Below are 43,548 nucleotides of genomic sequence, written 5' to 3'. Positions count from 1 at the left end.
TTCGCCATGGGCGGCGGACTGCTGCCCGGCCGGACCCGGCCGTGCGGCGAACGCGGCGGGGACACGGGCCAGGATTCACGTGCGAGAGGCTCCGGGCGAGGGCCGGGACGCGCGTATGACGGGCGAGCTGCCGTGAACGGAGCGGGCGGGAGGCTGCCTGCGGGACCAGAGACGGCATGCGGCGAGCCAGGAGCCGTGGGCGGGTCAGGCCAGGGTTGCGCGCGGCGGGCCTGAGGCCGTGGGGGTGTCGGGACCTGAGGCGCGTGGGATGGGTCAGGATTCGCACGGGATGGCTGAGAGGCTCCGGGCGACGGGCCGGATGGCCCCTATGGCTGCCGAGCGGCCGTCGGCTGACCCGCCTGAGGTTCGCGGGCGGGGCTGCTCAGAGGTGCGCGGTGGGCCATGGCCCGTTGGCGGCGGATCACAGGTCGCGTGCGGTACGGGCTGGACGGTCTCTATGACGGGCCATAGGTCGTGGGCTGACCGGCCTGAGGCTCGCGGGCGGGAGGGCTCCGAGGCGTGCGGTGGGCCATGGCCCCTTCGCGGCGGATCAGAGGCCGTGTGTGGGACGGCCCCTACGACGGTCGAGCGGCCGCCGGCCGACCAGGCCCTGAGGCGCCATGGACGTCGCGGCCCGGACGCGGGCGGCGGGGCCTGATCCGTCCGCCTTGGATCAGCGGCTGTGTGCGGGACGGCCCCCGCCGCCGGCGCAGAGCCAGTCAGCTTCTGACGGGTGAGGCCGGACGCCTGGCGACAGCCAGCGGGTGGTCGCCAGAGGTACCGGTGACAGGCGCGTCCGTCCCGCCGGACGCCACAAACGCGTCCGACCCAGGCGAAATCCCAGGGCGTGCCACAAACGCTCATGGGACGTTCCACGGCCGGAAAGATCCACGTTGGCGCGAACACGCCGGGCACGACGACAACACGAGTATGCGTGTCGTCATCGTCACCGAATCCTTCCCGCCCGACGTCAACGGTGTGGCGCACTGCGCCCTGCAGACCGCCCGGCATCTCGCCGCCCGCGGTCATGATCCGCTCGTCATCGCGCCGGCGACCGCCGGGCCCGAGAGCTCCGACCAGGACGTGCCCTGTCCCGTGGTGCGCGTTCCCTCGCTGCCGTTGCCGGGATATCCGCAGGTGCGCGTGGCTCTGCCGAGCCGCCGGGTGGCCGCGGCGATCACCGCCCACCGCGCCGAACTCGTCCATCTGGCCAGCCCGTTCGTCCTCGGGGTGCGCGGTATGGCCGCCGCCGCGCGGCTCGGTCTGCCGGCCGTCGCCGTCTACCAGACCGACCTGGCCGGCTACGCCCGTACGTACGTCGGCGCCGGCGAGGGCGCCGCCTGGCGGCGCATCCGCGCCGTGCACAGCGCCGCGGACCGCACGCTCGCCCCCTCCACCGCCGCCCTGCGCGACCTGGAGGAGCACGGCGTGGACCGGGTGCGGCTGTGGCCCCGCGGCGTCGACACCGCGCGCTTCAGGCCCGAGCTGCGCGACGAGAGGCTACGGCGCGAGCTCGCCCCCGACGGCGAGCTGATCGTCGGCTACGTCGGCAGGCTCGCCCCCGAGAAGCACGTCGAGCTTCTCGCCGGCGTCAGCGAGACGCCCGGCGTACGCGTCGTGGTCGTCGGCGACGGCCCCAGCGAGGCGGCCCTCCAGGCCGCGCTCCCCGCCGCCGTCTTCCTCGGCCGCAGGACCGGCGACGAGCTCGCCCGGATCTTCGCCTCGCTGGACGTGTTCGCGCACACCGGCCCGTACGAGACGTTCTGCCAGACCGTCCAGGAGGCCATGGCGAGCGGAGTGCCCGTGGTCGCCCCGGCGGCCGGCGGCCCGCTCGACCTCGTCGCCCACGGGCGGACCGGGCTGCTGGCGACCCCGCTGGACGGGGACGCCGTCACGACCGCGGTGGCGACCCTCGCCGCCGACCCCGCGCTGCGCGCCGCGTACGGGCGGGCCGGGCGCGCCGCCGTGGAGGGCAGGACCTGGGCCGTGATCGGGGATCTGCTGATCGACCACTACGCCGAGGTGCTCGGCGCGCGTACGGCGGTGGCGGCGTGAGCGGCCTGCGGATCGTACGGCTGGCGAACTTCGTCACCCCCGCCTCCGGCGGCCTGCGCACCGCGCTGCGCGAGCTCGGCAGCGGCTACCTCGCCGCGGGACACGACCCCGTGCTCATCGTCCCCGGCGACGTGGAGCGCGATCATATGACCGAGCAGGGCCGCGTCGTCACCGTCCCAGGACCTGAGCTCCCCGGCACCGGCGGCTACCGCGTGCTCGCCGGACGGAGCAGGCTGCGCCGGCTCCTGGAGAGCCTCGAACCCGACCGGATCGAGGTGTCCGACCGGACGACGCTGCGCTGGACGGGCGAATGGGCGCGCCGCCACCGGGTCCCCTCGCTGATGGTGTCGCACGAGACGGCCGACGGCGTCCTGAAGACCTGGGGGCTGTCGGAGTCCCTCGCGACCCGCGCCGCGGACCGGCTCAACCGCCGCAGCGCATGGGCGTACTCGCGGATCGTGTGCACGACGGAGTGGGCGGAGCGCGAGTTCGTACGCATCGGCGCCCAGAACGTCGTACGCGCTCCGCTCGGCGTCGACCTGCGCCGCTGCCGGCCCGGACGGCGCAGCAAGGTGCTGCGCGCCGAGCACGCCGCCGGGGCCGAGGTCCTGTTGCTGCTCTGCTCCCGGCTGTCGGTGGAGAAGCGCCCGGGCATGGCCCTGGACGCGCTCGCGGTGCTGCGGAAGCGGGGCGTGCGGGCCGCGCTGGTCGTCGCAGGCGACGGGCCGCTGCGGGGGGCGCTGGCCCGCAGGGCGCGGGCGGAGCGGCTGCCCGTGGAGTTCCTCGGCTACGTCGGCGACCGCGAGACGGTCGCAGACCTCCAGGCCGCGGCGGACGTGTGCCTGGCCCCGGGACCCGCGGAGACGTTCGGCCTCTCGGCTCTGGAGGCGCTGGCGTGCGGGACGCCGGTCGTCGCGAGCGCGTCGTCCGCCCTCCCGGAGGTGATCGGGGACGCCGGCGCGGCGGCCGCCGACACGCCGGAGGCGTTCGCCGACGCCGTCGCGCTGCTGCTCGCCCGCCGCGAGGACGACCGCCGGGCGGCGGCCAGGGCGCGGGCCGAACTCTTCGACTGGGAGCGCTCGGTGGCCGCGTTCCTGGCCGCGCACGACGCCTCGCCGGCGCGCGGGCGTGCGGAGCGGGGAGAAGCGGACTGCGGGGGCCGCGAGCCCCACGCAGAGGCCGCGCGCGAGCACGGGGTGCGGGCGTGAGCGCGGCTGCGGCCCCCGCCCCGGCTCCGGTGCGCGCGCTCCCGGCCGACGCCGCCCCCGCTCCCGTCCCCGCTCCTCCCGTCCCTGCCCCCGCCGCGCCCCGGTTCGTCGCGCTCGGGGACTCCCTCACCGAAGGCGTCGGCGACCGCGTCGGCGGGACGTGGCGCGGCTGGGCCGCGCTGCTCGCCGACGGGCTCGCGGCCCCCGGCGCCCCTGCCGAGTTCCGCAACGTCGCCGTCAGCGGCGCGCTCACCCAGGACGTCGCCGAGCGGCAGACTCCCGAGGCGCTCGCCTTCGCGCCCGACATCGCCGCCGTGCTCGTCGGCGTCAACGACACCCTGCGCCGTACCTACGACATCGAGGACATGGCCCGGCGGCTCGACGACGTGTGCGCGCGGCTCTCGGCCCAGGGCGCCGTGCTGCTGACCGCCTGCCTGCCCGACCCCGGCCGGATGCTCGGGCTGCCGCCGCCGCTGGCCCGCCCGCTCGCCCGACGCCAGCGGTCGGTCAACGCCGTCGTCCACGCCCTGTCCGCCCGCTATGGCGCCGTCCATCTGCACGCCGCCGAGGCGGCCTGGGCCGAGGACCGCTCGCTGTGGAGCGCCGACCGGCTGCACCCGTCCGAGCGCGGGCACCGGATGATCGCGGGCCGCTTCCACGAGCTGCTCGCCGAACGCGGGCTCGCCCACGGGGCGCCGCCGGCGGCCGAACCCGACCAGCCCGCCCCGACCCGCGCCGCGTCCGTGCTGTGGCTCGCCACCGCGGGGACGGCATGGCTGGCGCGCCGGTGCACCGATCTGCTGCCGCAGCTGGTGAAGCTGGCGGGCGCGGAGGCCCACCACTGGGCGCGCGGCACCAGCGGCCGGCTGGACCACAGGGCCGAACGCGCGCTCTCGTCCGCGCTCGCCGCCGTGTCCGTGGACGCTCCGCTTGCCAGAATGGGGGAATGAGCGGGCGCTGGGAGTTCTGGATCGACCGTGGCGGCACCTTCACCGACATCGTGGGCAGATGCCCCGACGGACGGCTCGTCAGCCGCAAGCTCCTCTCGCACAACCCCGAGCGGTACCGCGACGCGGCCGTCGCGGGGATCAGGCTGCTCCTCGGCGTCGGCCCGGACGAGCCCGTCCCCGCCGACCGCGTGGACAGCGTCAAGATGGGCACCACAGTTGCCACCAACGCGCTGCTGGAGCGGCGCGGCGAGCCGACCGTCCTCGTGATCACCGAGGGCTTCCGGGACGCGCTGCGCATCGCGTACCAGAACAGGCCCCGCCTCTTCGACCGCCGGGTCGTGCTCCCCGAGGCGGTGTACGACCGCGTCGTCGAGGTCCCCGAGCGCGTCGACGCCCACGGCGAGACCGTCCGGCCGCTCGAACTCGACACGGTCGTGGAGCAGTTGGCGTCCGCGTACGCCGACGGCCTGCGCAGCGCCGCCGTCGTGCTGATGCACGGCTACCGCCACCCGGCCCACGAGCGGCGGATCGCCGCGGCGGCGCGCGAGCTCGGCTACACCCAGGTCAGCTGCTCGCACGAGGTCAGCCCGCTGATCAAGCTGGTGCCGCGGGGCGACACCACCGTCGTCGACGCCTATCTCTCGCCGATCCTGCGCAGGTACGTGGACGAGGTCGCGGCCGAGCTGGACGGGATCCGCCTGATGTTCATGCAGTCCAACGGAGGGCTGCGGGAGGCCGCCCACTTCCGCGGCAAGGACGCCGTGCTCTCCGGGCCGGCCGGCGGCGTCGTCGGCATGGCCCGCACCGCCGGACAGGCGGGCTACGACCGGGTCGTCGGCTTCGACATGGGCGGCACGTCGACCGATGTGTCGCACTACGCGGGCGAGTTCGAGCGCGAGCTCGGCACTCAGGTCGCCGGAGTCCGGATGCGCGCGCCCATGATGAGCATCCACACGGTCGCCGCGGGCGGCGGCTCCGTCCTGCGCTTCGACGGCCGGCGCTACCGGGTGGGTCCCGACTCCGCGGGGGCCGTGCCCGGCCCCGCCTGCTACCGCCGCGGCGGACCCCTCACCGTCACCGACGCCAACGTGATGCTCGGGCGCGTCCAGCCCGGCCACTTCCCGTCCGTCTTCGGGCCGGCCGGCGACCAGCCGCTGGACGCCGACACGGTGCGCGAGCAGTTCACCCGGCTCGCCCACGAGGTACGCGAGGAGAGCGGCGCCGAGCGCACCTCCGAGGAGGTCGCGGCCGGGTTCCTGGAGATCGCCGTGCTGAACATGGCGAACGCCGTGAAGAAGATCTCCGTGCAGCGCGGACACGACATCACCCGCTACGCCCTCGCCTCCTTCGGCGGCGCGGGCGGCCAGCACGCCTGCGCCGTCGCGGACGCGCTCGGCGTGAACACGGTGATCGTGCCTCCGCTGGCCGGGGTGCTCTCCGCGTACGGCATCGGTCTCGCCGACGCCACCGCCATGCGCGAGCAGTCCGTGGAGGCGGAGCTGGACGACGCGAGCGTCGAGCGGGTGCGCGCGCTCTGCGCCGAGCTCGCCGAGCGCACCCGCGCCGAGCTGCGCGACGACGCCGTCCCCGACGACGCGATCAGCACGCACGCGCGCGTGCTGCTCCGCTACGCCGGCACGGACGCCAGCCTGCCCGTGCCGCTGGACACGGCCGCCGCCATGAAGGAGTCCTTCGAGACGACCCACCGCGCCCGCTACGCGTTCACTATGGACAAGCCGCTGGTGGTGGAGGCGGTCTCGGTGGAGGCGGTCGGGGCGGCGGGGGAGCACGGCGCGTACGTCGTCGAGGAAGAGGTCGAGGGCCGCGGCGAGGACGCGAGGGCCGAGGAGCGCGGGAAGGCGGCCGATCCGGAGCTCGCGCCGCGCGCCATGGTGGACGTGTTCATCGACGGCAAGCGGCGCGAGACACCGCTGTACCGGCGCGGCGACCTGCGGCCCGGCGACACGGTGGACGGCCCGGCGATCATCGCCGAGGCCGACGCCACCACCGTCGTCGACCCCGGCTGGCGCGCCGCCGCGTCCGACGGCGGGCATCTGCTGCTGACGCGCGTACGGCCCCGCCCGAGCCGGGCAGCCGTCGGCACGGAGGTCGACCCGGTCCTGCTGGAGGTCTTCAACAACCTCTTCATGTCCATCGCCGAGCAGATGGGCGTACGCCTGGAGAACACCGCCCACTCCGTGAACATCAAGGAGCGGCTCGACTTCTCCTGCGCCCTCTTCGACGCGGAGGGCAACCTGATCGCCAACGCGCCCCACATCCCCGTGCACCTGGGCTCCATGGGCGAGTCCATCAAGGAGGTGCTGCGCCGCAACGAGGGCCAGATGCGGCCCGGAGACGTCTACGCGATCAACGATCCGTACCACGGCGGCACGCACCTGCCCGACGTCACGGTCGTCACCCCCGTCTTCGACGGCGACGTGCTGCGGTTCCTGGTCGCCTCGCGCGGCCACCACGCCGAGATCGGCGGCATCACCCCCGGCTCGATGCCCGCGTTCAGCCGCACCGTCGAGGAGGAGGGCGTCCTCTTCGACAACTGGCTGCTCGTACGGGACGGCCGACTGCGCGAGGAGGAGACCCGCCGGCTGCTGACCGGCGCCCCGCACCCCTCGCGCGCGCCGGACACCAACCTCGCCGATCTGCGCGCCCAGATCGCCGCCAACGAGAAGGGCATCGCGGAACTGCGGCGCATGGTCGACCAGTTCGGCCTCGACGTCGTCCAGGCCTATATGCGGCACGTACGGGACAACGCCGAGGAGTCGGTGCGCCGCATCGTCGCGGAGCTCGACGACGGCTCGTACCGCTACGAGACCGACGGCGGCGCGGTCATCCAGGTCGCCCTGCGGGTCGACCGGGCGGCCCGCGGCGCGGTCGTCGACTTCGCCGGCACCTCGCCGCAGCAGCCGGGGAACTTCAACGCGCCCAAGTCGGTGGTCATGGCGGCGGTGCTGTACGTCTTCCGCACGCTCGTCGCCGACGACATCCCCCTCAACAGCGGCTGCCTCGAGCCGCTGGAGGTCCGGGTGCCCGAGGGCTCCATGCTCGCGCCGGCGTACCCGGCGGCGACGGTCGCGGGCAACGTGGAGACCTCCCAGGCCGTCACGGGCGCGCTGTACGCGGCGCTGGGCGTCCAGGCCGAGGGCTCCGGCACGATGAACAACCTGACCTTCGGCAACGACCGTGTGCAGTACTACGAGACGGTGGCGAGCGGCTCGGGCGCGGGCGACGGCTTCGACGGCGCGGACGCCGTGCAGACCCATATGACCAACTCCCGCCTGACCGACCCGGAGGTCCTGGAGTGGCGCTACCCGGTGCGGGTTGACGCCTTCTGCGTCCGCGAGGGCAGCGGCGGGCGCGGGCGGTGGAGCGGCGGCCGCGGAGTCGTGCGCCGCATCCGCTTCCTGGAGCCGATGACGGCGGCGCTGCTGACCGGCCACCGCCGTGTCCCGCCGTACGGCATGGCGGGCGGCGAGAGCGGAGCGCTGGGCTCGAACCGCGTGGAGCGCGCGGACGGCAGCGTGAGCGAGCTGCACGGCGTCGACTCGGTGGACGTCGCGCCCGGCGACGTCCTGGTCGTCGAGACACCGGGCGGCGGCGGCTACGGCAGCGCGCCGGAGCGCTAGCCAGGGCCGCGACCGGGCGGCTCGGCGGCGATATGCCGGCCCGCCGGCGCGGTAGCCACCCTGCGGCCCGCCGGGCGCCAGTCACGCCTGCACCCCTCTGGAGCGCTAACCACCCTGCGACCCGCCGGGCGCTAGGGCTCTAGCCCCGCCTGCGGCCCGCCGGAGCGCCGGGCGCTCGCCACGCCTGCCACCCGCCAAACGCTCGCCTATGGACGCCCCGACGGAGACGGCGAGCGCGCCTGAACGAACCGGACGCGCGTCCCGGGGACCGCCTGCGCCGCCGCAGCGAGGTCGCGGCCGTCCACGACCGCGACCACCGGATAGCCGCCGGTGGTCGGATGGTCGGCGAGGAAGACCACCGGGCGCCCGTCCGGCGGGACCTGCACCGCGCCCAGCACCATGCCCTCGCTCGGCAGCTCGCCCGCTATAGCGCGCTCCAGCGGCGGCCCCTCGGTGCGCAGCCCGATGCGGTTGCTCGCGGACGACACGCTGTACGCGCCACGCGTGAGCGTCCGCAGCGCCGAGGCGGTGAACCAGTCCTCGCGCGGCCCGAGCCGCACGCGCAGCACCAGCTCGGCCGGCGGCGCGGGCCACGGCACGCCCCCGTCGAGGCGGGCGGGCGGCCCGGCGGGCCTGCCCAGCGGCAGTACCGCGCCGTCCGTGAGCGGGGCGGGGCCCAGCCCCGAGAGCAGGTCGGTCGCGCGGCTGCCCAGGACCGGCTCGACCGCTATACCGCCCGCGAACGCCAGATAGCTCCGTACGCCGCGCACCGCGGGCCCCACGTCGAGCACGGCGCCCGCGGCCATGCGCACGGGCGCGCCCCAGGCCGCCGGACGTCCGTCGACCGTGACGGAGCACGGCGCGCCGCCGACCACGACCGTCACCGCGCAACGCGGCCGCAGCGCGCACCCGTTGAGGGTGGTCTCCAGGACGGCGGCCCGCTCAGGGTTGCCGGCCAGCCGGTTGACGAGGGCGGCGGCGTGCGGGTCGAGCGCCCCGGAGAGCGGCACCCCGAGATGGGCGTGCCCCGGCCGCCCCAGGTCCTGCACCGTGGTCAGCGCCCCGGCTCGTACGACCGCGAGGGCCCGGTCGGTCATCGGCGCTCCGCCGTGAACCGCACCCGGGTCCCGGGAGAGAGCAGCGCCGCGGGCTCCCGGGCGGGGTCCCACAGGACGGTGTCCGTGGACCCGATCAGCTGCCAGCCGCCGGGGGAGGAGCGTGGGTACACCCCGGTGTACGCGCCCGCCAGCGCGAGCGACCCGGCCGGCACGGAGGTGCGCGGGGTGGCTCTGCGGGGCGTCGCGTACCGCTGCGGCAGCCCGGTCAGATACCCGAAGCCGGGCGCGAACCCGCAGAAGGCGACGCGGTACTCGGCGGCGGAGTGGATGCGTGCCGCAGCCTCCTCGCTCACCTGCCACCCAGCCGCGACGTCCGCCAGGTCCGGACCGTCGTAGCGCACCGGGATCTCGATCGCGTCCTGCACGCGCGCGGGGAGCGCGGGGATCTCCCATACGGCCAGCTCCCGCGCGAGGCGCTCCGCGTCCTCGACGCCGTCGAGCAGCACGGTCCGGGCGGCGGGCACGATCTCCCGGACCGCCGGGAGGCCGCCCGCCGCCCGGCGGCGCAGCAGCTCGGCGTGGAGCGCCTCGGCGCCGTCGCCGTCGGCCAGTTCGACCAGGAGGGCGTGCTCGCCGACCGGCAGCACCCGTACGGCGCCCGCCGGCAGGGTGCGAGGGGCGGTCATACGAAGGCCTCCACCCGCACACCGACACTCTCCAGCTGCCGTCGCACCCGGCGGGCGAGCGACACGGCCCCGGGGGTGTCCCCGTGCAGACAGAGCGAACGGGCTCGTACCGCGACGGACTGCCCGGACCGCGAGGCGATCACCCCGAACCTGGCCATGCTGACCGACCGTTCGACGACGACGGACGGATCGCTGAGCACCGCGCCGTCCTCGCCGCGCGGCACCAGCGTGCCCTCCGGGGTGTAGGCGCGGTCGGCGAACGCCTCCGTGACGGCGGGCAGCCCGGCCTTCTCGGCCATGGTGTGCAGCTTCGAGCCGGGCAGCCCGAGCAGCGGCAGCCGTTCGCCCGACAGCAGCACGCCCTCGACGACGGCCGCCGCCTGCTCCTCGTCGTGGACGACGCGGTTATAGAGCGCGCCGTGCGGCTTGACGTACGAGACACGGGACCCGGCTGCCCGCGCGAAGATCTCCAACGCTCCTATCTGGTAGGCGATCTCGGCGGACAGCTCCTCGGGCGGGACGTCCATGGAGCGTCGTCCGAAGCCCGCCAGATCGCGGTAGGAGACCTGGGCGCCGATCCGTACCGAGCGCTCCGCCGCGAGCTCGCACACCCGCCGCATCGTGGGCGCGTCCCCGGCGTGGAAGCCGCAGGCGACGTTGGCGCTGGTGACGACGGACAGCAGCTGCTCGTCGTCGGTCAGCCGCCAGCGGCCGAAGCCCTCGCCGAGGTCGGCGTTGAGATCGATGGACGCCCAGGTCATCGCAGTGCCTTTCGGATCCGTGTGGTCACAGCAGTTCGCGGTCGCGGGTCTCGGGCAGGCCGAGCAGGGCCAGGACGGCGAGGCCGTAGCCGGCCGCGCCGAGGACGAGCGCGCCGCCCACGCCCCAGCTGTCGGACAGATAGCCCACCAGCGTCGGCAGGAACGCGCCCACCGCGCGCCCGCTGTTGTAAGTGAAGCCCTGGCCGGTGCCGCGTACGGCGGTGGGGTAGAGCTCGCTGAGGAACGACCCGAAGCCGCTGAAGATCGCGGACATGAAGAAGCCGAGCGGGAAGCCGAGGACGAGCAGCAGGCCGTTCGCCCCGGAGGGGATGCTGGTGTACGCCAGGATGCCCGCGGCGGACAGCACGGCGAAGAGCGCGATGTTCTTCTTCCGGCCGATCAGGTCGGTGAGGTAGCCGCCGGTCAGATAGCCGATGAAGGCGCCGGATATGAGGAAGGCGAGGTAGCCGCCGGTGCCGACGACGGTCAGGCCGCGCTCGGTCTTGAGGTAGGTGGGGACCCAGGTGGCGAGCGTGTAGTAGCCGCCCTGGACGCCGGTGGAGAGCAGCGTCGCGAAGAGCGTGACGCGCAGCAGGTCCTTCTTGAAGATCGTGGCGAAGGACCCGCGCTCGGTGCTGGCCCGGCGGCGCTCGGCGGCCTCGGGGGCGTCGCTCACGTTCCGCCGTACGTAGATCACCAGGAGGGCGGGCAGCGCGCCCGTCCAGAACATCACGCGCCAGGCGGTGTCGGCGTCGAGGAAGTGGAAGACCAGGGTGTAGACGATCACGGCGAGCGCCCAGCCGGCGGCCCACGCGCTCTGGACGGCGCCCAGGGTGCGGCCTCGGTGCTTGGCGGTGGCGTACTCGGCGACCAGGATCGCGCCGACGGCCCACTCGCCGCCGAAGCCGAGGCCCTGAAGGGCGCGGAAGACCAGCAGCGTCTCGTAGTTGGGCGCGAAGCCGCACAGCACGGTGAACACCGCATAGGTGATCACCGTGATCATCAGCGCCTTCACCCGGCCGATCCGGTCGGCGAGGATGCCCGCGAGCGCGCCGCCGACCGCGGAGACGACCAGGGTGACGGTGGTGAGAAGTCCGGTCTGTCCGTTGTCGAGGCTGAAGTACGCGGAGATCGCCACCATGCTGAGCGGCAGGGTGAAGTAGTCGTACGAATCGAGGGCGTAGCCGCCGAACGCGCCGCCGAAGGCGCGCCGGCCTCGCGGGCCGAGGGCGCGCAGCCAGGCGAACGCGCTGGTGTCCTCGGGGAGTTCGTCGTGCTTCGGCTGGGCCTGGGTCGTGCTCATCTGCACCTCGCAGAGGGGGAGAGGGTGCTGCAGCGACTGTGCGGTGACGCCAAGGTAGGGGATTGTTGAACGATCCGACAAGAGTCATGTGGAGACGTTCTTGCTTCTACGATGGAGCTCGCACGCCGGCGGGGTGCCCGGCGGGGAGAGAGGACGTTGTGGGGACGACGGAGCCCGAGATCGGCGGACTGGCGGACGACCGCCCGCTGTTGGGCCGCACCAGCACGGCGGAGCGGGTCGCGGACATCCTGCGCGGACGCATCGCCGAGGGGTACTTCCCGCCCGGCGAGCGGCTCTCCGAGGACAGCATCGGCAAGGCGCTGGGCGTCTCGCGCAACACGCTGCGCGAGGCGTTCCGGCTGCTCACCCATGAGCGGCTGCTCGTCCACGAGCTCAATCGCGGGGTGTTCGTGCGCAAGCTCGCCGTCCAGGACGTCGAGGACATCTACCGCACCCGGCGGCTGGTCGAATGCGCGGTCGTGCAGGGGCTCGGAGAGCCGCCGTACGCGCTCGACCGGCTGGACGCGGCGGTCGCCAAGGGCGAGCGGTCCTCGCGCGAACAGGACTGGCGGGGCGTCTCCACCGCCAACATCCACTTCCACCGCGAACTGGTCGCCCTCGCCGGCAGCGCGCGCACGGACGAGCTCATGCGCGGCGTGCTGGCCGAGCTGCGGCTGGCCTTCCATGTGGTGGACGACCCGCGCCGGCTTCATCAGCCGTATCTCGTACGAAACCGGGCGATTCTGGAAGCGCTGCGGGCGGGGGAGCGCACGGGCGCGGAGCGGCTGCTGGAGGAGTACCTCGACGACTCGCGCACACAGTTGGTGGATGCCTACGCGGACCTGGTCGAGGACGAGGGCGACGCGTAGGGGCCGCGGAGGGGGCGCCTGGGCGGTGCGGGGGCGCCGCTGACACGACGCCTGGACGTCGTTGACGGCGCTTGGACGCCGCCGGCGAGGCAGGGTTCCGTTGACCACGCCTCGCGGATGGGTGCCGGTGAGGCGGGTGTGGCCAGTGTGACGCCGGTCGCTTCTGTGCCGTTTGGGCTGTTGTCAGTGCGAGGACCTAGTCTGTTCAGCGTGACTTCGCCTGCCTCGACGGAATTCGTTCCGCCCCAGCTCAGCGCGGGGCCGCGGCCCGCGCAGGGCCCGGCCGCCGACGAAGGGCTCGCGCGGCGCCTCCGTGCGCTCGCCTGCACCGCGCCGCTGCACGACCTGGACGCGCGCAAGGCGAATCTCGCGGGGGAGTACACGGTCTACGCCATGGCGGAGGTCGCCCTCGCCGCCATCGACCTCGTCACGCTCAACATGGACTTCGACACCGGCGCGGACAACGACCAGATAGTGCTCCGGCTGCTCCCGAGGGTCGCGGCCCAGGCCCCGGGCCGTCCGCCCGCCGAGCACGAGCGCGTCGCCCGCTGGGTCCTGGAGAACCTGATCAACGTCGGCAGCGTGGACCGCGGATTCCGCGCGGTGTACGGCACCTTCGGCCCCGACGGCGTATACACCCGCCGCGACTACGACTTCAAGCTGATCGAGGAAGTCCCCGGATACGGCGGCGCCGTCTATCTCCGCACGACCGACGAAGCGGTCAACGTCCTGGTCGGCGCGCTCGACACGGACGTCACCAGCGCGCAGATCGCGGCGGAGGTGAAGCTGGAGGTCCTGATCAGCCGCGGCCGGCTCGCCGACGCCCAGCTCGCCGCCGAGCAGGCCCGCTACCGCACCGTGCAGTACGCCGAGACGCTGCGCCGCACCCTGGAGGCCACCCGCCGCAATGTGCGGGCCGTCGACTGGCTCAACGCCGTCCCCGACATGATCGCCGAGGCCCTCGACCACGTCGCCGACCGCTACCGCCACGAGAACGCGATCCTGACGAACATCCGCAAGGCGCGCGACGAAGCCGAGGACCCCGAGCACAAGCGGCGCGCCGCCGAGCTCGTCGACATCGTCAAGGACTGCATCCGCCGCCACACCCAGCTCCAGTCCCGGCTGCTGGAGGCCGGCCCGCTGTTCCGCGCCGAGCAGGACCGCCAGGCCTTCGCCCGGCCCGCCGCGCGGACCGGACTCGATCTGTACGGCCAGCTGGTCGCCCCGATCCTGCCGCTGCCCATGGAGTCCGCGATCCGCGTCACGGACGCGTTCTTCGCCCACGGCGCCGGACTGCGCACCCCCTCGTCCGTACGGATCGGGGACCTGGTCGACCTGCTGCTGACGCCGCCCGTCGAGCGCGAGCACCTCGGCGCCGAGATGCCCGAGCCCGACCTGATCGCCACGCCCGACGACAGCCGCTTCAGCGAGGAGCAGCTGGCCGCCGCGATGGAGCTGCTCGACCTGGAGCACGACGCGCCGCGCCGTCTGTCGGGCCTGCTGGCCGAGGCGCGCCGCCGCGATCCCGAACTGCCGTATCTGGTCGCCCTGCTGGCCGTCCACGCGGCGAGCCCCCCGGTCGGCACGGCCTACCGCCAGGGCGAGCAGCGGCTCCTGTTCGCGGTCGACGACGGCGTCGAGCTGGACGATCCGGAGTTCGGCGGTGCGGACCTGATAGTGGGGACGGCCCTGCTGGACCACGCGGGCATGGCGGCGGACCGCGCGGAGGCCTCGTGATCAGCAGAACCCGCGCCGGAGCCGGTGCCAGAACCCGCGCTGGAGCCGGTGCCAGAACCTGCGCCGGAGCCGAGACGCCGGCAGAGCACCCGACAGCGCACGACGCGGCCGCCCCGCCCCCGCCCCCCACCTCCTTCCTCACCCCACAGCATCCGCAGGAGCACCCGTGACCGACCACCACGCCGAGACGCACGCGTGGCGCGAGGCCGACGCCCACGACGCGCCGGCCCCCGCCGCCCCGGCCGCGGTCACCCCCGCCGACGCCGCCGACGCGGCACGCCTCGTCTCCTTCGGTCTCCAGCCCAAGCTGCTCCCCGCCCGCGACGCCGAGTACGCCGAACTGCTGCGCCGCTACCGCGAGGAGACCGCGTTCGCCCGGCTCGCCGACGCCGTCGCGACCGGCCTGGGACTCGTCGTCCTCGAGGTCTCGCCCCGCGCCGGCATGGCCGTGACCGCCGCAGAGGACTCCGTCTTCGCCGTCCGCATGGGCGACTACGCCCGCCGCGCCTCCGCCGAGTCCGCCGACCGCTTCCTGCACGGACTCGCGCATCTGGCCGTCGCCGCCATGGCGTTCCCGCGCCCCGAAGACCTCGCCGACGACGGCTACATCGGCCGCATCACGGTCAACGGCGTCGACGCCTTCGTCCGTCAGGCCTGCCGGCGCCTGGAAGAGCGCGCCGCGGAGCAGGGCGAGAACACCGACCCCGCCACCGACGCCCCCGGCCTGGAGTCCGCCTGGCGGATCTACGCACGCCGCAGCGCCACCGGCGCCACCAAGGACGCGCGCCGCCTCGCCGGATCCACCACCGGCATCGTCGGCAAGGCCGTCGCCTTCCTCACCGACTCCGGCTTCCTCCAGCGCACCGGCGACGACGCCGGAGGCGCCTACCGCACCACCGCCCGCTACCAGCTCCAGGTGCGCGACATGGCCGGCGGCGCCGCCATGGGCGAGCTGCTGGAGCTAGGCGTCGTACCCGTCAGCGACGGCGCCGCCACCCTCGTGGCGCCGCCCGACGCGGACGACCTGGAGCTGGCCGCCGACGCCGGCCTGCCCTTCCACGCCTGATCCCCGACGAGAACGACGAGAGTCCGCCGCCATGTACGAGCTGTCCCGGGTCCGCCTCTACTCCATCGGGCCCGCCGGTGCGCGCTACGCCGACACCGTGCTGGACCTGCGCGGAGTCGGCGCGCCCGTGCCCCACCCCGCTCCGATGCAGGCGGAGTTCTTCGAGGAGGAGCCGGTCGGCCCGCCGCGCCGGCCCGCGCCCGCGGGCGTGCTCTTCCTGGAGAACGGCGGCGGCAAGTCCGTACTGCTCAAGCTGATCTTCTCGGTGATGCTGCCCGGCCACCGCAACACCCTCGGCGGCGCCAGCTCGGGCGTGCTGCGCAAGTTCCTGCTCGCCGACGACTGCGGACACGTCGCCCTCGAGTGGCAGCACACGCTCACCGGCGAGCTGGTCGTGGTCGGCAAGGTCAGCGAGTGGCGCGGCCGCCAGGTCTCCAACGACCCGCGGAAGTTCGCCGAAGCGTGGTACTCCTTCCGCCCCGGGCCCGGCCTCAGCCTCGACTCGCTTCCGGTCGCCGAGTCCACCGCCGTCCGCCCGCCCGTCGAGGGCGCGTCCGGCGCGCAGGGCCGCCGCCGCACCATGAAGGGCTTCCGCGACGCCGTCACCGAGGCGGGCAAGGCCTATCCGCACCTCGACGTGTACTGGGAGGAGATCCACGACCGCTGGAACGAGCACCTCGGCGACGTGGGCCTGGACCCCGAGCTCTTCCGCTACCAGCGCGAGATGAACGCGGACGAGGGCGAGGCCGCCGGCCTCTTCGCGGTCAAGAAGGACTCCGACTTCACCGACCTGCTGCTGCGCGCCGTCACCGACACCCGCGACACCGACGGCCTCGCCGACCTCGTCAGCAGCTTCGGCAACAAGCTCGGCCGCCGCGCCGAGCTCACCGCGGAACGGGACTTCACCGCCGGATCGGTCGATCTGCTCGGCCGGATCGTCGAGGCCGCCGAGACCAGGACGCGGGCACGGGAGATCCACACGGGCGCCGAGCGCCGCACCCGCACGCTCGCCGCACGGCTGTCCGCCCGCGCCGCCCGGGAGCGGGCCCGCACCGGCGACCTCGCCCAGCAGGTCACCGCGGCGGCCCACACGGTCACCGAGGCCGATCGGGCGCGCAGCCGCAGCTCGCTGATCGCCGCCGAACTGGCCTACCGGCACGCGTCCTTGGCGCTGACCGTGGCGGAGAAGGGCGCCGCGGCCCAGCGCCGCGAGCTGACCGACGCCCGCACCCTGCACTCCGCGTGGCAGGCCGCCGAGGCCGTGCTGCGCCACCGCGCCGCCGCCGACCGCTCCGCGCGCGTGGCCGCCGCGATCCGCGAGGCCGAACGAGACGCGGCCCCCGCCCTCGCGGCCCGCGCCAGGGCCGCCGCCGACCTCGTGCGCGCCCTGCACTGCGCGGCAGAGGACGGCGAGCGGCTGGCCAACGAGGAGGAGGAGCGTTCCGCGGCCCTCCAGGAGGCCGCCGAGGCCGCCCACCGCGACGCGACGACCTCCGCCACCGAGGCCCAGCGGGCCCGCAGCGAGATCGGCCATCTGCGCCAGCGGCTGACCGAGGTCGAGCAGGAGACCACCGAGGCCGTACGAGCGGGCTGGCTCGACGACACCGCCCCCGACGCCGACCCGGCGCGGGCCGCCCTCGCGGCGACCGACGCCGAGAAGACGGCGGTCGCCGCCTGGGACGCCGCCCGCGAAGCCGCCCGCACCACGGCGGACCGGGCGAAGGAGGCCGCCGCGACGGAGGCGCGCGCCGAGCTGGCGGCGGCCCGCGCCGCTGACGCCGCCCAAGGCGCGGAGAACGCCTACGAGGCGGAGCGCCGCGCGGCCGAGTCGATCGCCGAGGACGAGCGCCTGGCGGAGCTGCTGAGCCTGCCGTCGTCGACGCCTTCTGTGCACGCGGCCGTGCCGGGGCCGCGCCGGGACGGGGGCGCGGACGGCGCCGCGGCGGACGCCGCCGGCCAGACCGGTCGTACGGACCCGGCAGCCGACCCGGCCGCCGGACCCGGCGACCGCCGCCGCACCGCCTCCAGCGCTCCCCTCCGCGCCGCCGAAGGGCCCCTCGCCGCCGAGGAGCTGGACCGGTACGCCGACGAACTGCGCGAGCTGCTCGACCAGTCCGTCGCCTCCGCCGAACGGCAGCTGTTCGATCTGCGCACGGCCGCCGCCGACGACGCCCGCATCCTCGGCGCGCTCGGCGACGGCGGGCTGCTGCCCCCCGGACCCGACGTCCTCGCCACCGTCGAGTACCTCGGCGAGCACGGCATCCCCGCGCTCCCCGGCTGGCGCTACCTCGCCCAGGCCGTCGACCCGGGCGACCACGCCGCCGTGCTGGCCGCACGGCCCGAGCTGGTCGACGGCGTCGTCATCACCGACCCCGACTCGCACGCCCGAGCCCGCGAAGTCCTCGCGGGGGCCGCGCTGCTGCCCCGGTCCGCCGTCGCCGTCGGCACCGCCGCCGCGCTGCTCGCACCGGTGCCCGGACCCGGCGCCGGCGGCGACGAGGGCGTCTTCCTCGTGCCGCCGAACCCGGCGATGCACGACGAGCACGCCGCCGACGAGGAGCGCCAGACGCTCAGGGCCCGCGCCGCCGCCAGGGACGAGGAGATCCGCGCGCTCGCCTCCCGGCTCGCAGGCGACCGCTCCCTCGCGGCCCGCATCGGCTCCTGGCGCGCCGACTGCCCGCCCGGCATGCTCGCGGAGCTCGGCCAGGGCGCGCGCACGGCACGCGAGACCGCCGAGGAGGCGCAGTCGACGCTCGCCGAGGCCCGTGCCGTACGGGCCGAGGCGGACGAGGCCGCCGCCGACGCCGCCCGCGTCCGCGACGACCGCCAGGACACGGCCCAGCGCGCCCGCCGAGCCGCCGACGCGCTCGCCGGCCTCGCCTTCCGGCTGCGCGAACGCGCCGGCTGGCAGGTCAAACTCCGTGAACTGGCCGACGAGGCCGCCGAGTCCGAGGCCCGGGCCGCGACCTTCCTCGAGCGCGCCAAGGCCGCGGACGAGGACCGCCGCGCCGCCCAGCGCGCGGGCGACGACGCCCGCCGCACCGCGCGCGCCCTGCGCGCCGAGCGCGCCGAGATCGCCGGGGCGCCCGAGAGCCTCCCCGAGGCGGACCCAGACGCTCCGCGCACCGCGCTGCCCACCCTGCGCGAGGCGTACCGCGCGGCCTCCCAGCTGTACGAGAAGGTGGGCGTCGGCGCGGACCTGCGCGCCGAGCAGGCCCGGGCCGAGAGCGACGAGAGCGCCGCCGTCGCCGAGCTCGACCGCCTCACCAACAAGGTCCGCACCCGCGCCGCCCAGCTCCTCGAAGGCACGGACGGCGCCGACGGGCCCTCCCGGCAGGCCGCGGCCGCCCGCGCCGAGTCGCTTGTGCAGATGCTGGAGACCCGCGCCTCCGAGGCCAGCGAGAAGCTCGGCCGGCTGCGCGGCGAAGCCGAGCGCCTGGCCCCCGCCGACGGCGAGGCCCATACCGAGCTCCCCGAGGACCTGGTCCCCACGGACGCCGAGCAGGCCCAGGCCCTGCTGCGCACCGCCACCGCCGAACTGGCCTCCCGCACCGACGCCCTGGAGACCGCGGGCGCGGCGCACACCCGGCTGCTCCAGGCGCACCGGGCCGCCGAGGACGCGGCCGGCGGGTTCGACGAGACCGCCGCGCTGCTGCGGGACCTGCTCCGGGACCACCAGGACGAGGAGCCGGACGACGCCCCCGAGTCCTACCCCGGAACCCTGGAGGAGGCGCGGCACTCCGCGGCCGAGGCCCGACGCTCCCTGCGCGGCTGCGCCACCGACCTGTCCGCCGCCGAGACGGCTGTCCGCGAGGCGAGCGACGTCCTCGTACGGCACGCCAACTCCACCCGGTACGAACAGGTGCGCACCCCCGCGCGCCAGCAGATCCGGGAGCTGCCCGCCGCGGCACTGCCCGAGCACGCCGCGAAGTGGGCGGAGGCCTTCGCACCGCGGCTGCGCGTCCTCACCGACGAGCTGGAGCAGCTGGAGCGCAACCGCGACACCATCGTCGACCGGCTGCGGGGCCTGGTGGAGTCCGCCCTGGCGACGCTCCGCTCGGCGCAGCGGCTCTCCCGCCTGCCCGAGGGCCTGGGCGAGTGGTCCGGTCAGGAGTTCCTGCGGATCCGCTTCGACGAGCCGGACCAGGCGACCCTCGCCGAGCGGCTCGGCGAGGTCATCGACGAGGCGACCCGCGCCGCGGTGAAGAAGAACGCCGCCGCGGCGTACGGAGAGGGCCGCAGGGACGGAATGTCCCTGCTGCTGCGCGGAGTCCAGGCCGCCCTGCAGCCGAAGGGCATCGCCGTCGAGATCCTCAAGCCGGACGCGGTGCTGCGCGCCGAGCGGGTCCCGGTCGGACAGATGGGCGACGTCTTCTCCGGCGGCCAGCTCCTCACCGCGGCCATCGCGCTGTACTGCACGATGGCGGCCCTGCGCAGCAACGACCGCGGCCGGGACAAGCACCGGCACGCCGGCACGCTGTTCCTGGACAACCCGATCGGCCGGGCGAACGCGACGTATCTGCTGGAGCTCCAGCGCGCGGTCTCCGATGCGCTGGGCGTTCAGCTGCTCTACACGACCGGGCTGTTCGACACGACCGCGCTGGCTGAGTTCCCGCTGGTCATCCGGCTGCGCAATGACGCCGACCTGCGCGCGGGCCTGAAGTACATCAGCGTGGAGGAGCACTTGCGCCCCGGTCTGCCGCAGCAGGACCCGGCCGGCGAGACGGTGCACGGCGAGATCACGGCGACCCGGATGTTCAAGCGCACCCCGGCGGAGCCGACCGTGCCCCATCAGGCGCCTGCGCGGCCCCCAGCCCAAGCTCAGACCCAGGCAGCGGCTCCGGCGCAGGCGTCGGGCGCGGTCCCGTCTCCTCCGATCGCCGCCGCCCCGACGGAAGCGGGCCCCGAGGAACAGGGCGCCGATCCCGGGCAGGGAGCGGACGCCGTGCGGGGCCCACATCCCGAGGGCGCGGCCCGGGAGCAGGACGCCGGCCAAGCCGGCGCCCCAGCCGCGCTCCCCGACCAGACCGTCGCCTCCCGCCCGGAGGCAGCGACGACGGACCAGGAGGCATAGGGCCCCGCCGGCTCAGGAGCGACGCGGGCCCGGCTCACGAGGCGAGGCAGGCCCGGCTCACGAGGTGACGCAGGCCCGAGGCGCGTCTCGCCCGAGACCCAAGACCCGAGGCCCGTCTCGACCGAGGCCCGAGGCGCGTCCCGCCCGCGGTCCGAGGCCCGACTCGCCCGAGGCCGTCTCGCCCACGGCCCGCGGGCGTTCAGGCCTCGGAGAGCCTGCCCGTGCCCCGCCTCCGTATCCGCGCATCCTCCCGCGCGGCGGCCCGGGCCGTCTTCCGCGCCTGCCTCCGCTCACGCCGCAGCTGGCGTGCCGAGCTGCTCGGCACGGACACCACGCCGTTGCGCTGGTTCCACACCTGGCGCGTCACCCAGACGTCCAGCACGGCCCAGGTCGCCACCACCGTGCTCGCGACGCTGCTCAGCACCATCGGAAACGCCAGCCAGGACCCCGCGAGCGTGCACAGGAAGGCCACCATCGCCTGGATCATCGTGAGCGAGGCGATGATCACCGCGCGCACCGCCGCCGTACGCACCGGGTCCGCCAGCCGTCGACGCGTCGCCGGCTCCTCCACCCAGAGCTGCCGCGGGACGTCCTCGTCCCAGTCGGCGTCCGCCCCCGATCCCGTCGCCGCGTCGCGACGCTCGTCCGTGTCCATCGCTCCTGTCACTCCCCGCTCTGTCCGGCTTTCAGGGTGGCTGCCCCGATTCCGTCGCGCTACTCCACGCACCGCTCGCTCCGCTGCCGCCCGCGCTGATCTGTGCTGCCCCGGGCTCCCCGACAACACGGTCTCCGTCGACTCTCGATCGCCGAACGCCCCGCCCGCGCTCGTCTGCCCAGGCTGGACTGGACAGACTCGTGCCGAATCGAATGAGCCGCCGAGTCGAATGAGTTCTGCGTTCTGTCTGCGACGTCTCGAACCGCCCGCCGCGAACCACCCTGTAAAGAAAGACGATTGGCTGAGCCGGATGATTCCCGAGAGGCGAAGGATTCCAGCCATCTACCGCAGTCCGAAAAGTGACAGGCCGCCAGGAGTCCTCCGGGGCCGTCCGGAATGCCATCTCCCCGAATACCAGGACAACCCATGATCAAGGCACCCGGAGGCAGTCGAAAAATGTCCGGACGTGCCTTCGAGTTGTCTGTGTGACAGTAGTAGGCTCACGCCGTTTGTTGACGGAGCACCATCCGCTTCTGAGCGGGGGTCGATCAGGGGGAGGCCATGCGCTTTCGCGGGAAGTCCATCCGCCGGAAGATCGTGGCGTTGCTGCTGGTGCCGCTCGTCTCCCTCACCGCACTCTGGGGATTCGCCACCGTGCTGACCGGCCGCGAGGCCGACCAGCTGCTGGACGTCAGTTCAGTAGTGGAGCAGGTGGGCCACCCCATCGAGGACGTCGTCCACGAGGTCCAGAACGAGCGCCGCCAGACCCTCGTCTACCTTGCCGACCGCCGTGCCGCCGACGCGCTGCCCGAACTGCGCCGCAAGCGCCAGGCCACCGACAAGGCCGTCGCCGAGATCCGCGCGAACGTCGAGAAGTCCTCCATCCGCGACGACATGCGGCCGGAGACGGCCCAGAAGCTGAACTCGCTCCTCGACGCACTCGACGGACTGGACGCACTGCGCCGCTCCGTCGAGGCGAGCTCCCTCTCCCGCAGCCAGGCGCTGCGGGAGTACAACCGGATCGTCGACCCCTGCTACGGCTTCATGCTGTCGCTGCACGCCCTCGACAACGTCGAGATGGAGCGCCAGGGCCGCGCCCTCGTCGGTCTCGTCCGCGCCCGCGAGATGCTCTCCCGCGAGGATGCGCTGATCGTCTCCTCGCTCACCACGGGCAAGATCACGACCGAGGAGATCCGCGCGCTCTCCGACGTCGTCGCCAACCGCACCCTCTACTACGAGATCAACCTCGAGGTCCTGCCCTCCAAGGACCGTGAGATCTACGAGCAGTTCTGGGACAGCCCGCAGACCGCGCCCCTGCGCGACGCCGAGGACCGCATCATCGCCACCGGGCCCGCCGAGCAGCTCGGCGCTTCCGACATCAAGCGCTGGCAGCAGGCGGCCACCCCGGTTCTGGACGATCTCGCCCGCGAGAGCGAGGAGGCGGCCCACCGCTACCGGGACCGCGTACAGCCCGCTGCCTATAGCGTCTTCGTGAAGGCGGGCGTGGCGGGCGTGCTGGGCTTCCTCGCGCTCCTCGTCTCCGTCATCGTCTCCGTCCGCATCGGCCGCGAACTCGTCCGCGACATCTCCCGGCTGCGCAAGGAGGCCCACGAGGTCTCCGGCGTACGGCTGCCCAGCGTGATGCGCCGGCTCGCCGCCGGCGAGCACGTCGACGTGGAGACCGAGGCGCCGCGGCTCGAGTACGGCCAGGACGAGATCGGCCAGGCCGGCCAGGCGCTCAACACCCTCCAGCGGGCCGCCGTGGAAGCCGCCGTGCGCCAGGCCGACATGCGGCGCGGAGTCTCCGAGGTGTTCGTCAACCTCGCCCGCCGCAACCAGGTCCTGCTCCACCGCCAGCTCACGCTCCTCGACACCATGGAGCGCCGCACCGAGGACACCGAGGAGCTCGCGGACCTGTTCCGCCTGGACCACCTCACCACCCGTATGCGGCGCCACGCCGAAGGCTTGGTGATCCTCTCCGGCGCGGCCCCCTCGCGGCAGTGGCGCAAGCCGATCCAGCTGATGGACGTCGTACGGGCCGCGGTCGCCGAGGTGGAGGACTACGAGCGCATAGAGGTCCGCCGGCTGCCCCGCATCGGCGTCGGCGGTCCGGCGGTCGCCGACCTCACCCACCTCATCGCCGAACTCCTCGAGAACGCCACGGTGTTCTCGCCGCCCCACACCGCTGTGCAGGTGCACGGCGAGGCGGTCGCCAACGGCTTCACCCTCGAGATCCACGACCGGGGTCTCGGCATGACCCCCGAAGCGCTGCTCGACGCCAATCTGCGGCTCGCGGAGACTCCCGAGTTCGAGCTCTCCGACACCGACCGGCTCGGCCTGTTCGTCGTCAGCCGGCTCGCGCAGCGCCAGAGCGTACGGGTCTCGCTTCAGCCGTCTCCGTACGGCGGGACCAGCGCGATCGTCTTCATCCCGGCGGCCCTGCTGACCGAGGCGCCCGAGACCCAGGGCACGGGGTTCCGGCTGGACCGCAAGAGCCAGGGCCCCTCCGGACGCCGGGGGAGCGACGGCAAGCTCGCCGCCCTCTCCAAGGCCCCCGCCGGGATCAACGGCGCCACCCTGCTGGACGGGCCCGTCGAACTGGAGGCGCCCGTCGGCGCCTTGGGCTTCGACGACCGGCCCGCTCACGGCGGTGCCGACCCGCTCGCCGACATCCCCGACATCGAGGACACGGAGAGCGAACGCGGCGGGATCTTCCGCGCCCGCGCCCGTGAGCGCCGCCGCGAGACCCCGGACGAGCAGCACCAGCAGGCGCTGGACCAGACGTCCGAGGAGCTCTCCGCGCCGGTGCCGCTGCCCCGCCGCAAGCCCCCGACGCTGGTGACCGACCGGGGCCGCAGGGTCGACGAGCGGGGCCGTTCTCATCCCGCCCCCGCGTCCGGGCGCCCCGCGGGCTCCTCGCGCGGCGGACCGATGCGATCCGGTGGCTCCTCCGGCGACGAGGCGCCGACTCCGCCCGCCTCCGGCCGGCGACCGAGCCTGCGCCCCGCGCCCTGGCCGGTGCCGAACCCCGCCCCGACGGCCGGTATCTCCCCGACGACCCCTCTCGCGCCGGTCCCCGAGTCCAGGCGCGGATCCGCTGCCCCGCCCGACGGGCTGCCCCGTCGGGTCCGCCAGGCCAGCCTCGCCCCGCAGCTGCGGCAGGGCGCCGGCGGCGGCGCGGCGCAGGAGCCGGCTTCCGCGAGCGCACCGCGGGACTTCGAGCGGGACGCGGACGAAGTACGCAACCGTATGGCGTCCATGCAGCGCGGCTGGCAGCGCGGCCGCAGGCAGAACGCGGAAGAGGCCGAGCAGGCCGCACAGCCGTCGCCGTCCGAGCCGACGGCACAGTCCGGATGGATTCCACGCACTTCAGGCACTACCGGCATCGCAGGCAGTTCAGGGACCGCGAGCGCTATAGGGGCCGAAGACACCGACCAGGCCCACGGCCCCGGTCAGACCGCACCACGAACGACATCGGAGGGGGACGGTCGATGACCGCACCGCACGCCACAGCATCCAGCGCCGCAGGCGCCCATCCCACCGACCAGGCCGGGGGCGAGCTCAACTGGCTCCTCGACGAGCTCGTCGACCGCGTGGCCAGCATCCGCAAGGCGCTGGTGCTCTCCGGCGACGGCCTTGCCACGGGCACGTCCCGCGACCTCACCCGCGAGGACGGCGAGCATCTGGCCGCCGTGGCCTCCGGGTTCCACAGCCTCGCCAAGGGCGTCGGCCGCCATTTCGAGGCAGGCAGGGTCCGGCAGACGGTCGTGGAGCTCGACGAGGCCTTCCTCTTCGTCACGGCGGCCGGCGACGGCAGCTGTCTGGCCGTCCTCGCCGACTCGGACTCCGACGTCGGCCAGGTGGCCTACGAGATGACGCTGATGGTCAAGCGCGTCGGAGCCCACCTCGCCACAGCGCCACGGACCGGTCTGTCAGCCGGAGGGTGAGTGGACGGCATGAGTGACTCAGCTCAGTACGCCGCACAGGTCCAGCACTCCGACCCCCTCCCCTACGCCGATCCGCAGCACCACACCGAGCGGACCTCGTACGCCGAGCACGGCCCGTACGACGGACACGATCCGTACGACGAGCACCCGAAGCACGTCGAACAGGCCGCCCAGCCCCCGCAGCAGCCGCACCACTTCTTCGACGCCGACGCGGGTCCGGTAGTCCGTCCGTACGCGATGACCCGCGGACGGACGAGCAGCGCGACCCGTCACCGCCTCGACCTGATCGCCCTGGTCGTTCCGGAGCCCGCGGCCGACGACCCCGGCCGCGATCAGCTGCTCTCACCGGAGCATGTGGAGATCGTCGAACGGTGCTGCGAGATCCCCCAGTCGATCGCCGAACTCGCGGCCACCCTGGACCTCCCCGTCGGGGTGGTCCGGGTCCTCGTCGGCGATCTCGTCGAGGACGAACTGGTCCATGTAACCCGTCCCGTTCCGCCGGCCGAACTGCCGGATGTGAGCATTCTCCGCGAGGTGATCAATGGTCTTCGGGCGCTCTAGCCGCCGAACGCCGCCCGTCGAGCCAGTGACGCTGAAACTCCTGGTGGCAGGCGGTTTCGGCGTGGGCAAGACGACTCTGGTGGGCGCGGTCAGCGAGATCAGACCTCTGCGGACCGAGGAGACGCTGAGCGAGGCCGGCCGGCCGGTCGACGACATCGAGGGCGTCGAGAGCAAGACGACGACCACCGTCGCCATGGACTTCGGGCGCATCACGCTCCGCGAGGACCTGGTGCTCTATCTCTTCGGCACCCCGGGACAGGACCGCTTCTGGTTCCTCTGGGACGAGCTCGCCCAAGGCGCCCTCGGCGCGGTCGTCCTGGCGGACACGCGCCGTCTCGAGGACTGCTTCGCGGCCATCGACTACTTCGAGCGCCGCGGCATCCCGTTCACCGTCGGGGTCAACTGCTTCGAGGGGGCGGGCCGGTTCCCGGAGGAGACCGTGCGCGCCGCGCTCGACCTCGATCCGGGGGTCCCGCTGCTGATGTGCGACGCGCGTGAACGCGAGTCCGCGAAGGAGGTCCTGGTCTCGGTGGTGGAGCACGCCCTGGCCCGCGTGGACGCCCGCCGCGAGCCCGCGACCACCTAAGCGGCCACCGAAAGCGACCGACTGAGCCGCGCATGTGCGCACGAAGTCCGGCAGAACAGAACACGGCCCGTACCCCCACCGACAGGGGTACGGGCCGTGCGCTCTATAGGCGCTCGGAAGCGGGCGGCGGGACCCTTCCCGCGAGCGCCATGGACACCCGGTTCTACGCGAGCTATAGGCACGCGGTTCCACGGGCGCTATAGCCACCCGGTTCCACGAGCGCCATGGACACCCCGTTCTAGGAGGGGCCGCCCTCCTCCTCCCAGCCGAAGCTCCGCTCCACAGCCTTGCGCCAGTTGTCGTACTCCCGCTCCCGGATCTGCGCGTCCATGCGCGGCGACCACTCCACATCGCGCTGCCAGTGCGCCTTGAGCTCGTCGAGGTCCGACCAGACCCCGGTCGCGAGCCCGGCGGCGTAGGCGGCCCCCAGACACGTCGTCTCGGCCACCTTGGGCCGGATCACCGGCACGCCCAGCACATCCGCCTGATGCTGCATCAGCAGGTTGTTGGCGGTCATGCCGCCGTCCACCTTCAGCGTGGTGATCTGCACGCCCGAGTCCTGGTACATCGCGTCCACGACCTCGCGCGTCTGCCAGCTCGTCGCCTCCAGCACCGCCCGCGCCAGATGCGCCTTGGTGACGTACCTGGTCAGTCCGGTGATCACGCCGCGGGCGTCGGAGCGCCAGTACGGCGCGAAGAGCCCGGAGAACGCCGGCACGATGTAGGCGCCGCCGTTGTCGTCCACGCTCGCAGCCAGCGTCTCGATCTCGTCCGCGGTGCGGATGATGCCGAGCGAGTCCCGGAACCACTGCACCAGAGCGCCCGTGATCGCTATGGATCCCTCGAGGCAGTACACCGGCGCCTCTTCGCCGATCTTGTAGCCGAGGGTGGTGATCAGCCCGCTCTTGGACGGCACGGGCCGGCCGCCCGTGTTCAGCAGCAGGAAGCTGCCGGTGCCATAGGTGTTCTTGGCCGTGCCGGTGTCGTAGCAGGCCTGTCCGAAGATCGCGGACTGCTGGTCGCCGAGCGCCGAGGCGACCGGCACGCCCGCGAGCTGGCCGACCGCTGTGCCATAGACCTCCGCGGACGACCTGATCTCCGGCAGCATCGCCTGCGGCACGTCCATGGCGGACAGGATGGCCGGGTCCCACTGGAGCGTGGTCAGGTTCATCAGCATCGTCCGCGACGCGTTGGTCACGTCGGTGACGTGGACCCCGCCCTCGACGCCGCCGGTGAGGTTCCAGATCAGCCAGGAGTCGATGGTGCCGAACGCGATCTCGCCGCGCTCGGCCCGGCCGCGCAGCCCCGGCACGTTGTCCAGCAGCCAGGACGCCTTGGGCCCGGAGAAGTAGCTGGCGAGCGGCAGCCCGGTGGCGTCCCTGAAGCGGTCCTGTCCGTCCGTGCCGCCCAGTTCGTGGCAGAGCGCGGAGGTGCGGGTGTCCTGCCAGACGATCGCGTTGTGCACCGGCTTGCCCGTCGCGCGGTCCCACAGCACCGTGGTCTCGCGCTGGTTGGTGATGCCGAGCGCGCTGAGCTGCTCGGCTCGCAGGCCCGCCTTGGCGATCGCCCCCGCCACCACGGCCTGCACCTTGGACCAGATCTCGGTCGCGTCGTGCTCCACCCAGCCGGGCTTCGGGAAGATCTGACGGTGCTCCCGCTGGTCGACGGCGACGATCGCGCCGTCCTGGTTGAAGATGATGCAGCGGCTGGACGTGGTGCCCTGGTCGATCGCGGCGACGAATGTGTCCGTCATGACGTCCCCTTGCCCTGGTCGAAGAGCCTTGGTCGAAGTGCCGTTGTCAGAGAGAGGCCTATAGCGGCCCGGAGAGCGAGCAGGCCTGGCGGCAGAGGCCGCGGGGCCGCCTGGAAGCGGCCCTAGAAGGCCGCGTTGAAGATCAGGCCGGCCAGCAGCCCGCCGACGAGGGGCCCGGCCACCGGGACCCATGCGTAGCCCCAGTCCGACGTGCCCTTGTTGGGGATCGGCAGCAGTGCGTGGGTGATGCGCGGGCCGAGGTCGCGAGCCGGGTTGATTGCGTAGCCCGTCGGCCCGCCGAGCGAGAGGCCGATGCCGACGACGAGGAGCGAGACCAGCAGGATGGAGATGCCGGAGCCATAGATTCCGGCTCCCTGGCCAGGTATCTGCCCGATGCCGATCCCGTCGTTCTTGCCGAAGGCGAGTATCGGGAGCACCAGGCCGACGGTCGCGATGACCTCGGTGACCAGGTTGGCCGCCGGACTGCGGATCTCCGGCCCGGTCGAGAAGATCCCGAGGGTCGGCTGCGCGTTCTTGCTGTCCGCGTTCGCCTGGAACTGCGCGAAGTAGACGAGATAGGCGAGCAGGGCCCCGAGGATCGCGCCGACCATCTGCGCGAGGATGTACAGCGGAACCTTGCTCCACTGACCGGTGTCCACGGCGACGCCCAGCGTCACGGCCGGATTGAGGTGCCCGCCCGACAGCGGCGCCGCGGTGTACGCGCCGGCCAGCACGCCGAAGCCCCAGCCGAAGGCGATGACGACCCAGCCGGATGCCTTCGCCTTGGAGTGATGGAGCGTTACCGCGGCGCAGACGCCCGCGCCGAACAGAATGAGTATCGCGGTGCCGATGACCTCACCGACGAAGATGTCTCCGTTGCTCATGGCGGCTCCTATGCCCTCGCCCGGGGCCTGGCCCCGGTCCGTGCAGGGTGCGTGTCTCCATGGCGTGCTTTGGCTACGGATCCGGGGCAGGGGGAACCCGTCCCCCGCCCGGCGTCCGTGACGAGCGTGGTGAGCGTGCCGAGTGCGGCGATGCCGACGAAGAGGCAGTGTTCACCGGCCGTGATGGGTCGTCAAGGTCGCTGACAGCAAGTCCAGTTCACGGCCGCCGTGTTGACACGGCAGGGGAGAACGTAAGGCGTGGTGAGGAGCGCGGTGGTCGGTCAGCGGACGGCGACGACCGCTGAACCGTGGCCGAAAAGCCCCTGGTTCGCGGTGATCCCCGCACGGGCGCCGGGCACCTGGCGCTCGCCCGCCGCGCCGCGCAGCTGCCAGGTGAGCTCGCAGACCTGGGCGATGGCCTGGGCCGGCACCGCCTCCCCGAAGGACGCCAGTCCGCCGCTGGCGTTCACGGGGACGCGCCCGCCGAGGGCCGTCGTGCCCTCGCGCACCAGCTTGGCCGCCCCGCCCGGCTCGCAGAGCCCGATGTCCTCGTACCACTCCAGCTCCAGGGCGGTGGAGAGGTCGTACACCTCGGCGAGCGAGAGGTCTTCGGGGCCGATGCCCGCCTCCTCGTACGCGGCCTGGGCGATCGACGCCCGGAAGGAGCGGGCGGCGGGCGTGGGCGTCGCCGCGGCCGAGTCGGTGGCGATGTCCGGGAGGTCGAGCACGGTCCTCGGGTAGACCGGGGTGACGGTGGAGACCGCCCGGATGCGCACCGGGTCCGCGGCGACACCGTGGCGGCGCGCGAACTCCATGCTGGAGAGCACCAGCGCGGCCGCGCCGTCGGAGGTGGCGCAGATGTCGAGCAGCCGCAGCGGGTCGGCGACGACGGCGGAGGCGGCCACCTCCTCGGCGGAGACGGGCTTGCGGTAGCGGGCGTTGGGGTTGAGCGCGCCGGCCGCCGCGTTCTTCACCTTCACCAGGGCGAAGTCGTCGGGCGTGTCTCCATGGAGGGCCATCCGGCGGCGGGCGTAGAGGCCGAAGTACGCCGGGTTGGTCGCGCCGAGCAGCCGGAAGCGCAGCCAGTCCGGATCGTCGGGCCGGTCGCCTCCGGCGGGGGCGAAGAAGCCCTTGGGCGCCGAGTCCGCGCCGACCACCAGGACCACGTCGGACAGGCCCGCCAGGATCTGGGCGCGGGCGGCCCCGATGGCCTGCGCGCCCGAGGCACAGGCCGCGTAGACGCTGGTGACGCGCGCGCCCTGCCAGCCCAGCGCCTGCGCGAAGGTCGCGCCCGCGACATAGCCGGGGTACCCGCAGCGCACGGTGTCCGCGCCGACCACCGACTGGACCTGCCGCCAGTCGAGTCCGGCGTCGGCGAGGGCGGCCCGGGCCGCCGTGGTGCCGTACTCGACGAAGCTGCGGCCCCATTTGCCCCAGGGGTGCATCCCAGCCCCCAGGACCGCGACGTCGCGAGCCGCCGTGCCCCCCGCGCCGCTGGATATGCCCCCCACGCCGCCGGCCGTGCTCACGGCGCCGTCTGAGTCCATGGGCGCGCTCATGACGCCGCCCCCACGGGCCGCCAGCGCCAGGTCGTCCAGGCCGTCTCCCCGTCCTCGTTCAGCACCCCCGGCACGACTTCGACCTCCATCCCCACGGCGAGATCCCCGACGCTCACCCCCGGGACCGCCTGCCCCAGCACCACCATCCGCTCCGCCTCGAGCTCGACGGCGAGGAGCGTGTACGGCTCCCACGGCGCGTCGGGATCGGAGGCATAGGGAGCGGGCGGCCTATAGCGGCCGTCGGTGTACGACCACACCCGGCCGCGCTTGGAGAGCGGGACCTCCGCGAGCTCCCCGCCCGCGCACGCCGGATTGCGGCAGTGGGAGTCCTCGCGTGGGAAGAACACCGACGAGCAGGCGAGACAGCGGGTGCCGAGCAGTCGGAAGTCCTCCTCGCCGCCGTCCTGTGTGAACCAGCCGGCCACCACGGGCGTACGCCTCACGGTCCCTCCCCGGACACGAAGATCTGACGGCATCTATCTGACGGTTCGTCAGGTGTGATGGCAGCAGTGTGCCACGGGCCGGAGAATCGGGCGAGCCCATGGAGAACCGGATACGCCTCTGCCGCGTCCGATATGAGGGAACGCGCGGCCGGAGCCCACGGGGGTGGTCCCGGCCGCCCGTTCCCTCTCGCTACGAGCTCAGCGCCCGCCGAGGGAGCGCCAGGCGACGGGGAAGTCGAAGAACGTCTCCGGGAACGGCTCCGGCTTGTAGGTGAAGTGCCACCACTCCTCCGGCAGATTCACGAACCCGACCGCGCCCAGCGTGCTCTTCAGCAGCTGCCGGTTGGCGCGCTGCGTGCCCTGGATCCTCGGGTCGTCGGTGTGGGACAGGGTGTCGCAGCAGTCGAAACCGGTCCCCATGTCGACGGAATTGTCGGGGAAACGCTCGGACTTGGGCGCGTGGCAGGGTACGAGCCGCTCGCCGGGGACGTACGGCCTGGTCGGCAGCGCCGGCAGCTTCACGATCGTCACATCGACCGTGCTGCCGCGGCTGTGCCCGGACTTCTCTGCGATGTACCCGTCCTCGAACAGTCTCGACTTGTCGACCTGGGGATAGAACTCCGTTTTCATGGCCTCGTCCTCCAGGTCCTTGGCCCACCGGACGAAGTGGTCCACGGCCCGCTGCGGCCGGTAGCAGTCGTAGACCTTCAGCGAGTAGCCCTGGCGCAGCAGCGTCCGCTGCGCCTTGCGCAGCGCCTCGGCGGCCGGGCGGGTGACGATGCAGAGGGGCTGGCGGTAGCCGTCCACGCGCTCGCCGAGGAAGGTGTGCCCGGTCGTGTAGCGCATCTCCTGGATGATCGTCGGGGCCACGGCGCGCAGCGCCACGAACTCCTTCGGCGCACGCGGCTCGGACGCGGCGGCCGCGCCTGACGGCGGGGCCATGGTCGTTGGGGCGGGCTGCGTCGCCGTGCCGGATCGCGCCGCCGTGCCGGCCTGTGCGGGCTGCGTCGCGGCAGTGGCGACGAGCAGGGCGGCAGCGGTGGCGGCGAGGGTGCGGAATGCGGAGCCAAGTCCTGTCATGCGCAAACCGTTTACCAGTTCCGGGCCCCGCGGGAAAGGGTGATCGGATACAGTCCGCGCGTGCCCAAGGACTCTCACTGCGGCAACTGCGGAGCGCCCTACGGCCCCGTCGCCGACTGGCCCCGTACGTGTCCCGCCTGCGGCGACACGGCGTACCGCAATCCGCTGCCCGTCGCCGTCGCGCTGCAGCCCGCCCGTGACGCGCAGGGTCTCGGCCTCGTCGTCATCACGCGCACCATCGAGCCCCAGCGCGGCTCCGTCGCGCTCCCCGGCGGCTTCATCGACCACGGCGAGGAGTGGCAGCACGCGGTCGTGCGGGAGCTGAAAGAGGAGACCGGCATCGAGGCGGAGCGCAAGGACGTCCGGCTGGCCGACGCGCTCAGCTCGCCGTTCGGCCATCTCCTCCTGTTCGGCCTCCTGCCCGAGCGCGACGCGGCCCAACTGCCGCCCTCCGCGCCCACGGACGAGACGGAGGGCTGGCATCTGCTGCGCTCTCCGGCGGAGCTGGCCTTCCCGCTGCACACCATCGCGGCACGGAACTGGTTCACGGGCCTCTATAGCTGAGCGCGTCCCCCGCGAGCCGAGCACGCCCCACGCGTATAGCTGAGCAGCCTCTCGCGCACACCCGGCGGGAGGGCAGGGCGACGCACCGGAGCCCCGCCGGCCGCACCCCGCGAACGCCCGGGACTCACCCCGTCCCCCCGCCCCGCACCCGCACCCGCCACCGGGGCGGAGCCGACGCGTCCCCCTTGACCTGCTTCACCGAGACGCGCCCGTCCACCAGCCGCGTCCTATAGCGCTCGACCTCGGTCCGCTCCCAGCCGTCGCCCACGTCCGGCACATGCAGACCGCCGCCGGTACGGCCCACCGCAGGCGCCCACACCTCCAGCTCCACACTGCCGTCGGCGCCCCGCACCGGAATCACCGAGCCGCCCCGCGCCAGCACCGGGATACGCGACAGCGGAGCGTCCACCAGCACCTGCCCAGGACCGTCGTACGCCTGCCCGGTCGCCGTGTCGTACCACCGTCCGCGCGGCAGCCGTACCGCCCGGCGGTCCGCGCCGCTCTCCAGCACCGGCGCGACCAGCAGCGCGTCGCCGAGCAGGAAGGCGTCCTCGCAGTCGCGCAGCGCCCGGTCCTGCGGCGACCCCCACCACATCGGCCGGGCATAGGGCGCGCCCGTGCGCCCGGCCAGCTGCGCCAGCGTCACGAAGTACGGCCGCAGCCGCTCCCGCTGCACGAGCGCGGCACGGGCGTGCTCAAGCACCTCGGGACCGAATTCCCACGGCTCCCTGCGCCCCGCGTCGATCGCGGCGTGCGTACGGAACAGCGGCAGATACGCCCCCATCTGGAACCACCGCAGATACAGCTCGGGGGAGGGGCTGCCGTCGAAGCCGCCGACGTCCGGGCCGGAGTACGGCACCCCGCACAGCCCGAGTCCGAGCGCCAGCGAGAGCGAGGCGCGCAGCCCCGGCCAGCCGGTGGACACATCGCCGGACCAGGTGCCCCCGTACCGCTGCATCCCTGCCCAGCCCGAGCGCGAGAAGAGGAACGGCCGCTCGTCCGGCCGCAGCCGGCGCAGCCCTTCGTACCCGGCGCGCGCCATAGCGAGCCCGTAGACGTTGTGGGCCTCCCGGTGATCGCCGCCGCGGCCCTCGAGCTCGTGCCGGGCCGAGCGCGGCAGCGTCATGTCGCTGAACGGAGTGAAGGAGACCGGTTCGTTCATGTCGTGCCACACGCCGGAGAAGCCCTGCGCCAACCGCTCCTCGTACAGCTCGCCCCACCACCGCCGCACCCCCGGATCGGTGAAGTCCGGATACGCGCAGTCGCCCGGCCAGACCTCGCCCCGCACCTCCCGGCCCCGCGCGTCCTTGACGAAGGCGTCCGCGGCCCTCCCGCTGTCGTACACCGCGTTGCCGGGCTCCGCCTTCACCGCGGGATCGACGATCGAGACCAGCCGTACGCCCTCCTCGCGCAGATCCTTCGCCATCCCCGGCAGATCCGGGAACCGCTCCTCGTCCACCGTGAAGATCTGATGCGCGTCATAGTGATCGATGTCGAGGTGGACCGCCGAGAGCGGCAGACCGTGCTCCCGGTAGCCCGCGACGATCCGCCGGACCTCCTGCTCGCTGCCGAAGCCCCAGCGCGCGTGCTGCGGGCCCAGCGCCCAGGACGGCGGCACCGCAGGGGCGCCCGTCAGCTGGGTCCAGCCGGCCAGCACCCGCTCGGGCGTGCCGGCCACCACCCAGCAGCGCAGCGGCCCGCCGTTCATCCGCACCTCGCTGGATCCCATGCGGTCGTGCCCCGAGCCCGCGCCCTCCTCGCCCTCGCGCAGGGCGACCCGGCCCTCCCAGGTGTTGTCGTGGAAGGCGATATGGGTGCCCGCGTCCGAGACCACGAGCTGCACCGGCATGGTGATGTACAGCGGGTCGTCGCCCGGGCCGAAGCCGCCCTTGGGATCGGTGTTCCACAGCCGGTACACGCCCTCTCGCAGCCGCGGGCCCGAGGCCCGGCCGCCGAGCCCGAAGAAGCGCGCGTCCGAGGGAACTTCGCTGCGCTGCTGCCACCGCGCGGGACCGCCCTGCACGGGCTCCCACCAGCGCGGCGGCAGATCCCGGCGCAGGACGACGCCGCCGGGCGTACGGATCTCCACGGCGCCGTTGCGGGAGACCTCCACCGTCACCCGCTCCGAGACCACCCGCCAGCCGCCGTCCTTGTCCGGCTCCAGCTGAGCCCGCGGATCCGCTTCGGGAGGCGTGCCGTCGAGCGCGTACGAAGGCTCCGGCTCCGCCCCGTCCCAGCCCCAGAAGACCGCGCCGCCCACCGACACGCGGATACGGAGCTCAGATCGGGCGAACCGCACGATTCCGCCCCCGGGCATCGGCTCGGCGCCGCTCACCGGACCCGGCACCCTGGCCCGTTCGGCCCCTCTGGCCCGCACCCCCCGGGCGTCCCTCCGCCGCTGGCGCCAGGCCGTGCGGGCCGCCCGCAGACCCTGCACCGTGCCGAAGAACTTCACCGAGCGCACCAGATCACGACCGTCCATGCAGCTCAGCCTGCCACTCGCCTGGGGGTGCGCGGGGTTTGTTCAACTGCCGTTCACCCGTGGTGAGAGCACATACGCCGGCGCCTGACCATGGAGGGCGAGCCCTGGTGCGAAGGACGATCACATGGCATCGTCCGTGTCAGCCGCGTCACGCGCACACCCCGCTCGTGCGCGTGACACACGCCGACACCGCGTAGAACATCCGGGAGCCGCCCCATGACCTCAGCAGCGAACCCTGCCCCCCTGTGGCAGCCGGACCCCGAGCGCATCGCCGCCGCCAAGGTCACCCGATTCCAGGCCTGGGCCGCCGAGCGCCACGGCGCCCCCGCCGAGGGCGGCTACGCGGCGCTGCACCGCTGGTCCGTCGAGGAGCTGGAGACCTTCTGGGCCGCCGTCGCCGAGTGGTTCGACGTGCGCTTCTCCACGCCGTACGAGCGCGTGCTCGCCGACCCCGCGATGCCCGGCGCGCGGTGGTTCCCCGGCGCCGCGCTCAACTACGCGGAGCACGCCCTGCGCACCGCCGAAGACCCGGCGCGCGCCCATGACGCGGCGCTGCTGCATGTGGACGAGACACATGAGCCAACGCCGATCAGCTGGTCCGAGCTCCGCCGCCAGGTCGGCGCGCTCGCCGCTGAACTGCGCGCCCTCGGCGTACGCCCGGGAGACCGCGTCAGCGGCTACCTCCCGAACATCCCGCAGGCCGTCGCCGCCCTGCTCGCCACCGCGGCCGTCGGCGCGGTCTGGACGTCCTGCGCCCCCGACTTCGGGGCCCGCAGCGTCCTGGACCGCTTCCAGCAGGTCGAGCCGGTCGTGCTGTTCACCGTCGACGGCTACCGCTATGGCGGCAAGGAGCACGACCGCACCAAGACCGTCGCCGAGCTCCGCCGCGAACTGCCCACGCTCCGCGCGGTCGTCCACATCCCGCTGCTCGGCACCGAGGCCCCTGAGGGCGCGCTCGACTGGTCCGCGGTCACCGCCGGGGACGTGGAGCCCGTCTTCGAGCAGGTCCCCTTCGACCACCCGCTCTGGGTGCTGTACTCCTCCGGCACCACGGGCCTGCCCAAGGCGATCGTCCAGTCGCAGGGCGGCATCCTGCTGGAGCACTTCAAGCAGCTCGGGCTCCACTGCGACCTGGGCCCCGAGGACCGGTTCTTCTGGTACACCTCCACCGGCTGGATGATGTGGAACTTCCTCGTCTCCGGCCTGCTCACCGGCACCACGGTGGTCCTCTACGACGGCAGCCCCGGCTACCCCGACACCGGGGCCCAGTGGCGCATCGCCGAGCGCACCGGCGCCACCCTCTACGGCACCTCAGCGGCGTACGTCATGGCCTGCCGCAAGGCGGACGTCCACCCGGCGCGCGACTTCGACCTGTCCCGCGTCAGGTGCGTGGCCACCACCGGCTCGCCGCTGCCGCCCGACGGCTTCCGCTGGCTGCACGACGAGGTGGCGGACGATCTATGGATCGCGTCGGTCAGCGGCGGCACGGACGTGTGCAGCTGCTTCGCGGGCGCGGTGCCCACCCTGCCCGTCCACGTCGGCGAGCTCCAGGCCGCCTGTCTCGGCACCGACCTGCAGTCCTGGGACCCCCAGGGCAAGCCGCTGACCGGCGAGGTCGGCGAACTGGTCGTCGCCAACCCCATGCCGTCCATGCCGATCCGGTTCTGGAACGACCCCGACGGCAGCCGCTACCGCGACAGCTACTTCGAGATGTTCCCCGGCGTCTGGCGGCACGGCGACTGGATCACCATCACCGACCGGGGCTCCGTCGTCATCCATGGGCGCTCCGACTCCACCCTGAACCGTCAGGGCGTCCGGATGGGCTCGGCCGACATCTATGAAGCCGTCGAGCGCCTCCCGGAGATCAAGGAGTCGCTGGTCATCGGCCTGGAGGAGCCGGACGGGGGCTACTGGATGCCGCTGTTCGTCCATCTCGCGCCGGGCGCGACGCTCGACGACGCCCTGCGGGCGCGGATCAAGCAGACCATCCGCGAGCAGCTCTCGCCCCGCCACGTCCCGGACGACATCATCGAGGTCCCCGGCGTCCCGCACACCCTCACCGGCAAGCGCATCGAGGTCCCGGTCAAGCGCCTCCTCCAGGGCACGGCGCTGGCCAAGGCGGTCAACCCGGGCTCCGTCGACAACCTGGAGCTGCTGAGCTTCTACGAGGAGCTGGCCCGCAAGCGCGCCTGAGACGCAGCACGGTCCCGCCCGCGGGAGCTCCCCGTAGCCGCTCTCACCCTCCGTAGGTGGCCTCGGACTCGCCCAGCACCTCGGCGAAGTCCGAGGCCAGCCGCCTCGCCTCCGCCGGCTCCAGACCGGCGGCGGTGATCCGCACCCCGGGCCCGGCGGCGATCCGGAACCGCGCCCCGGCCGCCACCCACCATCCCCTGGACCGCAGCCCGTTGACGACCGCGGACTCGTCGCGGACCTCCGCCCACACATTCATCCCGCTCACACCGTGTGCCCGGACGCCATGGGAGGCCAGCGCCGCGATCAGGGCGCGCCGCCGCTCTCCATAGGCGGCGCGCGCCATAGCCACCTGCGTCGTGGTGTGCGGATCGGCCATCAGCCCGAGCACGGTCCGCTGCAGCAGATGGCTGATCCAGCCGGAGGTCAGCAGCAGCCGTCCGTCGTGCCGCGCCAGCGTCGTCTGATCGCAGGAGATCGCGGCCCACCGCAGGTCCGTCCCCAGGAACTTGGTGACGGTCCGCACATGCGCCCAGCGCTCCAGACCGCCCGCGGCGAGCGAGTTGAGCGGCGCGTCGGCGATGTCCGACGCATGGTCGTTCTCGACCGTCAGCACCTCGGGCGCCTGGCGCAGCACGTCCAGCAGCGCGTCGCGCCGCTCGGCCGAGAAGCACCCCCCGTACGGATTCTGCGCCCGCGGACTGCATACGACAGCCCGCGCACCCGCCCGTAGCGCCGTCGCCAGGGCGTCCGGCCGCATGCCCTCGTCGTCCACTGCCACCGGCACGGATCGCAGGCCCAACGCCTGTACGAGATCGAGCAGATGATGGTACCCGGGGTCCTCCATAGCCACCGCGTCCCCGGGCCGCAGCTCGACGCAGAGCAGCCGCGCCACGCCGTCCAGCGCGCCGTGCGCGAAGGTGACGTGCTCCACCGGCACGCCCTCCCCGCCCATCCACGCCCTGGCCGCCTCCTCGAGCTCGGGCAGCCGCGGCGACGAGCGGTGCGAACGGGCCCCGGGGGAGAGCCGCGCCGGCGGAACGAGATCCGGCAGAAACGCCGAGTCGGGATGCCCGCCGGCCAGGTCCCGCAGCCCCTCGGGCACCCTCGGGGGCCGCCTCGAGGTGACGGCGGGGGCCGCGGCGACCACCGTCCCGCCCCGCCCGCGCGTGACGACGAGCCCGCGCCGGCGCAGCTCCTTGTACGCGGTGGCGACCGTGCCGGGACTGACCCCGAGGTCGTCCGCCAGCCTGCGCACCGGCGGCAAGGCGTCGCCCGGCCCCAACGCGCCCTCCGCCACCGCCCGTTCGACGGACGCGGCGATTGTCCTAGCGGTCGTGCCGCTGATCGAATATTGTGCTGCCACGTAGCTGACTATGTATCAATACATAACTCGCGTCAAGGGGGAACGGTGAGCCTGTACCAGCGCCGGGCAGCACTCAAGGAACGGATCCCCGGCGGCCTCGACGGCCGCCGGATGCTCTGGATCGCCCTGGTCGACAAGACCGGCGCCGGACTATGGGCCGCGACGGCCGCCCTGTACTTCACCTACGTCACCGGCCTCTCCGTCGCCCAGGTCGGCATCCTCGTCGCCGTCTCCGCCGGCATCGGCATCGCCGGAGCGCCCATAGCCGGCCGTATCGCCGACCGGCTGCCTCTCACCCGCGTCCTGATCGCCATGCAGGTGCAACGCGCCGCGGCCGGCCTCGCCCTTCTCGCCACCGACGACTACGCGCTGCTCATCGGCATCTCCGCCGTCGCCAGCGTCGGCGACCGCGCGGCGAACGTCCTCACCAAGCTGTACGCCGCCCGCATCACCGGCCCCGACCGCGTGCGCTACCAGGCCGTCAACCGCACCGTCTCCAACGGCGGCTTCGCCATAGGCGGCCTCGCCGCCGCGACCGCCCTCGGCATCGGCACCACGCTCGCCTACCAGTCCCTGCTCGTCGGCAACGCCGTCGCCTCGCTCGCCGCGGCCCTCCTCACCCTGCGGTGCGGCGAAGCCCCCTCCCCGACGCGGATCGTCACCGGCTCCGGCGCAGGAGCCCCCGCGGCGAGACCCGCCAGCCCCTGGCGCGACCGCACCTACCTCTTCTACACAGCGAGCGAGACGGTCCTCTTCCTCGACGACGCCGTCTTCAAGGTCGGACTCCCGCTATGGATCGTCCACGCCACCGACGCCCCGCACGGCCTCGCCCCCCTGCTGCTCGTCCTCAACAACGTCATGGTCGTCGCCCTCCAGATCCCCCTCGCCCGCTACGGCGCCACGACGCAGGCCGCCGTCCGGCTCCTGCTGCCGCTCGCCGCGGCCTTCGCGGCCGGAGCCCTCGCCATGAGCCTGTCCGCCGTCCACGGAGCCTGGATCGCGACCGCCGCACTGGTCGCCGCCGCCGCACTGCTGACCCTGGCCGAGATCCTGCACGCCACCGTGTCCTGGGAGCTCTCCCTCGCCCTCGCCCCCGACGAGGCCCAAGGCGCGTACCTCGGAGCCCACGGCCTGGCCCAGGCGTCCCAGCGCAGCATCGGCCCGCTGGTGATGACCGCCGTGATCGCGGCCGGCCCCGCCGGCTGGGCGCTGCTCGGCGCCGGACTGGCCGCGACCTGCCTCGCCCAGCACCGGCTCGTCCGCGACCACCTGCCCGTACCCGCGTTGTCAGTGCCCCCGGCTACGGTGAGTCACAAGTAGTCGACAGAACGCAGGGGGAGACATGGCGAACGCACGGCAGCCCAAGCGGTCCCAACAGTCCAAGCAGACACCGCAGTCCACACCGGCCCACCAGTCCAAGCACCAGAAGCAGTCCAGGCCGCCCAAGCGGTCCCCGCGCTCCCGGCGAGCCAACAGCACGGCATCCATGCGCCACAGGCTGCGCCGAGAGGTCCCCGCCACCGTCGGCCTCCTCGCCGACGAGCAGGACTTCACCGCGATGCGGCGGTACGAGTCGTTCGCCTTCGACGACCACACCACCTATCTCCGCCAGGCTGAAGCCCTGCTCAGAACGCTCGCCGCGCAGCAACTCCACACCACCGTCGCGCTGTTCGACCCCGACGAGTTCGCCGAGTTCTGCGACGAAGCAGGCCTCGACCCCGACAGCGCAGCCAGCCGCAGCCGCTTCACCGCCGAGCTCGCGGGCCGCGGCGCCCGCCTCAGCTACACCGGACAGCCGCTGCGCAGCCTCCTGCCGGAGCTCATCGCCATGGCTGTGCGCCAAGCCACCTGGGAGTACGCCACGATGCTCCTCGCCGACATCGGCCAGTGCGCCGACTGCGGACAGGACATCGGCCGAGCCGCCTTCGACAGCGCCTCCCGCATCCTGATGCGCGTCCTGGAGAAGGCCGGCGCCGGCACCCACCACCTGGTCTGCAGCGTCTCAGGACCCGACGAACAGCTCCTCGCCGTGCTCCACGCAGACGGGCCGACCGCCGCACCGGCCCGCCTCGACGCAGCCGAGGGCGCGGAGTTCGTCACCGTCCTCGCGGCGGGCCTCGCACTCGAAGCCGCAGGAGGGCTCGTCCTGCGCACCACCGCCGAGGACGCCCCGGACCGCCTCCACGGCTGGCGGCTCGACCAGGGCCGTCTGCGCCCGCTCACCGCGGGAGAGGTGTTCAGCGCCTACTGCACCGACGCCGCCACCGGCGAACCGCTCTCCCCGGAGCCCGGCGTCGAGTACTGCCCGGGCTTCCCCGTCACCGGCGACGATCCGGAGGGCCACTGCTGAAACGCCGATGGGGCTTCCCGCCGTCCCCGGCGGGAAGCCCCATCGATCACCCACTTTTCAGGCTGCCCGCCCTACTCGCCGGAGAGCACCGCCTGCGCGGCCAGCCGCGCCTCCTCGGCGGTGTCCGCGGCCCGCGCCGCGGCGGCGGCCCGCTCGCACTGGGCCAGCGTGTACTTCGCCAGCGTCGCCCGTACATAGGGAAGCGACGCCGCGCCCATCGACAGAGAGGTGACACCGAGACCGGTGAGCACACACGCCAGCAATGGATCGGAGGCGGCCTCGCCGCACACGCCGCAGCTCTTGCCCTCGGCCTTCGCGGCCTCGGCCGCCAGCGCCACCAGGTCGAGCAGCGCTGGCTGCCACGGGTCCTGCAGCCGCGACACCGCACCGACCTGCCGGTCGGCGGCGAACGTGTACTGAGCGAGGTCATTGGTCCCCAGCGAAAGGAACTCCACCTCCTGAAGAATCGAACGCGCACGCAGAGCAGCGGACGGGATCTCCACCATCGCGCCGAACTTCGCCTTCAGCCCAGCCTCCCGGCAGGCGTCCGCGAACGCCTTGGCGTCGATGCGGTCCGCCACCATCGGAGCCATGACCTCGAGGTAGACCGGCAGACCCTCGACCGCCTTGGACAGCGCGGTCAGCTGGGTCCGCAGCACCTCGGGGTGGTCGAGCAGGGTGCGCAGCCCGCGCACACCCAGCGCCGGATTCGGCTCGTCGGCGGGCGTCAGGAAGTCGAGCGGCTTGTCGGCCCCCGCGTCCAGCACCCGCACGACCACCCGGCCCTCGGGAAACGCTTCCAGCACCTTGCGGTACGCCTCGACCTGCTTCTCCTCCGACGGCGCCTGCTTGCTGTCGTCCAAGAAGAGGAACTCCGTACGGAACAGCCCCACGCCCTCGGCGCCGGCCTCCACCGCGGCCGGCACATCGGCGGGACCGCCGACATTCGCCAGCAGCGGCACCTTGTGCCCGTCCGAGGTCGCGCCCGGCCCGCTCGACGCGGCCAGCGCGGCCTTGCGCTCGGCCGCGGCCTGCGCGAGCCGGGTCCGCTTCTCCTCGCTCGGCTCGACGAAGAGCTCGCCGGTGCTGCCGTCGACCGCGATCAGCGTGCCCTCGGCGATCTCGCCGGCGCCCGGCAGCGCCACTACGGCGGGAACCCCGAGCGCCCGCGCAAGGATGGCGCTGTGGCTGGTCGGCCCGCCCTCCTCCGTGACGAACCCGAGCACCAGCGTCGGGTCCAGCAGCGCGGTGTCCGCGGGAGCCAGGTCCCGCGCGATCAGCACATACGGCTCGTCGCTGTCCGGCACACCCGGCATCGGCACGCCCAGCAGCCGCGCCACGATCCGGTTCCGCACGTCGTCCAGGTCCGCGACCCGGCCGGCGAGGTACTCGCCGGCGCCCGCCAGCAGGGCCCGGTAGGCGGCGAACGCGTCGTAGACCGCACGCTCAGCGGTGCTGCCCACGACGATGCGCCGCTCCACGTCGGCCATGAGCTCCGGGTCCTGCGCCATGAGCGCCTGAGCCTCGAGCACGGCCTGCGCCTCGCCGCCCGCCAGATTGCCCCGAGCGATCAGGTCGGCGGCGACGGCTTCGACGGCCTTGCGGGCGCGCCCCTGTTCGCGCTCCGCGTCCTCCGCCGGTATCTGCTTCGCCGGCGGCTCCAGAACCGCCGTGCCCATGTGCCGTACCTCGCCGATCGCCACACCGTGGCTCACGCCGACGCCTCGCAGCGTTGTCTCCATTACACCCGTCTCCGATTCGAGCGACGACGGTCTCCGCCGCCGCGATGGCTGTCCGACTCGCCGTCTTCACGGCGCAGGGGTCACTTCCAGCTGAAGAGCGAGTCGCCGGCCTTGACGTCGCCGTCCTCGCGAAGAGAGGAGAGGGACTCCGCCGAGGCCTCGAGCGCGACGACCGGGCAGATCGGAGACTTTCCAGCGGTCTCGACGTAGGCAGGGTCCCAGCGCACTACGGCCTGGCCGCGGCTGACCGTGTCGCCCTTGTTGACGAGGAGCTCGAAGCCCTCGCCGTTGAGCTGCACAGTGTCGATGCCGAGGTGCGTCAGCACGCCGTGGCCGTCCGCGTCGACGACGACGTAGGCGTGCGGGTGAAGGGAGACGATGACGCCGTCCACCGGGGAGACAGCCTCCGACGGCTCACGGACGGGGTCGATGGCGGTGCCGGGACCGACCATGGCGCCGGAGAACACCGGGTCCGGCACGGCCGCGAGTCCGATGGCACGTCCGGCAAGAGGGGACGTCACTGTGGTCATGGGGCCTCCCAGGGGCGGAGTTCAGCAGCTGCGTCGTCACTGCCTGTCCTCGACTGACGCACTGTTCTGAAGGGTATGTCATGAGTAGTCCTAGTTCCGCCTGATAGCTACTAGTTGACGGACCTAGGGGAGCACCGGAAACGATTTGCCTCGTCTCACGGCGAGCGGTAGTGTCGAACCCCTGCCTGACCCCAACGCGACGTTGAGTCGGGGGTCGGCAGCGTCTATCAAGCGCAGATCCTAACTGGTCTAAACCTCTGCATGCCCGCAGGGTGGTGGTCAGGAGGAGCGAAAAAGCCTGATAGAGTTTGGAAACACCGAAGGGAAGCGCCCGGAGGGCCTTGGAAAAGGTCCAAAGGAAGCGTCCGTTCCTTGAGAACTCAACAGCGTGCCAAAAATCAACGCCAGATTAGTTGATACCCCGTCTCCACATCGTGGAGTCGAGGTT

Annotated in this window: 30 protein-coding genes; 16 read left to right on the top strand and 14 right to left on the bottom strand. The window is 73.4% G+C overall.

The window, feature by feature from the left end; all coding sequences use genetic code 11:
- Positions 1–930: 930 nt before the first annotated feature.
- Genes AB0M39_RS31505 through AB0M39_RS31490 form a run of 4 tightly spaced genes read left to right on the top strand, consistent with a single transcriptional unit; the run spans position 931 to position 7,854 of the window.
- Entirely contained in the window at positions 931–2,055 is a 1,125-nt protein-coding gene (locus AB0M39_RS31505) for a glycosyltransferase family 1 protein (RefSeq protein WP_365369726.1), read from the top strand.
- The gene (locus tag AB0M39_RS31500) at positions 2,052–3,263 is read left to right on the top strand and encodes a glycosyltransferase (protein WP_365369724.1); all 1,212 of its coding nucleotides are present in this window, start codon (positions 2,052–2,054) and stop codon (positions 3,261–3,263) included. The genes AB0M39_RS31505 and AB0M39_RS31500 overlap by 4 nt, the downstream gene beginning before the upstream one ends.
- The gene (locus tag AB0M39_RS31495; protein WP_365369722.1) at positions 3,260–4,213 is read left to right on the top strand and encodes an SGNH/GDSL hydrolase family protein; all 954 of its coding nucleotides are present in this window, start codon (positions 3,260–3,262) and stop codon (positions 4,211–4,213) included. The genes AB0M39_RS31500 and AB0M39_RS31495 overlap by 4 nt, the downstream gene beginning before the upstream one ends.
- Positions 4,210–7,854: a hydantoinase B/oxoprolinase family protein gene (locus AB0M39_RS31490; RefSeq protein ID WP_365369720.1), complete on the top strand. Its 3,645-nt coding sequence runs from the start codon at positions 4,210–4,212 to the stop codon at positions 7,852–7,854. The genes AB0M39_RS31495 and AB0M39_RS31490 overlap by 4 nt, the downstream gene beginning before the upstream one ends.
- A 206-nt stretch (positions 7,855–8,060) precedes the next feature.
- Here the strand turns inward: AB0M39_RS31490 and AB0M39_RS31485 are convergent, their stop codons facing one another.
- The 4 genes from AB0M39_RS31485 to AB0M39_RS31470 are packed head-to-tail and all read right to left on the bottom strand — an operon-like array spanning position 8,061 to position 11,662.
- Positions 8,061–8,951, bottom strand: coding sequence for a biotin-dependent carboxyltransferase family protein (locus tag AB0M39_RS31485; RefSeq protein WP_365369718.1), 891 nt, complete (start codon positions 8,949–8,951; stop codon positions 8,061–8,063).
- A complete protein-coding gene (pxpB, locus tag AB0M39_RS31480; protein WP_365369716.1) occupies positions 8,948–9,598 on the bottom strand; it encodes a 5-oxoprolinase subunit PxpB in 651 nt (216 codons plus the stop codon). Before pxpB ends, AB0M39_RS31485 begins: the two co-directional genes overlap by 4 nt.
- Positions 9,595–10,359 (bottom strand): 5-oxoprolinase subunit PxpA, encoded by a 765-nt coding sequence (locus AB0M39_RS31475; RefSeq protein ID WP_365369714.1) that lies wholly within the window; start codon positions 10,357–10,359, stop codon positions 9,595–9,597. The genes pxpB and AB0M39_RS31475 overlap by 4 nt, the downstream gene beginning before the upstream one ends.
- A gap of 25 nt (positions 10,360–10,384) precedes the next feature.
- Positions 10,385–11,662: an MFS transporter gene (locus AB0M39_RS31470; RefSeq protein WP_365369712.1), complete on the bottom strand. Its 1,278-nt coding sequence runs from the start codon at positions 11,660–11,662 to the stop codon at positions 10,385–10,387.
- Positions 11,663–11,820: 158 nt separating this feature from the next.
- On the opposite strand from AB0M39_RS31470, the gene AB0M39_RS31465 reads away from it, so the two are divergent.
- The 4 genes from AB0M39_RS31465 (at position 11,821) to AB0M39_RS31450 (ending at position 20,408) form a co-directional block, all read left to right on the top strand.
- Positions 11,821–12,531, top strand: a complete 711-nt coding sequence (locus tag AB0M39_RS31465) for a GntR family transcriptional regulator (RefSeq protein ID WP_365369710.1) — start codon at positions 11,821–11,823, stop codon at positions 12,529–12,531.
- A gap of 210 nt (positions 12,532–12,741) precedes the next feature.
- Positions 12,742–14,268: a hypothetical protein gene (locus AB0M39_RS31460; RefSeq protein WP_365369708.1), complete on the top strand. Its 1,527-nt coding sequence runs from the start codon at positions 12,742–12,744 to the stop codon at positions 14,266–14,268.
- Positions 14,269–14,434: 166 nt separating this feature from the next.
- Entirely contained in the window at positions 14,435–15,334 is a 900-nt protein-coding gene (locus AB0M39_RS31455; RefSeq protein WP_365369706.1) for a hypothetical protein, read from the top strand.
- Positions 15,335–15,365: 31 nt separating this feature from the next.
- A complete protein-coding gene (locus AB0M39_RS31450) occupies positions 15,366–20,408 on the top strand; it encodes a hypothetical protein (protein WP_365369704.1) in 5,043 nt (1,680 codons plus the stop codon).
- A gap of 199 nt (positions 20,409–20,607) precedes the next feature.
- Here AB0M39_RS31450 and AB0M39_RS31445 read toward each other — a convergent pair whose 3' ends face one another.
- Positions 20,608–21,063 (bottom strand): hypothetical protein, encoded by a 456-nt coding sequence (locus AB0M39_RS31445; protein ID WP_365369702.1) that lies wholly within the window; start codon positions 21,061–21,063, stop codon positions 20,608–20,610.
- Between the two features lie 561 nt (positions 21,064–21,624).
- Between AB0M39_RS31445 and AB0M39_RS31440 the strand changes: the two genes are divergently transcribed.
- From AB0M39_RS31440 to AB0M39_RS31425, 4 genes are read left to right on the top strand one after another with little or no spacing between them, the layout of a single operon-like run.
- Positions 21,625–24,558, top strand: coding sequence for a nitrate- and nitrite sensing domain-containing protein (locus AB0M39_RS31440; protein ID WP_365369700.1), 2,934 nt, complete (start codon positions 21,625–21,627; stop codon positions 24,556–24,558).
- Positions 24,555–25,010: a roadblock/LC7 domain-containing protein gene (locus AB0M39_RS31435; RefSeq protein ID WP_365369698.1), complete on the top strand. Its 456-nt coding sequence runs from the start codon at positions 24,555–24,557 to the stop codon at positions 25,008–25,010. The genes AB0M39_RS31440 and AB0M39_RS31435 overlap by 4 nt, the downstream gene beginning before the upstream one ends.
- Before the next feature lie 9 nt (positions 25,011–25,019).
- Positions 25,020–25,571, top strand: a complete 552-nt coding sequence (locus tag AB0M39_RS31430; protein ID WP_365369696.1) for a DUF742 domain-containing protein — start codon at positions 25,020–25,022, stop codon at positions 25,569–25,571.
- Positions 25,552–26,157: an ATP/GTP-binding protein gene (locus tag AB0M39_RS31425; protein ID WP_365369694.1), complete on the top strand. Its 606-nt coding sequence runs from the start codon at positions 25,552–25,554 to the stop codon at positions 26,155–26,157. The genes AB0M39_RS31430 and AB0M39_RS31425 overlap by 20 nt, the downstream gene beginning before the upstream one ends.
- Positions 26,158–26,395: 238 nt before the next feature.
- On the opposite strand, the gene glpK is transcribed toward AB0M39_RS31425, so the two are convergent.
- The 5 genes from glpK to AB0M39_RS31400 all read right to left on the bottom strand — a co-directional run bounded on the left by glpK (position 26,396) and on the right by AB0M39_RS31400 (position 31,876).
- A complete protein-coding gene (glpK, locus tag AB0M39_RS31420; RefSeq protein WP_365369692.1) occupies positions 26,396–27,910 on the bottom strand; it encodes a glycerol kinase GlpK in 1,515 nt (504 codons plus the stop codon).
- A gap of 122 nt (positions 27,911–28,032) precedes the next feature.
- On the bottom strand, positions 28,033–28,794 hold the full coding sequence (locus AB0M39_RS31415; RefSeq protein ID WP_365369690.1) for an MIP/aquaporin family protein: 762 nt from the start codon (positions 28,792–28,794) through the stop codon (positions 28,033–28,035).
- A gap of 281 nt (positions 28,795–29,075) precedes the next feature.
- Positions 29,076–30,341, bottom strand: a complete 1,266-nt coding sequence (locus AB0M39_RS31410; RefSeq protein WP_365369688.1) for a lipid-transfer protein — start codon at positions 30,339–30,341, stop codon at positions 29,076–29,078.
- A gap of 8 nt (positions 30,342–30,349) precedes the next feature.
- Positions 30,350–30,781, bottom strand: a complete 432-nt coding sequence (locus tag AB0M39_RS31405; protein ID WP_365369730.1) for a zinc ribbon domain-containing protein — start codon at positions 30,779–30,781, stop codon at positions 30,350–30,352.
- Positions 30,782–30,994: 213 nt separating this feature from the next.
- The gene (locus tag AB0M39_RS31400) at positions 30,995–31,876 is read right to left on the bottom strand and encodes a M15 family metallopeptidase (RefSeq protein ID WP_365369686.1); all 882 of its coding nucleotides are present in this window, start codon (positions 31,874–31,876) and stop codon (positions 30,995–30,997) included.
- Between the two features lie 60 nt (positions 31,877–31,936).
- Between AB0M39_RS31400 and AB0M39_RS31395 the strand changes: the two genes are divergently transcribed.
- Positions 31,937–32,440 (top strand): NUDIX domain-containing protein, encoded by a 504-nt coding sequence (locus AB0M39_RS31395; RefSeq protein ID WP_365369684.1) that lies wholly within the window; start codon positions 31,937–31,939, stop codon positions 32,438–32,440.
- A 124-nt stretch (positions 32,441–32,564) separates the two neighbouring features.
- On the opposite strand, the gene AB0M39_RS31390 is transcribed toward AB0M39_RS31395, so the two are convergent.
- Positions 32,565–34,922 (bottom strand): glycoside hydrolase family 31 protein, encoded by a 2,358-nt coding sequence (locus AB0M39_RS31390; protein ID WP_365369682.1) that lies wholly within the window; start codon positions 34,920–34,922, stop codon positions 32,565–32,567.
- 216 nt (positions 34,923–35,138) lie between these two features.
- On the opposite strand from AB0M39_RS31390, the gene AB0M39_RS31385 reads away from it, so the two are divergent.
- Positions 35,139–37,115 (top strand): acetoacetate--CoA ligase, encoded by a 1,977-nt coding sequence (locus AB0M39_RS31385; RefSeq protein ID WP_365369680.1) that lies wholly within the window; start codon positions 35,139–35,141, stop codon positions 37,113–37,115.
- Positions 37,116–37,158: 43 nt separating this feature from the next.
- On the opposite strand, the gene AB0M39_RS31380 is transcribed toward AB0M39_RS31385, so the two are convergent.
- Positions 37,159–38,478 (bottom strand): aminotransferase class I/II-fold pyridoxal phosphate-dependent enzyme, encoded by a 1,320-nt coding sequence (locus AB0M39_RS31380; RefSeq protein ID WP_365369678.1) that lies wholly within the window; start codon positions 38,476–38,478, stop codon positions 37,159–37,161.
- A gap of 45 nt (positions 38,479–38,523) precedes the next feature.
- Between AB0M39_RS31380 and AB0M39_RS31375 the strand changes: the two genes are divergently transcribed.
- Positions 38,524–39,798 carry an MFS transporter gene (locus AB0M39_RS31375; RefSeq protein WP_365369676.1) on the top strand — a complete coding sequence of 425 codons (1,275 nt, stop codon included), beginning with the start codon at positions 38,524–38,526 and terminating at the stop codon, positions 39,796–39,798.
- A gap of 166 nt (positions 39,799–39,964) precedes the next feature.
- The gene (locus AB0M39_RS31370) at positions 39,965–40,828 is read left to right on the top strand and encodes a hypothetical protein (protein ID WP_365369728.1); all 864 of its coding nucleotides are present in this window, start codon (positions 39,965–39,967) and stop codon (positions 40,826–40,828) included.
- 71 nt (positions 40,829–40,899) lie between these two features.
- On the opposite strand, the gene ptsP is transcribed toward AB0M39_RS31370, so the two are convergent.
- A complete protein-coding gene (ptsP, locus tag AB0M39_RS31365) occupies positions 40,900–42,570 on the bottom strand; it encodes a phosphoenolpyruvate--protein phosphotransferase (protein ID WP_365369674.1) in 1,671 nt (556 codons plus the stop codon).
- 80 nt (positions 42,571–42,650) lie between these two features.
- On the bottom strand, positions 42,651–43,100 hold the full coding sequence (locus AB0M39_RS31360; protein WP_365369672.1) for a PTS glucose transporter subunit IIA: 450 nt from the start codon (positions 43,098–43,100) through the stop codon (positions 42,651–42,653).
- Positions 43,101–43,548 lie beyond the last annotated feature (448 nt).

This window comes from Streptomyces sp. NPDC051907 (genome assembly GCF_040681075.1).
In the GTDB taxonomy this organism is placed as follows: Bacteria; Actinomycetota; Actinomycetes; order Streptomycetales; family Streptomycetaceae; genus Streptomyces.
This window is presented reverse-complemented; position numbering and strand designations above follow the sequence as displayed.

Coding starts and splice junctions, on each gene's coding strand:
- AB0M39_RS31505 (WP_365369726.1), top strand. CDS start 931: ATGCGTGTCGTCATCGTCACCGAATCCTTCCCGCCCGACGTCAACGGT.
- AB0M39_RS31370 (WP_365369728.1), top strand. CDS start 39,965: ATGCGCCACAGGCTGCGCCGAGAGGTCCCCGCCACCGTCGGCCTCCTC.
- AB0M39_RS31430 (WP_365369696.1), top strand. CDS start 25,020: ATGAGTGACTCAGCTCAGTACGCCGCACAGGTCCAGCACTCCGACCCC.
- AB0M39_RS31390 (WP_365369682.1), bottom strand. CDS start 34,922: ATGGACGGTCGTGATCTGGTGCGCTCGGTGAAGTTCTTCGGCACGGTG.
- AB0M39_RS31425 (WP_365369694.1), top strand. CDS start 25,552: ATGGTCTTCGGGCGCTCTAGCCGCCGAACGCCGCCCGTCGAGCCAGTG.
- glpK (WP_365369692.1), bottom strand. CDS start 27,910: ATGACGGACACATTCGTCGCCGCGATCGACCAGGGCACCACGTCCAGC.
- pxpB (WP_365369716.1), bottom strand. CDS start 9,598: ATGACCGCCCCTCGCACCCTGCCGGCGGGCGCCGTACGGGTGCTGCCG.
- ptsP (WP_365369674.1), bottom strand. CDS start 42,570: ATGGAGACAACGCTGCGAGGCGTCGGCGTGAGCCACGGTGTGGCGATC.
- AB0M39_RS31445 (WP_365369702.1), bottom strand. CDS start 21,063: ATGGACACGGACGAGCGTCGCGACGCGGCGACGGGATCGGGGGCGGAC.
- AB0M39_RS31470 (WP_365369712.1), bottom strand. CDS start 11,662: ATGAGCACGACCCAGGCCCAGCCGAAGCACGACGAACTCCCCGAGGAC.
- AB0M39_RS31410 (WP_365369688.1), bottom strand. CDS start 30,341: ATGGACTCAGACGGCGCCGTGAGCACGGCCGGCGGCGTGGGGGGCATA.
- AB0M39_RS31415 (WP_365369690.1), bottom strand. CDS start 28,794: ATGAGCAACGGAGACATCTTCGTCGGTGAGGTCATCGGCACCGCGATA.
- AB0M39_RS31385 (WP_365369680.1), top strand. CDS start 35,139: ATGACCTCAGCAGCGAACCCTGCCCCCCTGTGGCAGCCGGACCCCGAG.
- AB0M39_RS31475 (WP_365369714.1), bottom strand. CDS start 10,359: ATGACCTGGGCGTCCATCGATCTCAACGCCGACCTCGGCGAGGGCTTC.
- AB0M39_RS31490 (WP_365369720.1), top strand. CDS start 4,210: ATGAGCGGGCGCTGGGAGTTCTGGATCGACCGTGGCGGCACCTTCACC.
- AB0M39_RS31435 (WP_365369698.1), top strand. CDS start 24,555: ATGACCGCACCGCACGCCACAGCATCCAGCGCCGCAGGCGCCCATCCC.
- AB0M39_RS31450 (WP_365369704.1), top strand. CDS start 15,366: ATGTACGAGCTGTCCCGGGTCCGCCTCTACTCCATCGGGCCCGCCGGT.
- AB0M39_RS31360 (WP_365369672.1), bottom strand. CDS start 43,100: ATGACCACAGTGACGTCCCCTCTTGCCGGACGTGCCATCGGACTCGCG.
- AB0M39_RS31400 (WP_365369686.1), bottom strand. CDS start 31,876: ATGACAGGACTTGGCTCCGCATTCCGCACCCTCGCCGCCACCGCTGCC.
- AB0M39_RS31485 (WP_365369718.1), bottom strand. CDS start 8,951: ATGACCGACCGGGCCCTCGCGGTCGTACGAGCCGGGGCGCTGACCACG.
- AB0M39_RS31440 (WP_365369700.1), top strand. CDS start 21,625: ATGCGCTTTCGCGGGAAGTCCATCCGCCGGAAGATCGTGGCGTTGCTG.